A 57,671-nucleotide genomic window follows, 5' to 3' on the forward strand; every position below is an offset into this window, starting at 1 on the left:
GCGGAGATGGGGGCACGCTGCATCGCCTGGGTGGGCTGCAGCTTCACGGTCGCTTTTGGCAGAGGAGCAGTGCCACCACTGACCATCGGACCAGTACCTGAGCCTGGAGGCTTGGGCGCGACAGGCCTCGGAGCTCCAGCGGCCAAGGGAACCGTAGGGGCACCCGATTCGACTCGGGGAGCGGCAGCCGTGGGTGCTCCAGGGGCTTTTGCGAGTGGCCGTGTAGCCGCAGGCAAAGAGGCTGTGGGAACGGGGGGGGCACCCGGCGGACGCGGGGCGACGGGGGGCGCACCCGGCGGGCGGGCTGCTGGGGGTGCCATTGGCGATGGAGCACTGGGAGCTGGTGCCGACACGACTGGAATGGCAGAAGTGGTCTTCTTAGAGGGAGGAGAAAGCGGGGGCGAAGGCAGCTTCACCGGCGAAGTCGCAGATTTCGGCGCAGGGGGAGGCAGAGGAGCCGATGGGAGCTGGATCGGCGCAGTGGAGTTGCGCGGAGCAGAAGGAGACACGGAGGAGGTCGTGGACGAGCTGGGTGTGACTGGAGCCGTCGCTTCGCGAGCCTGCGTCACTCCTGCACCAGGTCGGGCACGTAGCGTGATACGGACGGTTTCCTTTTTAAGCGGCACGGCGGAGGTTTTCGGCGTGGAGGAGGGATTTTCAGAGTCGCTCATGTGTCAGGAGATATAAAATAGGAGGGGAATTGTTCCTTATTAGCGAATATCGGCATCTGCCGTCAATCCCTTTTCCTCTAGGGTTGCAATTATCCGAGACAAAACCATAGAATTGCCCCCTTTCTCCCGATTCGCGAACTGGCCTCGTGGTTATCGGAATTGGGCACTTTTGATCTCCTTCTACATGAAACGCATCCTTGTCACCGGCGGTGCCGGATTCATCGGCTCCCATACCATCGACCGCCTGCTCCAGGGCGGAGCCTACGACGTGACAGCAATCGAGAGCTTCAATGATTACTACAATCCAGCCATCAAAAGAGCAAACATCGAGCCCATCCTCGACCGCATCACCATCGCTGAGGGCGACATAACAGACGGAGCCTTTGTGAGGCAAGTTTTTGAGCATGGGCGCTTCGATGCCGTGATCCATCTAGCCGCCCGCGCAGGCGTACGGCCATCCATCGCCGATCCTGAACTCTACATCGACACGAATATCAAAGGCACCTTTCACCTCCTGGACGCTGCACGCCGCACGGGTGTGCCGCAGTTCATCTTTGCCAGCAGCAGCTCGGTTTACGGCGTGAACAAAAAAGTGCCTTTTTGCGAGAGCGACCCCATTTTGCAGACCATCAGCCCCTATGCGATGACAAAAATGGCTGGCGAGCAAATGTGCTCCAACCATAGCCATCTGCACGGCATGCGCTGTGTATGCTTGCGATTCTTCACCGTCTATGGCCCACGCCAGAGACCAGATCTGGCCATTTCAAAATTCACACGCCTCATTGAAGACGGTCTTCCCATCGACAAGTACGGCGACGGCAACACCATGCGTGACTACACCTACGTGAGCGACATCGTGGACGGCATCATGGGGGCCCTGGAGCATCGCAGTGGTCCGCTTTTCGACATCTATAACCTCGGAGGCTCCCAGACCGTCTCGCTCAATGACTTGATCACCTCTGTGGAATCTGCTGTGGGCAAAAAAGCACTCATCAAGCCCCTTCCTGAGCAACCCGGAGACGTCCCCCTCACCTCTGCCGATGTGAGCAAAGCCACGCGTGATCTAGGCTTTCACCCCAAAACACACATCGACGAAGGCATACCGCAATACGTCGCCTGGTTCCGCGACATGCGGGCTCGCGGATTGGCTGTGAGTTGATTCCAGCGCCCACTAGCACCGCATTGAGCGACGCTCGTTTTCTGAGCCACTAGATCGCCCCATTTCACTCCATAATGGCTGGGCGCAAAGGCTCAAGGGATGCCACTGGTGCGGAGACATGGATTATCACCCCAAACAACACCCTTTCTTGACCTTTGGCCGCAACACGACCTCTTGCCCGCACTTATAAACTGCTGCCGTCCTTCCAAATCTGCCTTTTCACATGCTCATCTCCCTGACCTCCCGCATTCTCCGCACTGTCGATCCGCTCTGCCTGGCGAAGATCGGCTGGAATTTCGGCTTCAAAGGAGCGCGGTCGGTGATGCTGCATAAGCAGCGCATGCGTCAGGGGCAGTTCTTCCCGCCGTTCTTCTACATCTCCATTCTGAACTCCTGCAATCTCCGCTGCCAGGGCTGCTGGGTCGATGTGGATAAACCGCGTGAGTCTCTCAATCTCGATGAGCTCAATAAAATCGTGAACGATGCAAAGCGGCGCGGAAATGCCTTTTTCGGCATCTTGGGGGGAGAGCCCTTCATGCACCCAGAGCTTTTCGATTTCCTGGCCATGCACCCAGACGCTTACTTCCAGGTCTTTTCAAATGGCCAGATGATCACGGAGAAAGCGGCCACGAACATGCGCAAGCTAGGCAACGTCACACCACTGGTCAGCATCGAAGGCACCGAGATCGTTAGCAACGAACGCCGTGGCAATAAAGAAGTGCTCACTCGCACGCTGCGCGGGCTACAAAACTGCCTGGATGCTCGCGTGCTCACAGGTGTGGCCACTAGCCTGTGCAAAACGAACATCGATGACCTACTCACGGAGTCCTGGCTGCACCGCCTCATCGACATGGGGGTGCACTACGCCTGGTATCACACCTATCGCCCCGTCGGGCCAAAGATCAGCGCCGAGCTAGCTCTCACGCCTGCCCAGATCACTCAGGTACGGCGTTTCGTCGTGGAAATGCGGGCAAAGCTGCCCATCGCCATCGTGGATGCCTATTATGACCACCAGGGCCAGGCGCTGTGCCCCATGGCCAATGGCATCAGCCACCACATCAGCCCCACCGGTGCCATCGAGCCATGTCCGATCATCCAATTCGCCAAAGAAAGCGTGCGCACGCAGGATGATCTCTTTGATGTCTTCACGAAAAGCGAGTTCCTCCGAGATTTCCGCAGCATCGCGGCGCAGAATACGCGTGGCTGCATCGTGCTGGAGCGTCCTGATCTGGTCAAAGCCGTGGTCACCAAGCACAGCGCCAAGGACAGCACCATACGCCAGACCGCGATGGCCGAGATCGAGAGCATGACACCCCGCACCAGCCAATGGCGTGAAGGCGAAGAAATTGCCGAAAAGCACTGGATGTATTGGTTGGCCAAAAAGTTCTTCTTCAATGACTTCGGCGTCTATCGCGGCCTAGAAAAGAGCTCCTAGGGGCACTGCGCCTAGTCCACGGCACCTCGACTGGTCAAAAACGAGCCCATCTGCCACCCCAAAGGGCATTTGGCCCGGATTCGCCTTCGTAGTTGAATGTTGAGCGCAGGACACCCAAAGTCAGGTCAAACCCCCACATGCCTGACTCTACCGCACTCCGTGACGCGCTCGCACAGTCGCCGAACAATGTTTCGCTCCTGTTACTACAAGGCCGTGCATGCTTGGAGGAGATGGATCTGGATGAGGCACGGCAGGCCTTCGGCCGTGTCATCGAGCTCGACCCTGATCATGCAGATGCTCACCTGGGCCTAGCACGCGTCGTTTTCATGGAGGGTGATAATTCTGGTGCCGCCGTGCGTGCGGAGCATGTGCTCTTCCTCGATCCGAACCATGCCCCAGCGCATTTGCTCCTCTCCCGTGTCTATTTGAGCGAGGGAGACAAAAAGAAGGCCGTGGAGCATTTTGACCTCGCGGCACAGATCGACGGCAGCATCAGCGATGGCGCTCTAGAGAGCGAGCTGGGCCGCACCGCCCGTGATGCACGCAAAACAGCCGCCGCACCTGCGGTGGAGGCCAGCTCCAGCGAATCCCCTGCCCCCACCGGAGAGGCAGAGGAGTTCATGGAGGACTCGTTTGACGGTGCAGAGCCTGATTGGCGGCCAGAGACATTTTTTGGCCCGGATGATCCGAATCGCAGCACACTGACCTTTGATGATGTCGGTGGCATGGATGAGGTGAAGGAGGAGATCCGGCTGAAGATCACCTATCCGCTGCAATTTCCGGATTTATATAAGGCCTACGGCCGCAAAACTGGGGGCGGCATTCTCATCTATGGCCCACCTGGCTGCGGCAAGACCACGATCCTGCGTGCGGTAGCCGGCGAAGTGGCGTGCAATTACCTCGCGGTCGGTCTGCACGAGATTTTTGACCCCTACTATGGGAACCCAGAGCGGAATCTGCATCAGTTCTTCGAAGCAGCACGGGCGAACTCGCCCTGTGTGATCGTTTTCGATGACCTGGACTCCCTAGCCCAAGATCGCAGACAGGTGCGTGAGAGTCAGATGCGCAGCCTCGTGAATCAGTTCCTGCACGAGATGGACGGAATCCGGGGAGAAAATCAGCGCATCCTCGTCATCGGAGCCACGAACCAGCCATGGGCACTCGATCCGGCCTTTCGTAGGCCAGGGCGCTTCGATCAGGCCATCTTCGTGCCACCGCCGGATGCGCCTGCACGGGCGCAGATCATCGGCCTACTCTCCAAAGACAAACCCATCGCAGAATTCGACGCCACCGAGCTCATCGACGCGACCACGGGCTTCACGGGAGCAGATTTGAAGTGGGTCTTTGATCGAGCCGCAGAACTAGCGCTCTCCTCAGCGATCCACAGTGGACATGCCGTACCGATCACGCCGGAGTTACTCCTGAGTGTAGCCCGCACACACACTCCGACGACGCAGGGCTGGTTTGAGGGAGTGCGCACCCATGCCGAGCAGCAAGCTGCGCCGGATGGTTTTGTGAATGACATGCGCAAAGTCCTCAGCACCACCCCCACGAATACGAAGAAGGAACGCTGAGGGATGGAATTCGCACTTGCCGCCGTGTCACCCGCGTGCGACGGAATGCGCCCCGTAGCAAGCGCCCGTAGTTCAACGGATAGAATGGTGGTCTCCGAAGCCGCATATCCAGGTTCGATTCCTGGCGGGCGCACCAGCCGGAAACATGGCTGAAAGAGCTATTTGTGCCCTCAGGCAGTGATTTATGGCCTTGTGAGGACTGGGCGGCTGTTTATGGGCTGATGCGTGAAAACTTGGATCGTGACTGGGGGTGCCGGAACTGGCAAATCGTCCTTTGTGAAGCTGCTGCGGGAAATCGTGGGGGCTGAGGCCTGCTTTTTTTCCGCCGATGAGGCGGTGAAGGCTCTTTATGAGGAAAAACTGGTCGTAGAGGCCCTGGTGGCAGAATTTGGCCCAGAAGTACTAGAGCGGAATGGGGAAAGGAAGCTGAACCGGAGCTGGCTGCGGGAGCAGGTGCTACCAGTGCCCGCACTGCGAGCGAGGCTGGAGAAAGTGCTGCATCCACGGGTTTTTGAGCGGTTCGAGGAGGCAAGAGTGGCAGCAGCGCCGCAGTCGAAGGTTTTTGTTGCGGAAGTCCCACTACACTATGAGTGTGGTAGCACAGTTTCAGCAGACTTGGTCATCGTGGTGGCTGCCAGCCGGTCGGTACAAGTCAGGCGAATGATGGAAAACAGGGGACTCGATGAACAGACCGTCCAATCGTTCCTGAATGCCCAGTGGTCCATCGCTGCCAAAGCCGAACGCGCGGATATCGTCATCTGGAATGATGGCGGTATGCCAGCGCTGGAGGCCCAGGCGCTGACGCTGGTCAGGAGCCAACTTTGAGCAAACGAATGAACGATACCCCCGCCCCCGTAACCGCTACCGAGGACACGCCGACTGCTGTCGAGACTTCTCCGTCCGCCGCCCTGCTGCCTGACGCTGCGCCAGATGCGTCAACCACCAGCGACGCTGCCTCCGCCCCTGTCGAAGCGGAGGCTCCCGCTACTGCCGAGGAGCCAAAAGCGCCCGAGGGTGCTCTGCCCCCCTTCCCCCAAGAGGTCTCGATCAATGAGCTGCAAGATGCCTCTTTGGCCGAGATTTTGGCCCTGGCTGAAACGGTGGGCTTCAAGCTCAATGTGGCGCGGACAAAGCACCAGCTCATCTATGATCTGTGCTCCTTCATGGCGGAGAACAAGACCCGGCTGAAGGTGCAGGGTGTCCTAGAAATCGGCGCAGAGAATTTCGGCCTCATTCGCTTTCCGAAGTTCAGCTTCGCGCCGCTGCCGGAGGATGTGTTTGTGCCTCTGTTTCTGGTGCGGAAATTCAATCTCCGCGCCAGCCAGCAGATCGCGGGCTTTGCGAAGGCTCCAAAGGATAAGGACAAGTACATCGCCATCGACCGTATCACGGAGGTGGAGGGTGTGCCGATCGACCAATGGGAGGCCCCCACGGATTTTGACAAACTGACGGCGACTTTCCCGAACAAGCGCATCATTTTGGAAATGCCTCGCCCCTGCCCCCCGAGCGTACGCATCCTGGATCTGATAGCTCCGCTGGGCAAAGGCCAGCGCGGCCTACTCTGTGCGCCACCGCGTAGTGGCAAGACGGTGCTGCTCAAAGACATCGCCAAGGCTATCGTGCATAATCACAAGGAGATCGAACTCATCGTGCTGCTGCTCGATGAACGCCCCGAAGAGGTCACCGACTTCGAAGAGACGGTACAGGGCTGTGAGATTTACAGCTCCACCTTTGATGAAAGCCCGAAACGCCACACCCAAGTAGCCGATGTGGTGCGCGAGCGTGCCTGCCGCCTCGTGGAGATGAAAAAAGACGTGGTGATCCTGCTAGACAGCATCACCCGCCTCGCCCGTGGCTACAACATGCTCCAAAGCGGCAAAGGTGCCCTCATGAGCGGTGGTGTGGGCAAGAATGCGCTGCTCAAACCGAAAAAATTCTTCGGCGCTGCCCGCAACGTCGAGGAAGGTGGTAGTCTCACGATCATCGCCACAGCCCTCATCGAGACAGAGAGCCGCATGGATGAGGTCATTTTTGAGGAATTCAAAGGCACGGGCAACATGGAGGCCACGCTGGACCGCGAGATCAGTGAACGCCGTATCTTCCCTGCCCTGCATGTGCTCAAATCCGGCACTCGCCGTGATGACATGCTCTACCACCCAGATGAATTCCGCCGCATCGCTCAAATCCGCAAGCAACTCGCCCAGGTGCCCGCCGTCGAGGCTCTTGAGCTGCTGCTCCGAAATATCAACCGCACCAGCGCCAATGCGGAAATCCTATTAGGCGGCCTCAAGTAATGAATCCAGGCCCAGCCACCGGCGGTCAGCCCGCCACCGATTACGAGTTCATCGACACCCCAGAGCACCTGGAGCGATGGACCACGCAGATGCGAGCCTGGCTGGCTAGTAGCTCTGATAAGCGCTGCTGCCTGGATACTGAGGCAGATAGCCTGCACCACTATCATGAAAAACTTTGCCTCCTGCAGGTGAATTGTGCCGGGCGCTATGCCTTGGTCGATCCGCTGGCGATAGCAGATGTCGGCACCCTGCTCGATCTGCTTGATGAGGGAGAGCTCTGGTTTCACGGAGCTGACTATGATCTCACGCTCCTGCGCCGCACCTATGGCTGGAGTCCACGCATCATCCGTGACACCCAGATCGCCGCACGATTACTCGGTGCACGGCAGTTCGGCCTCGCTGCATTAGTGAAGAACCATTTTGATCTGGAGCTCTGCAAAGCTTCACAAAAAGCCGACTGGAGCCGCCGCCCACTCCCTCCGAACATGCTCAGTTACGCTGTGGACGACGTCCGCTATCTGCTGACGCTCGCGGATATTTTGGTCGCGGGATTGCGCTCCAAGGACAGGGAGGACTGGTTTCACCAAAGCTGCCGCGAGCTACAAGACGACGTAGCCGCACGGGACAATGCCCCGCGTGAAGATCCCTGGCGTGTGAATGGTGGTGGTCGCCTACATCCCAAAGGCCTCGCACTCCTCAAAGGCATGTGGGACTGGCGTGAGGAAATCGCCCGGCAGCGTGATGTCCCGTGCTTTAAAATCATGTCGAACAAGCAAATGGTGGCCTACGCCGAGCAGTTTGAGGCAGGACACACCATCCAGCCGCCCAATGGCTGGCGCCCGCGTTGGAAAAAGGAGCTGATCGACATCGCCATCAGCGTGGAGCAATCCGATCCAGCCGAATGGCCGCAGCGTCCGAAGAAAACCAAGGGCCGCCTCAGTGATGCCCAGCGCGACAGCATCGAAAATCTCTGTCTGGCACGCGACAAAATCGCCGCTGGACTGGACATCGAGTCCTCCCTACTCGGCTCCCGTGCCACGATGGAGGAACTCGTCATCCAATCCGATCCGAAGGCCCATCTCATGCCCTGGCAGCATGAGTTGATGCACGAAGCGCTCGAAAAGGCACTACCAGTGGCCTAAAAGCCATCACCAGAGCGTAAAGCCCACCACGCCAGCGCGGCGGATTTTTCCGCTAAAAAGCATCAAAATAGCGCAAACCCCGAAAATTAGGTTCATCAGCCCCACCCAGATGGGTATGAGGGTCTGGGGGACGATGGGAGCCTTCGGCGCTTGCAGCGTGGGAAAGACGCTCGTCGTAAAATATAGCCCAGTGGCCGTCGCAATGACAAAAAGCAGCGCCAAAACCCACCGGCACCAGTTCATGCTACTCATATAGCCGAGCATGGCCATCACCACGGCCCCATACCAGGCCAAAACACCCCCGAACCAGCCAAAAAGCTCATGAAAAAGCAAGAGAGTGATCACCACGGCACCCGTGATTAGATGAATCAGCATCACCTTTCGCGAAAAAATCACTTCTTCACGGAAGGCGTCGCCTCGGTAACGTTGAACATCCAGCATGTGCGATTATTAAAAATTTGAAAAGGGTGAGTAGTTGATGAGGAAAATACGGGCAGGACAGGCACACCTAGCAACTTTTCTGCCAGACTCCAGGAAAACTCATCAAGGCGTGTCTCATAAAAAGCCCCAACCTACACGACCTAACACAACCAACAAAAAGCCGCCAGGGAGAAGGCTCCCTGGCGGCAGATTTGGATCACGAGTAGCGGATTGAAAAAAAATCAGTCACTCATGGTTTCAGGCCTTAAGCCTGAGCGGGATTAGGGGGTATAGCGGACTTGGTTCTGAGCGCTGTCGAAGGACAGATGGGCAACTGCCTTAGCTTCTTCGCTGTCGTCGATTTCACCGGAGGTGAACATGCGGTCTTTGAAGGCACCATCGATGGGGCTGACGCCAGTTTCAGCGGTGTCGATCAGTCCAGCAGTCGTCCAGCCGGAGGTGCTGACGCCAGCGGAGATAGCGGCGTTAAGCACGGAAGCGACGGTCTGGGCATTGCGCTGAGCGGAGGCGTTACGAGCGGACTCGTTGAGGTTACCGATGTTTGGGATCGCGATGGCGGCGATGATACCGATGATGGCGATGACAACGAGCATTTCCACGAGGGAGAAGCCGGCCTTAAGGGAGGTGAGTTTGACGTTTTTCATAGTGGTTCTGTATTTTATGGTTTTAGTTTGGGCTGTTGGCTCTTCGGGAGGTAGAGCTGCGGAGCAGTTCGTTCTCGAATTATTGTGATTGTAATAGATTTGTGAATTAATGCAATAGAAATTATTACATTTTTAGTTAATTCGCATTAATTATACCTTTTCTCCAGGCATTTACGGACATTGAAGATGTGATAAATTCAATAAAAAGAGCCTCCGAAGATGCCCAAAGGCAGCTCCTTGCTGGTAAAATCCTCATAATGAGTGAGCAGCTACAGTTGTCCTGCGCCACGAGCCCTCACCTGCAAAATGAATGAAATCAGATCGGTTTAGCGAGGCGTTGCTCGTAGCTTTCATTGATGAGGCACAACTCACCAAGGGCCTCCTTGAGCGGATCACGATCTGTGACTGAAAATCCGAGATGGAGATGCCTGCGCCAGCCTTCGGCGTATTGGAAGCGGCCGGAGAGCTTTCCGACGGCCTGAGATGCCTCATCCATGCTGATGAGATAGCTGTCCATGCCTTGGGAAACATCCAGCCAGTGCTTTTGGCTCTCGTGCGCAGCTAGGGAGTGGCGCTTAACCTCATGGACGCTGTGAGTATCGATATAGCTGCCAGCTTGCAGCTTCTGGCGCAGTGGATCACACAGACCATGCGGCATGGCATGATAAACGGTGACATCATGCGTGTAAGCGGGACGCGGTGGATCGGTGACGAAATTCGGTATGCCGTGAGCGAAGGCGGCCGTCACGGCGAGTCGGCATGCAGCCATGTGGTCTTCCATATAATCGGCTGGACCATGGGTGAGGACGATGTCTGCGCGTGCCTCACGCACGACGGCGCTGACTTTGCGCAGTAGCCGGGGATCGTATGTGAGCTCGAGATCGTCACAAATGGGCGGATAAAAGGATGCTCCTAGGATGCGAGCAGCCTCCTGAGCCTCTGCTAGGCGCTTCCGGGCGGTAGTGGGGCCATCCATCTGCACACTGCCACCATTACCGCTGCATAGGTTCATGTAGTGAATGTCCCAGCCACGCTGCTTGAGTAGCAACAGAGTTCCAGCAGCGACGAATTCGATGTCGTCAGGGTGTGCAAAGATGGCTAAGGCGGAGGGCATAGTGAGAGCAAATGGTTACGCTGCGGATGCCCACAGCTTTCCTAGCTTCCTAGCGAGCTGGGCGATGAAACCTCTGAGATGAAAAATATTCCCGCGATCAGGCGAGGCGGCCACAGCACTGCTTGTACTTCTTGCCACTGCCGCAGGGGCAAGGATCATTGCGTCCGATGTTTTGGAATTTCTGCTGCGCAGCGGCTGGCGTGCGTGTGGGGATGATGAGACGCGGGCCTGAGAGGGCTGGATCAGTAGGCTTTTGCTCTTCTTCTTCGTCCTCGTCCTCTGCCGCAGAGCTATCCTGGGAGTGTGAAGCGGCGCTGGATGCCTGCATGGCCATCTGGGCCAAGAAGGCCTCAAAGGCGGCGAGCTGCTGGGTGCTGCGGAAGAGGTTGCCGAGCACTTCGCCATTGATGCTGGTCATGAGGGTGCTGAAGGCACCGAAGGCCTCTTGCTTGAACTCGATGAGCGGATCTTTCTGCCCGTGCGTGCGGAGGCCGACGCCTTCTTTGAGGGCATCCAGCGCATACAGATGCTCCTGCCAGAGGCGGTCGATGGCGTTGAGGAGGATCATTTTTTCGATCTCCTGGAGGGCGGTGGGATTGCCGCCTTGCACCTTCACGTCATAGGCGGCGAGGATGCGGTCGCGGATGAAAAGGACGTTGCCCTCAAAGTCGCGGGTGTCGAAGGCCGCATCATCGGCACGGAGGCCGATGGGGAAGGTCATGTTGATCCAGTTTAGCAGGCCGTCGTAGTCAGGCGTGGCACCTTTTTCCTGCGGGATGTATTCGGCCAAGCGGTCGCGGATGCCTTTTTCGACGGCGTCATTGATCAAAATACGCGTGTCGTTGCTGTTGAGCACGTCATTGCGCCATTCATAGACGACTTCGCGCTGCTGGTTCATGACGTCGTCATATTCGAGGACGCGTTTGCGCCAGACGTAGTTGCGCTGTTCGACGCGTTTTTGGGCGGTTTCGACGCTGCGGTTGAGCCAGGGGTGCTGGAGTTCCTCCCCTTCCTTCATGCCAAAGCGCTCCATCATCTTGGTCATGCGCTCTGCGGCTCCAAAGTTACGCATGAGGTCGTCTTCGAAGGCGAGGAAGAACTTACTCTCACCGGGATCACCCTGGCGGGCACTACGACCGCGGAGCTGGCGGTCCACGCGGCGGCTTTCATGCCTTTCGGTGCCCAAGACGAAGAGTCCACCGAGTTCAGCGACACCTTCGCCGAGTTTGATGTCCGTGCCACGGCCGGCCATGTTGGTGGATATGGTCACGGCACCCTTTAAGCCGGCTCTGGAGACGATTTCGGCCTCCTGGCGGTGGTATTTCGCATTGAGGACATTGTGGACGATTTTTTGCAGTTTGAGCATGCGGCTCAGGGTTTCACTGGCTTCGACGCTGGCGGTGCCGACGAGGATGGGCTGGCCTTTGGCGTGCAGTTGCTTGATGAGCTCGATGACGGCCTGGAACTTCTCGCGGCGTGTTTTGTAAATGCTGTCGTTTTGGTCGAGGCGCTTGATGGGGCGGTTCGTCGGTATGGTGAGCACATCGAGGCCGTAGATGTCATTGAACTCGGCGGCGTCGGTTTCGGCGGTACCAGTCATGCCACCGAGTTTTTGATACAGGCGGAAGTAGTTCTGAATGGTGATGGTGGCGAGCGTCTGCGTCTCGGCATCGATATGGACGCCTTCTTTGGCCTCGACGGCCTGGTGGAGCCCATCGGACCAGCGGCGACCGGCCATTTTGCGGCCTGTCTGCGGATCGACGATCATGACTTTGTTATCCTCGACGACGTACTCGACGTCTTTTTCATAGAGGGTGTAGGCACGCAGGAGCTGGCTGATCTGGTGCATGCGCTGGCCCTGGTGGGAGAGGCGGTCCTGCGTTTCGGTCTTCTTCTGCTGCTTCTGCTCGTCGGTGAGTGAGGCGTCACCGTCGATCTCGCTGAAAATGGTGGCGATGTCTGGCAGGACGAAGGCGTCTGGATCGTCAGGATTGAGGAAGGTGCGGCCCATCTCGCTGAGGTCGGCCTCGTGGCTCTTTTCCTCGATGGAGTAGTACATCTCCTCCTTGAGTTTGAAGTATTCGACCTTCTGCGTGTCCTGATAGAGGGAGAGCTCGGCTTTTTCGATGAGACGGCGCAGCTCGGGGTCCTCTTTGCAGCGGGTGAGGGCACGGTTTTTGGGCTGGCCCAGATGCACCTGGAACATGCGTTTGCCGGCCTCTTCGGGATTGGTGGCGACGAGTTCTTTGGCGTCGGAGATGATTTTATTGCACAGCGTGGTCTGACGGCGCACGAGCTGCTCGACGAGGGGCTTGTAGCGCTCGTAGTGGTGGCTGGTCTCTGAGGCGGCGACGGGGCCGCTGATGATGAGGGGCGTGCGTGCTTCGTCGATGAGGACGCTGTCCACTTCATCTACGATGGCGAAGTAATGGCCGCGCTGGACCTGCTGCTGCTTGCTGGAGGCCATGCCATTGTCACGCAGGTAGTCGAAGCCGAACTCGCTGTTCGTGCCGTAGGTGATGTCGCACTGATATTGCTCTGCGCGGAACTGGCTGGACTGGTCGTTCTGGATGCAGCCGACGGTGAGGCCGAGGAATTTGTACAAATAACCCATCCACTCGCTATCACGGCGGGCGAGGTAGTCATTCACGGTGATGACGTGCACGCCACGGCCGGTAAGAGCATTCAAGAACACCGGCAGAGTGCCGACGAGTGTTTTACCTTCGCCAGTGGCCATTTCGGCGATCATCCCACGATGCAGGGCGATGCCGCCGATGAGCTGGACGTCGAAGTGGACCATGTTCCACTTCAAAGGCATGTCACAGATGACCAGCTCACTGCCGCAGAGCCTGCGGGCGGCGTTTTTCACCACGGCGTAGGCTTCTGGGAGGATGTCGTTGAGCAGTTTGGCCTCGATCTCGGCGAACTGGGGCTGGATTTTGTTCCAAGCGTCGCGAGCACGGTCGATGCGAGCTTTTTTGTCATCGATAGAAGCGGCAGCCCATGAGCTAGGAGCGAGGTAATCGTTTTCGAGAGAGCTGAAGTGCTGCTTCAGCGCTGCAAAGTAAGGAGCGATGGCTTCGAGCGTGGCATTGACCGCATTTTCGTCCGCGATACGCAGGCCGACACCGCCGAGGAAAGGTGGCGTGTGAAAAGCGCGGAACTGCTGCTGCCACTTGGCGACTCGCTCACGCAGTCCTTCTACGGTGCCCTGCTGGAGCTGTTCTTCGATCTTGTTGATCTCGGCGACGACGGGCTGGAGGCGCTTGACGGTGCGCTGGTTTTTGGAGCCGAGGAGTTTTTTGATGAACCAGTTGAACATGAGGGACGTAGTGGGAAAAGGGGCTTGGAAGATGGAGCGGGCAGGCGGAGGCGCAAGGGGGGAGACAGGAAGAGCGGGCGGGGTTACTTCTTGGCGGATTTGAGGAGGCTTTTCGCGTGCTCGCGGGCACTGGCGGCGGAGCCTCCGAGCATGCGGGCGAGTTCTTCAAGCCGTGCATCACCTGTGATCTCGTGGATTTGTGAGCGTGTCTGGCCGCCTTTGATCTCTTTGGTGACGACAAACTGGCTGCCTGCGAGCGATGCGACCTGCGGAAAGTGCGTGATGGCGATGACTTGATGCGTGGCTCCGAGGGCGGACATTTTACGGCCCACGGCTTCGGCGATGTTGCCGCCGACGTTGGCATCGATCTCATCAAAGACGAGGAGCGGCACGGCATCCTGCTTGGCGAGGGCGCTTTTCACGGCGAGGAGGACGCGGGACATTTCACCGCTACTGGCGGTGAGGCGGAGGGGCTTGGAGGGTTCTCCCGGATTGGGCGCAAAGTGGAAATCGACCTCTTCGAGGCCGCTTTTGGCAGGTGTGGGCTGGATAGTGAGCTGCGCGGAGAAAATGCTCTGTTTGAAGCCGAGATCGGTCAGATGTGTGGCGACTTCTTTGGCGAGCTTGGGGGCGGATTCGGCTCGTTTTTTGGAAATTTGGCGTCCGAGCTTCAAAACGTCGTTTTCGCGGTCTTGGACGAGTTTTTGGAGTTTGGCGATTTCCTCACTGCGGTTCTCGATTTTGGCGAGTTTGCGCTCGGTGTCGGTGAGGAAGTCGAGGATCTCGCGGATGCTGCGTCCGTATTTGCGTTTGAGGGTCTGGATGGTGTGGATGCGGCTTTCGATCTGAGCGAGCTCTGCGGCATCTATTTCCAAATCATCGGCGTAGTCTTGGACGCTGCTCTCGAGGTCAGTGAGCTCGATGTGGGCGGATTTGAAGCCCGCAAAGAGCTGCGTGGAGGCGGGGTCGATTTTTTCGAGTTCGTGGATGCTGCGGGCGAGGTCGCGGAGGCCATCCAGAATGCTGCCATCGCCATCACTGAGGCGGGTGGTGATGGCGGCGCAGAGCTCCGCGAGGCGTGCACCATTCGCGGTGATGCGGTGGCGGGCTTCGAGCTCTTCTTCCTCTCCATCTTTGAGCTCTGCGGAGGCGATTTCTTTGGCCTGAAAGCGGAACATGTCGAGCTGCTGGCTGGTGGCTCGCTCGGAGTTCTCCAGCTCATCTAGCTCGGTCACAGCGGCACGCCAGAGTGTCCAGGCGGCCTCATACTTGCCGCGTTGGTCCTCGATGGCGGCGAATTTATCGAGCATGTCGAGCTGGCGGTCGCGGGAGTTGAGCGATTGATGATCGTGGGGGCCGTGGAGATCGACAAGGTGCTCTCCGAGGCTTTTGAGCACCTGGATGGTGACTGGGGAGCAGTTGACGAATTGTTTATTCGCTCCGCTGGCGCTGATGGTGCGCTTGATGAGCAGCTCGCCGTCTTGGCAGGGATCGAGCCCGGCCTCTGCGAGGACGCTGTCGATGGCCTCGGTGTCGCGGAGGTGGAAGCTGGCCTCGACAGTGCAGGCATCCTGCCCGGTGCGGATGAGGGAGCGGTCCGCCCGCTCGCCGAGGAGGAGCTTCAGGGCTCCGACGATGATGGATTTCCCCGCACCCGTCTCGCCAGTGACGCCGACGAGGCCGGCGGCGAGTTCCCATGTCACGTCTTCGACGAGGGCGAGGTTGCGGATTTTGAGGACGGAGAGCATGCGGGGCAATGAATGTGGTGCGCGAAGATGGGGAGCATGCTCGTCATTTCAATGACTGGCACTGATATTACAGAAATGGTGACTACGGCACGATCTGCTGGAGGATTCTATCTCTGTGCCCCCGCCACACTGGGGGCCTGCGGTCCGATCTCATAAAGCATGAGCCCTGGGACGCTATGAATGGGCTGGAGGCGGGCACGGATGCTGGCGGGGAGCGGGTCCTGCCAGGTTTCGACGATGTGACGGATGCCTAGCGCCTGGGCGAAGCGGAAGGACCAGTCCACCTGCGTTTCACCCTCTTTCGGCGGGAGCCAGCGTAGTGGAGTGCGGGAGCTGATGGCGTCGTAGTGGTCGAGCTTTCGCTCATCACGGGGATTGAGCCGCACGCAGCGGGAGTCGAGCACGGCACCGAGTGTGCAAAGCTTCGGAATCCACCAGTCGCGGTCATTTTGAGCGAGGTAGCCCACAGGGCGGCCCTGGAGATGCTGGTGCAGCTCCTGCACGTCCTGCACACTCCAGGTTTCTGCCCCTTGGAGTGCGGCATTGGAGAGCAGCGTATGGATGCCGCAGGCCGCACCGATGATATAAAGGGCGAGGGCGAGCATGCGTAGCCGCCCCTGCGAACGTAGGATCAGCCAAAGCAGGCCACAGGCCCCGATGGGCATGACGAGCACCGAATGTGTCATGATAACGACGTGAAACCGGTCTGCCGAGTGCATGGCCTGGAGAGCGAAGGATGCCCCAACGATGCCACTGAGGCATAGCCAGCCAAGAAGGCGGATGGGTGAGCCTTTCTGGCCTCGGCCGTGGCGGATCAGGAACACGCAGCCCACCACAAAGAAGGCGGTGACGAGGAGGGTGACGACGCTGTCCAGGAGGCCATACCGCAGCGCCTCTAGCAACTGCGCTCCCCCGGTGAGGCTAGCGTGGGCACTTTCCCGCCCTCCATTGAGCCCCGCCTGAAAGATGAAATGCACCGTGGCCCAACCACTCAGCATGACCGAGGTGATGGAGGCACCGACACGGAGCATCGACCGGTCCCTCAGGAGTGCGCCGACACCAGCCAGGGTGCCTCCTGCGGCAGCCATGAAGGCGACCGTGTGCGGAGCCGAGCAGGCGGCCAGATAGAGCATCCCCAGCGCAAAGCGCCCCCTACCGGCCTGCCAGAGCAGTAACGCCGCAAAGAGCACCACAGCCTCATATTTATAGGCAAACATGGTGGCCAGCGGCATGCGCACATGATGAAAGAGGTCATAGGGCAGCCAGTTCCCCATGAAATTAAACACCTCGGGTAGAAGCCGGAGGAAATTCACACTGATGAGGGCGACTCCGGCGGCTAGGAGGCTTTGCCAAGCTGCGAGGCGGCTAAAACTGCGCACAAAGGCAGCCAAAGCGATGAGTAAGATGGCATTGAGAACTGCATTTGTAATGATCAGCAGCGACTGAGCCGCAGGCAGCCCCGTGACGGTGCGAATGGCAGTACCGAGCATCATCGGTCCCCAGTGATACCAAGTGTCCTGGATGCCAGTAGCCGCCGCTGCATGCTCACCGAGGACGATGGACCAGCCATTGGCCGCATGGGACTCTGGCAGGGCCAATACCATCTCGATAAAGAATGCCCAGTCCTTGTTGAATCGCACAATATGGCCATCGCCACCCAAGTAACGCATCGGTAACTGTAACAACGTTAGCAAAATAAGCATTACAATGGAGCTCAGAATGACTTCTCGACTGCTCCAGGGCTCTTCTGCTTCGAAACTCCCCTGAGAGCCATAATCGTTACGTTTATTCCGTATAACCCAGTAAATAAGCCCAAATATCTGGCAAATAGAAAGCCAACTCATGTAATTGAAACGACCAAAACAGAGCCAAGAAGTTACCCCGATGCAAAAAACGAGCCCCGAGCTCAAAATGACCGCAAGTCGAGTCATCCTGGGGCCAGGCAACATTTTTCGCGGCACAAGGAGGTGGCCGATGGTGCAAAAAATGAGCAATGTGAGCAATACCAAGACAGCTTGGATCAAATCGGCAGTAAGCGTGGATGGGGCTAGCAGGTGGGTAAGGCTCATTTCATTATAAATATTATGGTATATTAAATTAAATCAAACTATATCCAACATTACGCGCCACCCACCGAGAGGAAACAAAGCGAAAAACGGCTCCAATTGAGCAAGTTTGGTCTTTCTGAATGGATTCCCCATCAATAAAATAATTATTGTAAATAATAAACCTTAATGGTAAAGGTACCCGAACCATGAGGAGCTCCCGCCATCCTTCATTTTCGATTCAATCTCCCGCAGGTCATTTCGTAACATATTTTGCGTTACTTTTTGCAATCATTCCTTCTGCCAATGCCTATTTGGGCGGGTTCGAGGAGCTGGATGGTTATCGCGTCCCCTCTAATGGTTTGATAACCTCTCTCGACATCGTCGGAGACGCAAAATTCTACCTCAACAACAACTCGGGCTCCGGCTTTACTGGCATCGTGCCTTCCAGTACTTTCCCCAATACCATGGGAGATTCTACCCACGGTTCAGACCTCTCGCGTTACAACGCAGGGCAGTTTGGGACAAATGCAGGCGGGCCAGGCGGTAACGCACTGGACATCGCCGACAACAGTGGACTCTGGCGTGCGGTGGCTGGGGGACGTCCAGGAGGACATCGGAGGCACCGCAGCGAATGGATACCAGTACTACGGAAACACAGGGGGACTGCCCTTTTCTCAAAATAGGGATTACGCCCAGGCTTACCGTTACACCGGTGCCCGCAGTGGATCTCAGGTGCTGAACTTTTTGGCTCAAGACGTGGATATGCGTTACGATTATAGCCTGGACAGTCGCGACTTCGGTGGAGTGAACCCACTTTCGACAACTGCCAGCCTCGTCACGATGGCCTTCTGGATATGCCCCGCAGACACCGATGATACCGACCCCGATAATGTAATGGGATTATCGTTACGCGATGCCATCGGGCAGACTGTATTTGAGGTGGGATATACGGGTGAAAACATCCTCCAATACCGACTGGCGGGCAGTAGCAACTGGGTCTCCACCGGCACCACCACTGGGGCTACAGGCTGGTCGGAGATTGCACTGGTTCTCAATACTGCCGCGAACACCATCAGCCTATCCGCCCGTGGCTATGATGATCTTAATGCCGTGCTAGGTGGGATGGACACTATCCTGAGCGACCAGGCCCTGGGCCTGGATGCTGATGCACTGACAGAACTACGCTGGGATCTGCAAGGTGGTGCCCTCAACAATGATGGGCTGAGTTACAAAAACTATTTTGATGACTTCAGCATCACTGCCGCCCCCGTACCAGAGCCATCCCCTGCCCTAGCAACGGTGCTAGGCATGGCCTTGATGCTTCGCCGCAAGCGCTAGCCCGGGATTTTTCGCAGCCTTCCCCTTGAAAATGAGCAACTAAGTTTATTTCGTTAAGGGCACCTCTGGAAACCTCCTTTCCCCAGGCAATTTATTGATCGAGAGCAAACATAGGCCATAAAAGGGGCCATGAAGCGCTACCGCAAGACAGAACGAGGCGGCGGACTGTTCTCCGACATTGAGCACGAGCAGGCTGTTGCCGCCAAAACCCTCGGCATCCTCAAGCTGCGCGACGTTATCTCTTGGGAAAGTTTCCGCCCGCTGCTCGAAGATCTCACTGGCTACGCCACCCGCGACTGGACCAAGGGCGGCAAGCCCCCGTTCGACCCCGTGCTGATGTTCAAAGTCCTTGTGCTACAGAAGTTCCACGGCCTCAGCGACGACGACACCGAGGAGCAATTCTTTGACCGCACCAGTTTTAAAGCCTTCCTCGGTCTGCGCATCGGCGACGACATCCCCGACGCCAAAACACTCTGGGACTTCAAGCAACGCATCGAAGAGGACGGTCGCGAAGGCGGTCGCAAACTCTTCGACACCTTCGGCCAGATGCTCGAAAGCAAAGGCATCGTCGCGCGAGAAGGCAGCATCGTGGACGCCAGCTTCACGGAAGCCCCACGCCAGCGCAACAGCCGCGAGGCGAACCAGCGCATCAAGCAGGGCGAACGCCCTGAAGAGTTCGACGAGAACCCCGCCGTGGGCCGCCAGAAAGACAGCGAAGCACGCTGGACGAAGAAGAACAACGAGTCGCACTACGGCTGGAAGAACCATGTGAAGGCCGACTTGAAAACCAAGATCATCCTGAACTCCACACCACGACCGCCAGCGTGCACGAGAGCCAGGTGTTTAAAGGACTGCTTGATGACAAAGATCAGGCCATGCTCGCCGACTCGGCCTATCACAGCGAGGAGCACGAGGCGTATCTCATCAAGCTCAACGCGCAGGAGTTCCTGATGCGCAAAGCCACACGGGGCCATCCGTTGAGCGAAGCTGAAATGCAGACCAATCACACGATCAGCCGGATGCGTGTGAGGGTAGAGCACATCTTCGCGCGAATGGCGCAGATGGGAGCCGATCTATGTCGGAGCATTGGATTGAAACGAGCCACACAGCACAACCACCTCAGCAATCTGGTCTACAACATGGACCGCTATGCCTGTTTGGTTCGCTAAAGCACCCGTAAAGGATGATCAAAGCCAGAAAAGGTACCTGCACAGCCTCCAAACAGCCGAATCCTAGCGCCTCAAAGCGAAACAAGCCCTCTGCAAAGCAAGACAGGAAGGTCGAACAATCGTTTTTTTCGCTCCCAGAAACGGACTTCAAAAAACACCCCCTATCCAGAGGTGCCCTTAAAAATAAGCAAGCATGAGATACTTGGCCGTGTATTGAAATTTAACGAAGTAAAGTTAGTTACAGGCCTGCAACACTTCTGCCACCAAAGGATCACCTGGCTCCACTTCGTTTGCTCGGGTGAGGTAGATCTTTGCCTGTGACAATTCCTTTTGTGCATGATGGACAATTCCAAGCAGCTTGAGGGCTTTAAAATGCTTGGGGTTATAGTGCAGGATGCGGTGCAGCCACCCCGTCCCTTCCTCTGTTTTACCAGTACAAACCAGGGCAAATCCCAGATGAGCATATACAATCAGATCGTTTTCAATTCGCGGCAGATCCACCTTGATCTTCATGCACTCATCCACGCAGTCTTGCCAACGTCCCAATTGCGCAAACATCTGAGCTCGATTGTATCTGGGCAAAAATATATCCGGGGCGCAATCTACGGCATGATTGTAGCTTTCCAGAGCATTCTCCATCATCCCCGCTCGCGCTTGCACTGTCCCAAGATTCATCCAAGCCACGAATTTTCCAGAGCTTTGAACAGTAGCATCTGACCAAAGACTTATCTCATCGGACCACACCCTATTTCTCAGACATGTCGCTATTGTCAGCGATGCAGCGGCAACACTTATTATGCCGCACTTCATTGTTCCCAGAACAAACGGAGCTACCTGTAACTTCCCCACCAGCCAATCCACCAAGGCGCAGGCAAAAATGAAGAATCCCACGGATGGCAGATAGGTCCGGTGCTCGGCCATCATGTCGGGCAGCGGCACCAGACTGGAACTGACCGCAATGGTCCCAAAAAACCACACAACGCTCACCAGCATCAGTCGCCCATGCCCTGCCCCGCTCTGGGATCGACGCACCAGCCAGGCTATCCCTGGCAAGCATGCCAACGCTGCCGCACAGCCGAGCACGCTCGCATTCCAAAGCGTGTCGTACACAGGAGGGTCTGGCAGCACATTCTGTCCGCTAGGCCATAGCAGCAGACGCACATACTCCGCCACCACGGTGATCTGCGTGATGAAGTAGGTCGCCACAGACCAGGGCACGTTCTTGAAGTTGACGATATTCTGCGCGGTGGAGAGGCTCCAGTCTCCATCATTGACCACGGCGGAGGTCAGCCACACGAGACCTGGCACCAGTGGCAGGCAAAGCAGCAGCGGAAGCCCGCTCCAGAGTGCTTTCCGAAAGCCAGCCCCCATCACGAGCCAATGCAGCATCACTGCCAGTAATGGGGCCGTCACTGCATCCTCCTTTGTCTGCATGCCCAATAGAGCACACAGCACGGCGGCGGCACGCCACCATGACCGCCTACTCCCGCGCTCGGCATCCAGGGAGCGCAGATGCAGGACGACACATGCCAACACAAAAAATGTGCCCATCGAGGTGAAGCGCTGAATGACATACGTCACGGACTCCGTCGCCAATGGGTGCACCATGAAAAGCAATGCGGCTCCGACTGCGATAAACCGTGCTGAATGAGCCCGCAGCAGGCCTTTTTCCACCAGACTACGACCAGCTAACATCACCAACATGTAGAGCAGCCATCCATTGGCTGCATGGAGTGCCATATTGCCCACTCGGAACCACCGCGGCTGAAATCCATCCAGCATGTGATTGAGGTGCAGGGATAGATAGGCCACGGGCCGCATGATGATGTTCAGTGCCAGGTCGGGATCTTCCCAGTTCTTGCCTGGCCAGGTGGCAAAGGCCGTAAAGTCCGTCAAATACGGTAGCGATCGTGCCTGCATGAAGAGTTTATTCTCTGTCATGTAAATGACATCATCAAAGACCAGTGGAAAATCCGCCGTCCAGCTATACAGGCCTGCGCAGATCACGATCATCACTGTCGCGATGAGTAAATGCATGCGCCGTGACGTGCGCAAAACCTGAGCTGGTTCCTCACTCTTGCTAGCGACCACTGCTGATGGTGCTGAGTGTGATAAGGCCGCTTTCTTTGTGTGTTTGCGCTTTGCCATGAGGTGCCCAGAGTGCCAGAGCGGGTCGTCATTCTGCAAAACACATGTCTAGTGGCCCACAGGACCACGCTTGTCCCTGAGAGGAAGGCCACACTCGGTCGCCCAAACCTGCACCATGGGATCAGGATGGACGCCACACAGAGGTCAGGCGTGTTTTTGCGCCAAAACCATCAAGGAGGAACCAAAAGGCACCTGGAGCATACGACAGAGCGAGGCATCCGCATGTCCGCCTATCGTGAGCAGTGCATTGAGCCATCGCGGTGGCATGCGTAGGTCGCTCTGCTCTGCTTCCTGGAAGCATCGCCTCCTCAGCAGGAGTGGAAGAAAGAGCCATGCATTCCAATAATGCGCATGGAGGACTTTGAAACCCGCCTCCTCCAGCACGCGGCACAGATCAGCCGCGCGATACCTCGAGCACCATGCACGGCCTCATCATGTGCCCCGTAGAGACACTGAAAGGCCGCCGTATTGACCACCAGGAGGCCGCTACGACGTAGCACCCGTCTTAGCTCTGCCAGTGCACGGCTCACTACGACCTCACGATGATAAAGCACATCGAGCAGCAGCGCGGCATCGAATTCCGCCTCTGGGAAGGGTAAATCACACACATCCGCCTGGATGACGAGCTGATCTAGTCCTCGATCATGGCAATGCCGCACGGCAAGCGAGGAGCGATCACAGCCACGCACTCGATACGTGCCTTGCACGCGTGCAAGCAGCCCACCCGTGCCGCATCCTGCGTCCAGCAGCTCGGCACCTCGCCGCAGATTCGTCTCTAAAATGCGCATCACTTGGCCATGCAGCACGCGATACCACCAGTGCCTATCCTCCATTGCACGGAGCACGCCATATTGCTGTGCTTTCATGAGGGAAAGGACTCCACGGCCCCGCACACCGCGTCCACCGCCTGATCGTTCATGTATGGGTGCAGCGGCAAAGACAGCACTTGGCGCACCGCATGCTCTGCCACAGGAAAACTGCCCTCAGAATCGCTGAAGGCGGGCTGCTGGTGCAGCGCCGCAGGATAATGCACCGCCACAGGCACACCATGATGCCGCAGATGACGCCCCAGCTCATCACGCCGCTCTGAGCGCACGACGAACTGGTGAAACGCATGACTACAGCCCTGGCGAACCCCCAGTGGCTGCACTCCGCGTAATTTCTGTGCATACCGCTGCGCCAGCTCACGCCTCCGCTCCACCTGTGCAGTGAGCACAGGGAGTTTTGCACGCAGAATCGCTGCCTGCATCTCATCCAGCCGCGTATTGATACCTGGCAGCTCACTCACATGCCGCTGCTGCCAGCCATATTGCCGCATCTGTCTGATGCGTCCGGCCAATGCCGCATCCGCCACACTCACAGCGCCCGCATCCCCCAGCGCCCCCAGGCTCTTTGTCGGGTAAAAGCTCCACGCACAGGCCTGCCCCAGCGTCCCCACGGGACGACCATGATACAACGCCCCGTGTGCCTGCGCGGCATCCTCTAAAAGCAGGGCACCATGAGCAGCACACACGGCAGATAGAGCATCCCACTCCACCGGGTGCCCATAGAGATGCACGGCCAGCACCGCGCTCACCTTTTGGTGTTTCATGACTTCCTTCAGCGCAGTCGGACAAAGGGTGAGCGTCTCCGCCTCCACATCGACCAGCACGATGTGTGCCCCGGAACGCAAAACAGCGGCGGCCACGGCAGAGGGGGCCATCGTAGGCACCGCCACCGCATGTCCTGCACCGATGCCCATGGCTCGCAGGATCAGCTCGATAGCATCCGTCCCACTGCCCGTGCCGATGACATGGTCAGCACCGCAAAAAGCCGCAAACTCCGACTCAAAAGCCTCCGTCTCTGCATCCAAGATAAAACGCCCGCTCTCCAGCACACGTCGCAGGGCCAGCTCGATCCCGGCGTGGTGAAACTGCTGGTCAGCAAGTGGGTATTCCGGGAACAAATGCGAAGGCGGAGGCAGTAGCATAGTCCCACTGTTCTAGCGGTTTCCTACCCGCCCCCGCAACTAACGTCCCTTGTAGCGCCTACCTCGACCCCAGGCACTCCTTGCCTTTCGTTTACGGCTTCGGCCACGCTGGATATGGCTTTGATTGCCCCGGCTTGAGACCACCGACATGCTGGATCGTTTCGTCGTAGTCCTTGTGGTCAGTGTTCATGAAGAAGGCAGCATCCCCAGCCATTCCATGACCGTCTTCCGCACGAAGCATCACTGTTATCATCCGATCTGCATCCATACTGGCGCTGCCGATGACTTCAGAAGCTTCGCTTTCAGGTCGGGTATCAGTGCTTACGCATGCTGACAGCCAAATGACCGATGCGAGAATGAAGAAGAACCGTGATTGATTCATGCACACGAATCTACAGCCCTACGGTGGCGAAAGTCAAAGCAACCACACTCCGAGCCAAATTAGGCCCACGCAGACCAGAATACCTGTGCAAATGCACACGCCTTCTTCGTGATCGTGGACGCGGTGCCCCAGCGAGAGGGCATAGAGTGTCCATTTACCGATGTAGCCGAGAAACCACTCGCCACACCACTCCAGGACAAACTCCGCTGCAAAGGCAAAAAAGCGTAAAAGACCAACTAGGCAGCCTGCTGCGGCTTCTTCAGGCATGTGCGGTTCCTTTCATGAGATTCGGGATCATGAGTGCTAAGTCTGGCCTGTCTAAAAGGCATAAGCAGGTGGAAGTTCAGGGTGGTTTTGCACCCGGAAACTTGGGCGTTTTGGGTGCTTAAGGTCCTCACGTTCGGGTAGCTACGCACTGGTGGTCGCCTGGGCACATGACGCCCCCCGCCTTGACACAGCGGCTATCCTCATGCCCTAATCCCGCCCCTCCGTCCCGCCTCACTCTCTATAAGTACGACAGTTCTCATGCCCAAAGCCCTCATTATTGCCGAGAAGCCCAGCGTCGCAGCCGATCTCGCCCGTGCCCTGGCGAAAGCCCCCGGCATGACCTCCTTCTCCAAGGAAAAGGACTGGTATGAAAACGAAACGCACGTCATCTCCTCCGCCGTGGGCCACCTGCTGGAGCTGGGCATGCCCATGGTGAATGGCAAAAAAGTCGGTTGGGGCTTCACCAGCCTGCCGATCATCCCAGAGGTCTTTGAACTCAATCCCATCGAACAAAGCGAAGACCGCTACAAGGTGCTCGCCCGCCTGCTGAAGCGCAAAGACGTGGATGCCGTCATCAATGCTTGCGATGCTGGCCGCGAAGGTGAGCTGATCTTCCGCTATATCATGGACGCCACCGGCTGCAAAAAGCCCGTGAAGCGCCTCTGGATGCAATCCATGACCCAGGGAGCCATCCTGGATGCATACAAAAAACTGCGTAGCGACGGAGAAATGCAGCCCCTCGCTGACGCGGCCAAATGCCGCAGTGAGAGTGACTGGCTCATCGGCATCAACAGCACCCGCGCCCTCACTGCGCTCAATTCACGCCACGGCGGCTTCCGCCTCACTCCCGTTGGCCGTGTGCAGACTCCCACGCTGTCCATTTTGGCCAAAAGGGAGCGGGAAATCGCCGCTTTCGTCCCCCGCACCTACTGGGAAGCCATTGCGTATTTTGAGGTGCCCGCCGGACAATACCTGGGCCGCTGGATCGACGAATCCTTCAAAAAAGACGAAAACGACGAGCACAAGAAGCAGGAGCGCCTGTGGGACGAAAAAACCGCCCAGGCCATCGCTGATCGCTGCATCGGCAAACCGGGCAAAATCGAGCAAACGACCAAACCAGCCCGTCAGGCCGCCCCGCTGCTCTACGACCTCACCAGCCTGCAACGCGAGGCCAGCAACCGCTTCGGCTTCTCTGCCCGCCGCACGCTACAAATCGCCCAGGCACTGTATGAGAAGTTCAAGGTGCTCACCTACCCTCGTACCGATTCCCGCCACCTGCCGGAAGATTATATCGGCACTGTCATCGACACGATGAAGACCTTTGCCAGTCACGACGGCGGTAAGCAAGACGCACTGCCGCATGAACTGGGCAACCACGCTGCCACTGTAATCGAATACCAATGGGTGCGGCCGAACAAGCGCATCTTCGACAACAGCAAAGTCAGTGACCACTTTGCCATCATCCCCACCGGCCTCATCCCGCCGAAGGAGCTGCCAGAAGCCGAGCAAAAGCTCTTCGACATGGTCTCGCGCCGCTTCGTGGCCGTGTTCTTCCCCGCCGCCGAGTTTGAAGTGACCACCCGCATCACACGCGTCGGCAATGATGCCTTCAAAAGTGACGGCAAAGTGCTCCGCTCCCCTGGCTGGCTCGCCGTCTATGGCAAAAAAGCCGCCGAAGAGGCCGCCGAAGAAGGCGAAAACTCCGCCAAGCTGCTCGTCGCTGCCAATGATGGCGACAAAGCCGACACACTCGATGTCGAGGTGAAGGAATCCCAGACCAAGCCGCCGCCCCGCTTCACAGAAGCCACATTACTAGGCACCATGGAAACGGCTGGCAAGCTCGTCGATGACGAAGAACTCGCCGAAGCCATGAGCGATCGCGGTCTGGGCACTCCAGCCACCCGCGCCGCCATCATCGAAGGCCTGATCATGGACCGCTACATCGAGCGTGTGCAGCGTGACATGCACGTCACGCAAAAGGGCCTCGCTTTGACCGAACAGATCGGTGAAATCGGCCTCGACGTGCTCAGCAGCCCCGAACTCACCGGCCAGTGGGAGTATAAACTCCGCCAAATGGAGCACCGCGACCTCGACCGCGGCACCTTCATGAAGGAAATCCGCCTTTTGACGAATCAAATCGTCGAAAAGACCAAAGCCGCCTCCAAAGCCGCCAAGGACAAGGTTTTCCCCGACTTCCCACCTGTCACCTGCGGCGTCTGCGGCAGCACCGAAGGCTACAAGCAAACGGAAGAGTTCTACGGCTGCAAAAACCCCAAATGCAAAGTCCGCGTCTATAAAGCCGTGGCCTCACGCCAGCTCAGTGATGAGGAAATCCGCACGCTGATCGAAAAACGCTTCGTCGGGCCGCTGGAAGGCTTCCGCAGCAAAAAGGGCAAGGAATTCAACGCCGCGCTCTCCATCAAAGACGACATGAAAGTCGCCTTCGTCTTCGAAGGCAATGATCCTGATGCCTTCAACTGGGACGAGTGCCCCATCATCACCAAATGCCCTATCTGCGCCCTCAAAAAACGCGACAGCAACATCCACGACACGCCTGATGGCTACCTATGTAAATACGGCGCACTAGAGGCCGGCAAGTGCAATGGTCGCCTGCCGAAGAAGCTCTGCCAAAAGGACATCACGCCTGAAAACGCCCGTGAGTTCTTCGAGAACGGCAAGACCTCGCTCATCGTCAATATGATCAGCAAGCGCAACCGGCCCTTCAGCGCCTTCCTGGTCTGCTCTCCCGGTGAAAAGCGACTCATGAGCTGGGAATTCCCGCCCCGCGAGCCGAAGCCCAAAGCCGCGAAGAAACCTACCGCAGCCGCCTTCAAAAAGCGCAACCTCGCGGAAACAGTCGAAGCAGAGTAGCACGTCACCACGGGTCCACATAGCTGTGGATGCGCCATTCTCGCGTCGATGACTCCCGCCATCCACATCTACAACAATCAAAACCAGCACTCCGTGCCATTGAAGTGGCTGCGGGGAATTGCCGCCAAGGCCGTGCCGCTCTGCCTTGCGGCAAAGAAGGCAGCTCCAGACTGTGTTTTGCCCGATTTGGCAGAAGTGGAGGTCAGCTACATCACCGATGAAGACATCACTCGTGTCCACGCCGAGTTCCTCGATGATGCGACTCCGACAGACGTCATCACCTTTCACCATGGCGAGATACTCATCAGTGCTGATACCGCCGTGAGGCAGGCGGCGGAACATGGCACCACCCCAGAGCATGAAATGGCGCTCTACCTAGTGCATGGCCTGCTGCATCTGGCAGGCTGGCATGATCTGGATGACGCAGAGGCTGCGGACATGGCCACCACGCAGGAGCGCATCCTCGCAGCGTGTGAACAGCCGTGATCAGTCGATGTAGAGCAGCGCATTCGAGCTCGCGAGTGCGTGGCAAAAGGCCGTCAGGCCCAGCAGCTCAGGCGTAGCAGGTGTCTTTGATGGAGCACCCAGGACGACATCCAGCGGGCTGGGATGCGCCTTGTAATACGTGGTCTGTGCCTGGATGAATTCCACACTCTGCATCACATCGCTTTCACTGGCCGGACGGCTGTGAACGAGCTGCCAGGCCAGACGGACCTGCGCAGCGAGGTCACCACCCGCTTCCTTCTGCACACGCTGGGCGAAATCCTGCGCATGCACACGGACGGTGGCACTATTCATGAGCAGCAGGCTCTGCGGACTCACGGTGGTGACATTGCGCACATCACAGCAGGGCTCCATCACAGGTGCATCAAAGGTGGCAAACATCTCCAGCTGCCGAGAGCGGCGAGCCTGCACATAGATGCTACGCCGATGCTCCTCTCCATTCAGTGAAATGACTTTGCCACTGGGCCTGCCCGCTGTGTCGGTGGTGTCGATACCGATGACCACCTGCCCTTCCTCATTGAACATCACCGGCACGGGAGCCCCACCGAGGCGCGGATTGAGCTGGCCGCTGATGGCTAGGAGCGTATCACGCAGCGTCTCGGCCTCCAGCCGGCGGACATTCATGCGGCTGAGGAAAAGATTATCTGGATCGATCCGGTCACGCTCGCCATCCCGCTGCGAGCTCTGCCGCCAGGTGCGACTGGTCATGATGAGCCGGTGGAGCTTCTTCAGACTCCAGCCTGTGCGCATAAACTCATCCGCCAACCAGTCGAGTAGCTCTGGATGCGTAGGAGCCGTGCCCAGCTTGCCTAAATCACCCGCCGTAGCCACCAGTCCACGGCCAAAGTGGTGCATCCACACTCGATTGACCATCACACGGGCCAGCAGCGGGTGCCGGCCATCCGTCAATGCCTGCGCAAAGGCCAGCCTGCGGCCTGTGGTGGGCAGTTTGGGGTCTTTTTCCGGCAGCTCGATCTTCCGGTGAGCTGCGAGCACGGTGAGATCACCAGGGCTCACTTTGGCCTTCGGCTGATCATGCATGCCACGGTGGAAAATGTAAGTCGCGGGCACCAGTTCCGGCTTTTTCGGCAATTCGGTAAAGGCATGCACGAATTCCTCCAGGGGCTTGGTCGCACGGACGGCGGTGGCCTCTGCGGTCATCTTTTTGAGCGTATCGGCATGCTTGGTTTTGTAGGTGGTGTCGTAGAGGTAGAGTGAACCCGCGCTGAGCTGATTGATGCGGGGCCAGGCTTTCAGTAGAGAGGCCTGGGCAGGGCTGCGCTTTTTCACCTCGGCCCGGTAAGCGCTGCGCAGTGCGGCGCGGTCTTTCTCGGGCGCTTTGAGCAGCTCTTTCTCCAGTACCTCGGTGATGAATTCCTCCTGCTTGATGAGGCGAGCTGCGTCGATTTTTTTGGCCTCGGCCTCGATGCGTGCAGCCTGTGCTGCCTGGCTATCGGTGAGCAGTGAGACGAGCCGCCCCGGTGTCGTGCGCCACGCCTTGGTATCGAATCCAGGCTCAAAGACAGCTCGCAGGCGGTAGTAATCTGCATGCGTCACTGGATCGTAGCGATGATCATGACACTGCGCACAGCCGATGGTCATGCCGTAGAGTGAAGAGCCCACCATCTTGATCGTATCGGCGATGTTGGCATTCTGCGTCTCTGCATCATTTTTCTCACCAGTGCCATTCGGAGCCATGCGGAGAAAACCGGTGGCGGTGAGCTTGTCGATCGCGTCTGGCGAGAGGTTTTTGTATGGCTGTGGCACCATTTCATCCCCTGCGGCTGCTCACGCACGAATTGATCAAACGGCTTGTCCGCATTGAGCGAGCGGATGACGTAGTCGCGGTATTTCCAGGCCCATTTGCGCTCCAGGTCCTTTTCACCGTAGCCTTCGCTATCGGAGTAGCCCGCTGCATCCAGCCAGTGGCGGCCCCAGCGCTCTCCATAGTGCGGAGATGAGAGCAGCTTATGCACATAAAGTGTGAGGTCAGCAGATGCATCACCTAACTCTGGCGGCAGCCCGCAGAGATCAAAGCTGGCTCGTCGAATGAGTGTGAGCGGATCTGCCTCACGGCTAAAGCTGAGTCCCTTTTCCGCATGCTTCGCGGAGATGAAGGCATCGATCGGATGCGGCTCCGCATTTTGCGGCACTTTCGGCCGCTGGATAGGCTGCAGCGACCACCAGGCACGCTCTTCATCGGTAAAGGTGTACTCGGGCCCCAGCGTCTCCGGCTCTGGACGGGCGGTTTTCGCCCCCTGCGTGATCCAGGCCTCCAGGACGGCGATTTGAGTGTCTTTGAGCTTGGATTTGCCTTTGGGCATCTCACCGGATTTGACCAGCTCGATCAGGTGACTGGCCTCCGCGCGGCCAGGGACGATCACGGGGCCGTTTTTGCCACCTTTGAGCAAAAAACGCGTCAATCGCACATCCAGCCCGCCCTTGGTCTCGCCGTCCTCGCCATGGCAGTGAAAGCAGTGCTCCTTCAGCACGGGCCTCACGTCTTTTTCAAACGTCAGATCCGCCGCTGACAATGAAGCAGCGGTGAGGGCGAGCACGGAAAGCGGGCGAAGCATGGCAAGGACTCCATACGGCTGCTATCCAGCCTGTTTTACCGGCTTTCAGCTCCGCCAGGCCCGCCAACATGTGACAAAGCCGCGTGCAAAGTCCTGCGGGCGAGCAGCCACCCATGCGTCGATGTCCTCGGGCGTGAACCATTCCCCCGTGGCAATCTCCTCCGGCAGACAGCGGATGGCGCCATCATGATGCGCCAGACGGAGCTGCACGAATTCATTGTCCGTGCCAGCGCTGGCTGGGATCTCAGCCGCCAGCTCCGTGGACTCCACTCGAATACCGATCTCCTCCTCCAGCTCACGCACAGCGGCGCTTTCATAGCCCTCACCCGCATCGAGATGGCCAGCGGCACTGCTGTCCCACTTCAGCGGAGAGACGTCTTTGAGGTGTGAGCGGAGCTGGAGATACACTCTGCCACGTGGATTGATGACAAAGATGTGTACCGCACGGTGGAGCAGGCGCTGCGCATGCACTTCACTACGCGTCATCTGGCGGATGACCTCGTTACGCTCATTGACGACATCGAAGACCTCACTGGCCTTTTGCCCAGCATCAGCGCTGAGGCGATTTTCATACCAGCGGGTGATCTGCACCCACTTTTCCAGCGACAGCTCCTCCGCACGGACGGTGGGGCTCACACCGAGATGCTCGACGAATGCCGCCCAGCCCTGCGGTGGCTCGGTGAGCAGGTTTTTGAGTTGTTTCCGTCGCTGGGAGAATCCCATGCGCACCAGTCGATCAAATAAGCTGTGATCAAACACCGGCAGCGTCGAAGGATGGCGCGGTGTGAGGCGGATGATGGCCGAGTCCACCTTCGGACGCGGATTAAAGACCTCTGGCGGCACGATCCGCAGCAGCTCGACCTGCCAGTCCTTTTGCACCAGCAGCGACAGTGCGCCGAAGCTATCATCTCCACACTGCGCAGCGATGCGCTGGCAGACCTCCTTTTGCAGCATGAAGACCCCCATGCTCACAGGCGTGGGCGGTGTGAGCCAATGCCGCAAAATTTCACCACCGACGCTGTAAGGCAGATTCCCGATCAAACGCACAGGCCCGAGCCGAAACCACGGCCGCAGGTCGATGCGGGTAGCGTCCTGAGCGATGACCTCCGTGTCACTGCGGTCGGCGAAACGGGCCTGGAGCTCAGGAGCGAGCTGGTAGTCCTTTTCGATGAGAATGAGCTTTTTCGGCCTGCCGATGAGGTGCTCCGTGAGTGCCCCCATCCCTGGCCCCACCTCCACGACGAGATCCGCCGCATCAGGCTCGATCTGATCCGCGATCCAGCGTGAGAGATTTGGGTCGATGAGGAAATTCTGCCCCATGCTCTTGCGCGGCGTGATCTCTGTGCCGGAATGACTGCGGAGGGAGCGGCGATGGGAGGGTGGTCGCATGATGGAGTAGAAAAAGGAGAATCGAAAACCTGTCTGCGCCCCAGTCCCCATCTGACCGCAGGTTTCAAGCGATGGAATGCACGCCCGTCGATCTCAGTCATGAGCTGCCAGAGCCCAAAAAAAACGCCAGCCATGCTTTCGCGGGGCTGGCGTTTGATTTTTAGGCGGGATGACTCCCGACTGAGAGTGGCGGATTACTCGACCACTTTCACGCTTTTGATCGTGATGGGCTCCGTCGGCACATCGCCATGCGGACCTGCACGGCCAGTGGGCACCGCAGCGATCGCGTCCACAACTTCGATGCCCTTGGTCACCTTGCCAAACACCGCGTAGCCCCAGCCATCGAAGCTCGGGTAATCCAGATTGCTGTTGTCCTTATGATTGATGAAGAACTGGCTGGAAGCGCTGTGTGGATCATTGGTGCGAGCCATGGCGATGGTCCCACGGGCGTTTTTGAGGCCGTTTTTGGCTTCATTTTCGACACGATCAGGAGCGGGCTTCTGATTCATATCGGCGGTGAAACCACCACCCTGAATCATGAAATTCGGGATCACGCGATGGAAGATGGTGCCATCGTAATGGCCCTTCTTCACATAGCTGACGAAGTTAGCGACAGTTTTCGGTGCTTTGGCGGCATCGAGTTCGAGTTCGATGGAGCCTTTGCTGGTCTCCATCACGATTTTCACGGGTTTGGCATCACTCACGGGCTGGTTCTCCTGGGCTTGGGTTGGACCGGCAAGACCGGCAAAGAGGAATGCGATGGCGGCGAGCGTCGGTGCGGTGGTTTTCATTTGGGGTGGGATTATCCGGGTTGAAGGCGCGGAATAGGGCGCGGCAGTGTTTTTTTGCAACGAGCAATTCAGAGCCGCCTCTCTTCGATGACCGGCTCTGTCTGCTCGCGCAACAAACGGACGAGCTCAGGGTCCATGTATTCAAAATCGTCGGGGATACCCAATACCACGATCTCGCGCTCCTGGAGCCATTCCCCTCGTTATTCCCTCTGCCGCCCACCTCCGTGAGGGCAGCCAGTGGAAAACCTTCATACTGACCGCCGACAAAGCCCATTGCCCGCCTCCGTCAAAGACGGCAGTGCCGTCGTCCCGGCGTGAAGCACCGGCCCCCTGCGTGGCCCCATCGCCACCAGCACCGCCAATACCTCAGCAAAATGACACCGTCCGCGTATTCATCGACGACGCCCTGCCCGGCTTCCGAGAACTCACCGCCACCGACATCGCACCAGTCAACAGCGCCGCCGACACCTGGAGCTGGCAAGACGGCACCCTCCACTGCACCGGCATGCTCGGCCTGCCCCAGGGCATCGAGGTCCAGGTCCTCGACTACGGCTAAACTGATAAAGTCAAAACCGCTGGCGGCAAAACCGACTGGTTCGGCACCAAAGGAGACCTCTTCCCAGTCGACGTAAAGCTCACTCTCTGTCTCCTCCGACTCGTTCTCGATCCTTCCGCGTTCTTTTCACCAAAGAGGGCCAGTTGAACTCAGAGCTTCCTCTTCTTGCTCTCGCTCTTCATCTACAGTCTCTCTGCCCCCCTATCCAGAGATGCCCTTGAGAATGAGTGATCAGCCGTTCGCTTTTTCGAGTCATTTCCCATTCCCGAATGCTGCTGGAAGAAAAGTGTCCAAAAACACCGGTCTCCAAACCTTCCCACTACATGCCCACCACCCCTAACTCTGAACGCATCCAGCGTGCCCTCGACGGTTTGCTCTCGCCGGAGGAGATGCGGGTGTTTCAGGTCGATGTGACAAAGGATGCCGTGCTGAGGGAGGCATACGTCGAGCAGCTTTGGCTCCATGCGCAGCTCAAGGCCAAAAGAGACGACTTGAAGGCCCTTTTGGAGGAAAAAATCATCTCGCAGGTCCAGGTGCCGCGTTGGCGCTTTTTGGCTCCTGCGCTCGCGGCGGCGGCTTGTGTTGTTTTGGGCCTCGGAGCGTGGTTTGGGCTGCAAAAGGGGAATAACGTCGCGGTGATCGCCCAGGCGGAAAATTGCAAATGGGCCGGTTCGGAGCTGCCCACGGTCGAAAATGCTCCACTCGGCGCAGGACGGCTCTCGCTCGTCGAAGGCATCGCCACGCTGCGCTTTCGCAGTGGTGCCAGCGTCACCATGGAGGCACCGACGACGCTGGAAATCCTCGACGCCATGCACTGCCGCCTCATCGAGGGCACCGTGACCGCAGACGTGCCTGTGCCTGCACACGGCTTCACCATTGACACGCCGGACATCCAGGTCGTCGATCTGGGCACGAAGTTCGGCGTCACCGCTGCATCCACCGGCAACTCCCAGGTCCGTGTCTTTGAAGGCGAGGTCAAAATCGGCGGCCTCGAAGACCTCGACCGTGGTGAATTCAAGCACCTCACCACCGGCAAAGGCCTCAACGTCGGTGGCAACCTCCCGCAGCCCGGCCAGGAAACGGCGCGGGACATGCTGACTCGTGAAGACGGTGGCTGGACCGCCATCACGACGCAGTTTGGTCGTGGCAAAGACGCCTACGTCCGCCGCATGGACGACAAACTCACGCACGGCAGCGATCCCCTGCTCATCGTGAAGCACACCGACCTCGAACTCGGCCGCAAAAACGAGCGCCGTGCGATTTTGACCTTCGACCTCTCCCAAATCGACCTCGCCAACGTCAAAGAAGCCCAGCTCATGCTCGACCCCGAGCCCAGCGGCTTCGGCTTCTCCTCATTGGTGCCCGACTCACGCTTCGCCGTGCTCGGCCTACACGAAGGCGATACCGATGCGTGGAGCGAGGCCGACCTCCTCTGGCAAAACCTCCCCGGCACCGACGACGCAGGTCCCCTGCCCCAGCGCACACGCCGCCTCGCCGAGTTTTGGCTGCCTCGCGGCGGCTCCGGCGACGTGATCACCATCCGAGCCGACGCCCTCGCTGAATTTATCCGCAGTGCCCGCGACGGCCTCATCACCCTGCTCCTCCTCCGCGAAACCGGCGAGTCCGACACCAGCGGCCTCGCCCACGGCTTCGCCGCCAAAGAACACCCCACTGCGCGGGCACCGACATTGAGGCTGAGGATGCGTTGAGGCAACTTACAGGCAAAACACTTCATCATGGCAAGACTAAAGACGAATCATCAAGCCTGCCGTCATTGATGGCACTGAGTAATCCCTCGAAATCAAGAGGCCCATGACCTGACGCATGCCAAAGGATTGGGGAGTTCGGATCAAGGCGTGAAGCAAGCACGACATGGTAGCTGTGAGTGTAGCCACCTCGTTCGTAATGAAAGAGAACGTGTTGTTCATCCTGCCGTGCCCATATCAGCCGCGACATGGGTTTCGGTGGATTATCAATACAGCAGCCAACCTGCCAGTTTTGCCCAGGCGCCGCGAGCTTACCCTTCCAGTCCGAACACAGCCGAAGCACATGTGGAGGCAGTGCCTCCACCTTACGGACCAAAGGAAAGTTCTGCGAACGTTTGATGATGTTCCGACTCTCTTCAGTCAGGTGGCGGACGCCTGTTATCGAAATGGAGTTATCGGAGCTTCCGCCTGGGTATGCGCATCCCAAAGCGCTAAATATGAGAGCAAAGGAAGTCGAACGGAAGACAAAAACAAATTTCATAACTTCTGTGCGCCGAGCTTCAATATGGAAAGTATGCCCGCTATTTCAGCGAGGCCTTCGGCTACCTGCTTTTCCGCAGGAGTCAGTTTTCTTTTACGACTTTGTTCATCCAGCAGGAATTGAAGCCTGTTATCCAGCGCCTTGGGGAATCGCAGTTTCGCCATGTTGGCAGGCATCGGTACTGTCAGGTTCACTTTGGCACTCATCTGGGGCGCAAGAGTAGCCAATGGACCACTCACCGTCAATAACGCGAAAAACCCTGTCCAAAAAGCCCGCAGAACAAACCTACCTTTCACGCACGTTATTCCCTGACCGACCATGCTCCGCCAAACTGCTCTTTTTCTCCTGCTCGCCTCCGCTTTGAATGCGGCGGACGACGCTAGCCGCGCTGCGATGACCTTTTTGAAAACGAGGTGCGTCCACTGCTGGTGAAAAGTTGCTACGAGTGCCACAGCGACAAAAAACAAAAGGGCGACCTGCGAGTGGATCACATCAGCCACCTCAAAAAAGGCGGCACCACAGGCCCGGCGGTGATCGCGGGGAATTTGAGCAAGTCCTTGCTCATCGAAGCCGTGCGTTATCAGAATGAAGACATTGCTATGCCGCCGAAAAAGCAGCTCTCGGCCAAGGAGATCACGGTGCTAGAGGATTGGGTGAAAATGGGTGCGCCGTGGCCTGCGGGCGAAGGCCAGCGCGATTCCACGGACGAGTTCGGCTTCACCGAAAAAGATCGTAAGTTCTGGAGCTTTCAGCCACTGACGAATCCCAAGCCGCCTCAGGTGAACTCCAAATGGGTGCGCGGCGACATCGACCGATTTGTGGCTAAAAAACACGCCGAACTCGGTCTCACGCCCGCGCCCGAGGCAGATCGGCGTGAGTTGATCCGCCGTGTGTATTTCACTCTGCATGGCCTGCCGCCTACGAAGGAGCAGATCGACGCCTTTGTGCAAAGCAAGGACCCGCAGGCCTATGAAAAGCTCATCGACGAGCTGCTCGCCTCACCGCGCTACGGCGAGCGCTGGGCGCAACACTGGCTGGACCTCACCCGCTGGGCGGAGAGTGATGGCTACAATCAGGATGCTCTGCGTCCCGCAGCCTGGCCCTACCGCGACTACGTCATCAAGAGCTTCAACACCGACAAGCCCTACGACCAGTTCGTGAGTGAGCAGCTCGCGGGCGACGAGATCGCTCCGGAGAACCCTGACGTGCTTGTCGCAGCCTCCTACCTGCGCAATCCGATTTACGAATACAATCAGCGTGATGCACGCGGCCAATACGAAGTCATTCTCACCGACATGACCGACAACGCTGGCGAAGTCTTCATGGGACTGAGCATGGGCTGCGCCAAGTGCCACGATCACAAATTCGACCCTATCTTGCAAAAGGACTACTACCGACTCCGCGCCTTCTTCACACCGGTACGCTGGCAGGAGGGGAAGAAGCTCGCCACCGCTGCCGAAAAGGCCGCTTGGGCTGCCCAAAATGCAAAATGGGAGGATGCGACGAAGGACATCCGCGCTCAAATCGATGCCATCATCGAGCCACGCATCCAGGGCGCGATCAAAAATGCCTATACCAGATTTCAGGCCGACATCCGCGCCATGGTCGATAAAAAACCGGAGGAACGCACGCCGGAGGACTGGCAAGCGAGCTACTTCTGCGAACGACAGATGGCCTTTGAGCGTGAGCGCTTCGACGCCGCCAAAACACTCGCCAAAAAGCCGGAAGAAAAAGCCCGCTACGACGCCCTCCTCGTCGAACTCGCCAAATTCGACGCCTTGAAGCCCAAACCGCTACTGGATGCCTTCATCGCCACCGACGCCACCAACAAAGGCCCGCGCAACACCATCAAAACCCGCAGCGGAGAGAGCGAGGACATCCCGCCAGGCTTCCTCACGCTGCTGGAGCCCACGCCACCCAAGATCGCGCCGCGTGAAAAGACCACCGGTCGCCGCAGCGCCCTCGCTGAATGGCTCACACGGCCCACGAACCAACTCAGCACCCGCGTCATCACCAACCGCGCTTGGCATTACCTCTTTGGCAAAGGCATCGTCGAAACACCAAACGACTTCGGTGAACTCGGTGAAGACCCATCGCACCCCGAATTGCTCGATTACCTCACGCAACGCTTCCTCGCTGGTGGTTGGAAACTGAAGTCCCTGCAACGAGACATCCTCCTCTCCGCCACCTTTCGCCAAACCGCGCTGCGTGAGCCGACCACTGCACTCAAGAAGGCCGACCCCGCCAACAAATACCTCTGGCGTTACTCCCCGCGCCGTCTGGAGGCCGAACAGGCCCGCGACGCCATGCTCGTCGCCAGCGCCGAGCTGAACCTCAAAGAAGGCGGCCCCAGCGAAGACGGCAACGGTACCCGCCGCAGCATTTTCACGACGAAAAAGCGCAACAGCCAAAACGAGATGCTGCGCAGCCTGGATGCGCCTGCGGGCTTTTCCAGCACTAGCGAGCGTCAGAGCACCACCACGGCCACTCAGGCCCTTTTGCTGCTGAACGGCGACTGGACACTCGCCCGCGCCCGCAAACTCGCTGAGCGAGTTTATTCGCCCGAAGAGGCCTGGTTGGCCGTTTTGGGCCGTGCGCCGTCGAAACAGGAAATCAGCCGCGCGGAGGCTTTCATCGCCAAACGCATCGCGGACAAAGAAACACCTGTCAAAGCCGCTGCGGCGACCGATTTGGCCACCGCCGCCCAGTTCAAAGAAAACACCGCCCAGGAGCGCCTCATCGCACCGCTGGCGGACAAAACCGGGGACGAATTCACCGTCGAGGCTGTGGTGAAGCTCAATAGCATCGATGCAGGGGCCGCCGTGCGCACCATCGCGTCGCATTGGACCAATGGGAAAGACAACGTCGAAGGCTTTGGCTGGAGCGTCGGCGTCACGGGCGAAAAATCCCGCTTCAAACCGCGCAACCTCATCATCCAACTCGTCGGTGAAGATGAAAATGCCAACATCGCCTACGAACCCATCGCCAGCGATCTGCGCATGGAGCTGGGAGTCACCTACCACCTCGCGGTGCGTGTCTCATGCGCAAAAAAGCAGATCGAGTTCCGCCTGCGCCAGATCGACAAACCAAACGCACCCGTTTTGGCCTCTACCGTGCCCCACCGCATCGTCAGCGGCCTAGATCGCGGCGCAGCGGATCTCGTCATCGGCGGTGTGAACAAGCGCACAGTCGTCCATCAATGGGATGGCACGATCGAGTCAGCCCGCATCGTCAAAGGATTGCTACCAGATGCCTCTTTGACCGAAAACAGCACAAAATGGCAATCTCCAGCCATCGTGAGCTGGATCGCCAAGAACGGCCACGGAGCATCCTTGCAGCCACTCGGCCTCGAAGGCCCAGCGGAGGCCATTGATCCGAAAAAGCTGGCCCTCGCCGATCTGTGTCATGTGCTGCTGAACTCGAACGAGTTCTTCTACCTGCATTGAGCTGGCTCTTTTGATGCGCCATCATGGGCACGGATGAATAACCATATTTTTCCAATTCCCATTTTGCTAGGTCTCCTCCATTCTGGAGCTGTTCCCGCTGATTTTTTAAACCAACTGCCCCCACCATGCCCATTACGCCTGACCAATACGAAAAGCTCGGTTCTTTTTACCTCGGCCGAGAATACGACCTCGAAGCCAAAGCGATCAAAGATGACCTCGTCCTTTATGATTCAAAGGATCTCGTCACGCATGGTGTGGTGCTGGGCATGACAGGAAGTGGCAAGACGGGGCTCTGCCTCGCTTTGCTCGAAGAAGCCGCGATCGATGGTGTGCCGCTCATCGCGATCGACCCGAAGGGTGATCTCGGCAATGCGCTACTTACTTTTCCCAATCTCGATGCGAAGGAGTTCCGCCCCTGGATCAATGAGGACGAAGCACGTCGTAAGTGGCAGTCGCCAGATGAGTTCGCGGCATCTCAGGCTGCGACATGGCAGAAAGGCCTGGGTGAGTGGGGACAAAGCGCGGATCGCATCAAAAAACTGCGCGAGACGGTGGATATGGCCATCTACACGCCTGGGAGCAATGCGGGGCTGCCGGTTTCGATCCTCAGCTCGCTGAATTGCCCGCCGGTGGAGGTCATGGATGATGCGGAGGCGCTGGCAGATCGTATCGAGAGCACGGTTTCATCCATGCTCGGCCTGATGGACATCGAAGCGGACCCGGTGCAGTCGCCAGAGCACATTCTCCTGAGCAATATCGTCGCGCATTGCTGGAAGAAGGGACAAAACCTCTCCCTGGAAAATCTGGTGCGCCACATCCAGCAGCCACCGATCCGTAAAGTCGGCGTGGTGGATCTCGATAGCTTCATGCCAGAGGCTAAGCGCACGCCGCTGGCGATGAAGCTCAATAATCTGCTCGCAAGCCCAGGCTTTAGCACTTGGTTGGAGGGTGAGCCGCTGGACATCCAGCGCATGTATTACACGAAGGAGGGCAAGCCCCGCGTGACCATCTTTTGCATCGCTCACCTCAGCGATACAGAGCGCATGTTCTTTGTCTCGCTGCTGCTGAATCAGCTCCTCGGCTGGATGCGCACGCAGCAGGGCACCACCTCGCTCCGCGCCATTTTCTACATGGATGAGATCTATGGCTACCTGCCGCCCACGGCCATGCCGCCATCGAAAAAGCCGATGATGATCCTGCTCAAGCAGGCCCGTGCTTTCGGTCTCGGTATCTTGTTAGCGACGCAAAACCCCGCTGACCTCGATTACAAGGCGCTGGCCAATATCGGCACTTGGTGGCTCGGTCGCCTCCAGACGGAGCGTGATAAGATGCGTGTGCTCGATGGTCTGGAAGGTGCCGCGAACACCGCTGGAGGCAAATTTGACCGCCAGCTCATGGAGCGGACACTCGCCGGTCTGGGCAATCGTGTCTTCCTGATGAACAATGTGCATGAGGATCATCCGGTGGTCTTCAATGTGCGCTGGATTCTCAGCTACCTCGGTGGCCCGCTCTCCCGTGGGCAGATCAAGGCGCTGATGGACCCGATCCGCCCCGCTAAGGAAGAAAAAGCCGCTGCGGAGGACGACGGATTTGCCCCACCTGGAGCAAGTAGCTCGGGTGCAGATCGCAACACCACACGTCCGAAGCTACCGGAGGACACTACGGAGCTTTTCCAGCCCAGCGATGAAGATGGCGAGCGCATCACCTACGTGCCCTGCATGGTGCGCAGCGCGACGATCCTGTTTGACGACGCAAAACGCAAAATCAGCGGCAAGAGCATCGTCACACTGGTGAACCAAATCGATGTCGAGAAGCAAAAAGTGCTGTGGGACAAGTTCGTGGACATCCCCAAGGATGATGACCTTTCCAAATACGACTCTGAGCCCAAGGAAAATGCCGCCTATGCCGATCTGCCAGGTCCGGCGATGAAATCCAGCACCTACACGAGCATCAAAAAGGATTTCACGGACTGGGTCTATACCAATCACTCGCTGGAGGTTTATTACAGCCCACTTCTGGAAGCCTACTCAAACCCCGGCGAGAAACAGGACGAGTTCAAAGCCCGCGTGACGCAAACAGCCCGTGAGCAACGTGATGCCGCCATCGAGGAACTGCGGACCAAAACTGCCAAGACCACCAAATCACTCGAAGACAAGGCCATCAAAGTGAATGCGAAAGTGGAAGAGCAAAAGGCCCAGGCCAGTAGCGCGACGATGAGCACGATGGTGAGCGTGGGCGGCAGCATCCTGGGGGCACTCTTTGGGCGTAAAAGCGGCCTCGGAGCGGCCGCGAGCCTCATCAAAGGCACGACAGTGAGCAGCGCTGGCCGCGTGATGAAGGAGCGCCGCGAAGCCGCCGCCGCCGAAAGCGAGCTTGAGGCCCTCCAGGCCGAATTAGCCGAATTGGAGAAGCAACTGGCCGACGAAACACAAAAAATCCGCGATAAGTATGATCCCGCCACTTTGGCCCTCGAAACGACCAAACTCACTCCGGTGAAGAAAAACATCCAAGTGACAGCGACTGGGATATTATGGCAGGCGAAGGCGTAAAAAGTGTTGCGCCCATTTTTCCAGTCCCCATAATTTTCCTCAGCCATGCCTGTTCCAACCAAAGCTTCAAAAACGACCGCAAAGCCTAGCGTGCGTCTTTTGAAGCCCAAGCCCTCTCGCGTGCGCTCATGGCAGTGGCCTCTTTTGCTTGAGATTGATCGTGGTTTTTCAGCCATGTGGTGGAAGAACTACCGCTCACTCGTTGCCAAAAGAGAAGCCGAAACGATCGCGCCAGATGAGCTGCGAGAGCTCACCGCATTAACGGATACGCTAGAGGAGATGAATACCCGACGCGTGGCCTGCTTTGCCAGTGCAAGTCGTAGCTTGGGCATTTCGCTGGACGAACTGATGACAGGGATGCGCCTGAACCCTAAACCTGTCTGACCGTGCCGTCGGTAAGAATGCTGCGAGAGCAAGTTCTGGAGCTTGCGGGCGGAGTTTGTGAGTACTGTCGCTCGCCGGAGTGCTATTCGGCGACTCAGTTTTCCATCGAGCATATTCTACCGCTGTCTCGTGGCGGTGTGACCGAACTCGGCAATTTGGCTTTTGCCTGCCAAGGATGCAACAATCACAAATACACGGCTGTGAGGGCAATAGACGCGGTTACAGGGACTGAGGTTGATTTGTATCATCCGCGCCAACAGGCATGGCAGGATCATTTTGCATGGTCGTCGGATCGAACTGAGATCAAAGGCACTTCCGCGGCGGGTAGAGCGACTGTAGCGAAGTTGAAGTTAAATAGGCCCAATCTAGTTCGACTGAGAAAACTGCTACTTCGAGCAAAACTCTTCCCGAATTGATTATTCACCCATGAAAAGCCTTCCCATCGAGCTCCTGGTCTTGTCATCGTTGCTGATTGCTGCTTGCGACCAATCGGGTAAATCCTCCGGCAGTGGGGAGAATGTCCCTCTTCCTCCCGGAGGACTCGCGGAGGCATCTCGCTGTGGTGACCCGCATCGGATTTTGATCTCCAGTGCTCGGAAGCTGCCTCCGCCGCCGCTGCGCGATGGGATCGGCTCTTCGAGCCTGAAGATCACGACAAAGAGCGGTGAGGCCCAGGCGTATTTTGATAATGGGCTGAATCTGCTGCACGCGTTTTGGGAGTTTGAGGCGTATCGCTCTTTTTTGAGGGCGACGCAGCTCGATCCAGATTGTGCTATGGCTTACTGGGGCATCGTGATGTGCATGCCGGGCTCGAATCCTGAATTCCTCATCGAGCGCACGCATGCGCTGGAGCGTGCGGTAGCACTGAAGCCAGGCCTTTCTGCGAAGGAGCAGGCTTACATCGCTGCGCTGCAAGTGCTCGTCTCTGACGGAACGCAGGTTTTTGCGCGGAGGATGGAGGCCATCTGGAAATCTGATCCGACTGATGCAGATGCAGGAGGTATGGCGGCGTATCATCTCAAGGATGGCTACTCGATGGATGGAAAGCGTGGCAGTGGGCAAGAGGAAGCGGTGCGTCTGATCGAAGAGGTGCTGGAAAAGCACCCGAATCACGCTGGGGCACTGCATTATGGCATCCATGTCTATGAGCTAGGGCCGGAGGTGGAGCGTGCGCTGCCGCTGTGCGAGCGTCTTCTGCGGGTAGCACCACGGGCGGCACACCTGGTCCACATGCCGGGGCATATTTATTTTTACACCGGGGAGTATGAGCGTGCGATCCAGCAGTTCCGCGCGGCGGATGCGGTGGATCGAGCGTACTTGGAGAAGGAAGGCATCGAGGCAGCGGAGAATGAAAACTTCACGCATAACATGCACTACCTCGCGCTGGCTTATGCGGAGGCTGGGAGACTGCGTGAGGCTCTGCTGCATGCAGAAGAGCTCAAGCGGGTGAAAATCGCCTCTGCACGCCTACGCTCGGAGTCGAGCAGCGTGGTGGCATATGAGGGGCGCTCCATCGCGGGGCGGCTGCTCATCCGTGCGGGGCAGTATTCGCGTGCGGCAGAGGTGCTGTCCCGTGAGGCCCTGGATCTGGCTCCGTCACCAGTGAGGTATTTCATCGATGGACTGACGAGCGTGGCGCGGGGGATGGATGCAGCGGCGCAGCAGAAGCGTGATGAGGTAACTATCGCGCTGGGAGAGCTGGCACGCTTCACCAGCCTCCTCAATGATAGCGCGTCACGCATCACCGCGAGCGAGGAGCAGCTCTACGCGATGCGTGCCACGCGGATGCTAGACCTCTTTGCCCGTGTGCTGCGAGCCCACGCGGCATCGAGCACGGCTACTGGGCGCATTTTCATCCAGGGTGTGCCAGAGGCGGAGTCAGGTGGCGCACGCATGGACCCGCCTCTACTGCCTCTTTCCTCGTATGAGTTGGTCGGTGATTATTTTTTGACGCGTGGCGATGCGGCAGCGGCAAAGGAGGCCTTTCAAAAAGCACTCAAGGAGCGACCGCGCAGTGGCTACGTGCTGCTGGGGCTGGCCCGGGCGGAGAAACTGGCAGGAAATCTCGATGCAACTGCGGCTGCCTACCGCGAGGTGATGAAAGCATGGCCGCAGGGCGACTCCAATCTCCCAGGTATGAGCGAGGCACAGCAAAACGCGGCACCTTGAGGCCGATGATTCGTGCTTGGGCATTCGGAAATCTTGCTGCATCATCCTGATCATGCTGACGGCGGCCCTCATTCTATGCCTTTTGCTTTCCTTCGTGCTTTCGGGCTCGGAGAGCGCGGTGCTGGCCGTCAGTCGCGTGCGTGTGCGGCATGCGGCGGAAAAGGGCGATCCCAGAGCCCAGAAACTGCTGCCACTGCTGGATGACCGTGACTCACTGCTGGGCTGCATCACCGTGGCGAATCATCTGGCGAATCTGGGGGCCTTTCTGCTGGTGGCGCTGCCGCTGATCCGGCATGCGAGCTTTGTGAAGGCGGCTCTGATCTTTCTCATCGCGCTGCCGTTTTTCCTCCTGCTGCTGGAGCTGATGCCGAAGAAGCTCTTTCGCCGCTACCCCTTCCGCTCGCTGCGGGCTGTGGCCACGCTGTTGCAGGCAGTGGGCCTAGCGAGACCACTTTTCCGCATGTTTGCCACCACGAACCGGATCACCCAAACGGATGACGGTGCTGGCAGTCGCAGACGAGAGGATTTGAAGACACTCTCCGAGTCACTCGCCGCGGATAATCAGCTCTCTAGCTCTGCCACTCGCCTAATCGGCAGTGTGATGGACTTTCACCGCCGTAGCACAGGTGATCTGATGCTGCCGCTGGACCGTAGTGCGGCACTCAGGGCTGATCAGCCGCTGCACGCTGCGCTGCAAATAGCACGCTCACAAAAATCCGCACTCCTACCAGTGCTCGATGAGCATGGCCACTTCATCGGAGTGCTAGATACAGCGACACTGCCGTCCTCACTGCCGGCAGATCGCCTCGTGCGGCAGCACATGCGCACACTCATCAGTGTGCCTGCTCGCTCCCCTGCCCTTCACACGCTGCAGCGCCTGCGCAAGCAGGGCCGCCGCCTCGCACTCGTCACGGGCGAGGATGAGCTGCCCGTGGGCCTCATCACAGATGATCGCCTGCTGGCTCCACTGATGCAGTAAGCAGTTATTTACGCCGTCAGCGCAGCCACAGCGGCATCGAGCGTAGCGGCGTCTTTGATGCTGATGACTTGGGCGGATTTGTCGATTTTACCCAGGAGTCCGGCCAGTGTCGCATCGGGGCCGCATTCGATGAAACGTGTGTGACCTGCGGCAATGAGGCTCTGCATGCACTCCACCCAGCGGACACTGCCCGTGACTTGGCGAGTGAGCGTCTCGCGGATGTCCTCGGCAGAGCTGACGGCGCGGGCGGCGAAATTACTCACCACGGTGCAGCGTGGCGTTTGCAGTGCCGTAGCGGCCAAAACTGCTGCCAGTTGATCCTGCGCAGTCTGCATGAGGCGGCTGTGATAAGCACCTGCGACGGGCAGCGGGATGGCACGCTTGATGCCTTTATCCTTCGCTTTGGCAGCGGCGGACTCGATGCCAGCGACGCTGCCACTGAGCACGATCTGGCCTGGGGCATTTAGATTGGCCACATCGACATCACATTCTGCGGCCAGCTCACGGATCGCGGCCTCCTCACCACCGATCATGGCCACCATCGCGCCCTGAGTGGCGGCGCAGGCCTGCTCCATGAAGCTACCACGCTGAAAAACCAGCTTCAGCCCCGTGGCGAAGTCAAAGGTGCCTGCTGCTGCATGCGCGGTGAATTCCCCGAGCGAAAGCCCTGCCGTAGCGCTGATCTCGAGCTGGGGCAGCTTCGATTTCAGCACCTCCAAGATAGCGAGTCCATGCGCATAGAGGGCAGGTTGGCAGCGGCTAGTCTTCGTGAGCTCCTCCATCGGCCCCTCGAACATCACATTCGTCAGGGAAAAGCCCAATGCGGCGTCCACCTGCTCCAGCAGGCTACGGGCGGCGGGGTGTGCCTCAGCGAGATCTTTGCCCATGCCGACTTTTTGAGCGCCTTGGCCGGAGAAGAGGAGAACAGCTTTCATGAAAGGAGTGTGGGATGAATTTGGAGCGGGAAAAAAGGAGAGATAGTGACGCAGGAAATGCGCATTCCTGAGGTGGCGAGAGAATGCTAGCGGGCAAGGAGCAATCCACCGCAGCACCACGAGTGCGGTGCTGATTTGGAGCTTCCGGCGTTGCACGGAGCGCGAGGCGGGTCGAAAGGCGGCGCGGCGCATGCGCTTTCTAAACCCGAGCTTCCTCCACCTTGCCTGGCTGGCGATCATTCCGCTGGCGCTGTGGCTTTTCCGGCGGGCGGCACGGCGGCTACCCGTGTCCACGCTGCTGTTTTTCAAATCATTGGCCCGTGAGCACCAGGAGTCCGCATGGCTGCGCCAGATCAAAAAATGGCTCTCGCTCGCTCTCACCCTTTTGGCACTGATTTTGGCCGTACTGGCCCTCGCTCGGCCCTCCGGTGATCTAGCGGCTGGGAGCACGCAGGCCGTCGTTTTGGTCGCAGACCGCTCTGCGTCCATGTCCGCACGAGATGCAGCCGCGGTGAGCCGTATGGAGGCTGCAAAGACCGCACTGCGCTCCGTCGTGCGCTCCTTGCCAGATCAGGCGGTGCTCACACTCATCGCCTACGATGCGCGGCCAGAGGTACTGCTCTCCCGCAGTCGGAATCGGCGTGAGTGCCTGCGCCTCATCGACACACTGGATGCTGTGCCGATCGAAGGAGATGCCGCCGCTGCGCTGGAGGCGGCTCATCGGCTCGCCGAGCTCGATGCAGGTGCAAAAATCTGGCTCGCGAGTGATGCGCTGCCGGCAGATGGCAGCAAGGTGTCGTTCCTCGATTGCGCCTTGCCAGAGGTGCTCAATGCAGGCCTCACCGGCTTTCAAATCCGGCCTGGCCCACTCAGTGGCGGTCAGCTTGAGCTCTTTGCCAGCATCAGCGCCTCCGCTGCGAATCGCGCCACCGTGACCAGCACGCTCGAGATGACACTGGCTGGCCGACTGGCCCAGTTGCGCGAGGTGGAGCTAGCCCCTGGAGCCTCCATTTCGCTCATTTTGCCGCTGGAGGCCATGCGTGGCCAGCAGGTGGAGCTACGACTGCGCACTCCAGGTGACTGCATGAGCTGGGATGATGCCGCAGCAGCCCCATTGCCGCGTCCGCATGCGATTCAGGCCGCGTGGTTCGCACAGGATGCAGATCCATTTACAGAACTGGCCCTCGCATCGCTGGTGGAGTCACGCCGGGTCGAGATGACTCGCTACGAGCCCGCAGCCTGGCCCCCGAAGGAAAAGCCTGATGTGTATATCTTTGAGCACTGGCTACCGGGCAAAGACTGGCCCACGGACCGGCCCGTCATCGTGCTCGATCCTCGTCAAAGCAGTGGCCCGCTCACGGTGCGGCAGCTTCCAGGCAATGGCGTGCCGCATGATGGTGTGCGAGCCGTGCAGGCGGAGCATCCTGTGCTCTACCGGGTGGCGAGTGGTCGTGTGGCGGTGACTCGGTCCGTCGAGCTCACGCTCCCATCCTCACTTGAGACGCTGTGGATGGCGGGGAATGATCCCGTACTAGCTGCCGGTGAGCATGCGGGGCAGCGCCTCGTCGTTACCGGATTCTCCCCTGCGCGGTCAGAGCAGCTCGCGCTGCTGCCAGCGCTGCCACTGGTGCTGGGAAATGCCCTTTTCTGGTGTGCAGAGCCCTCCACCGCCATGCAGGAGCTACGCCCACGCCACACGGGGGAGCTCATCGCTGCGGATGGACTGGTGAGCTGGCAAGCCTGGGATGGCAGCACCTTCATCCGCACCAGTGAGCAGAGTAGCGGCAGCCTGCTACCACTGCGCCGGATAGGCGTGTGGGAGAGCTCCGATGGCCGCAGTGGGGCCAGCATCCTCGCCAGCGCTGCGGAGACAAATTTACGCGCCGCCGCATCCTCGCCAACCAGCTCACCGGCACTATCACGCTCGCTGCTATCCACGAATGCCTTTGGCACCTGGTCGCGGCGTTTGATCTGGATGTTACTGGCGCTCCTGTTGCTAGAGAGCTTCCTCTTTCACCGCAAAGCCGTGTATTGAGCCACTAGCCTGCATTTCTCACATTCTGGGTAAAAACCACCTCAGTCTGTATTCGTGTCCGCTTCGTCGGAGTGCTCAGTGCTTAGTGGTCAGTTAATTTCCTCCTGGTGATTACCACTGAGCACTTCGTTTCTGAAATTGTGTGAGAAATCCAGACTAGGTAGCACGCGGGCATGAAAAAAGCCTCCGTCCGCGTGGGAGGAGGCTTCATTCAAAAACGAACGACAGATCGAATTAAGCGCCGACGGCTTCGATGGCGGGAGCAGCCTCTTCGGCAGACTTCGGCATCGTGAAGCGGAAACGGATCTTGCCACGCTTGGCGGTAGCACGGGCCTTACGGCGGTAACGCTCTTTGGGGGTCTCGTGAGCACGCAGGCGGCGCACTTCCTCGAGGACGCCTTCCATCTCGAGTTTCGTCTTGAGACGTTTGAGGGCGCGGTCAACAGGTTCGCCTTTGCGGATTTGGACTTCAGTCATGGTATCAGGTTGTTGGGGAGGGGGGAAAGGGGCGCGGAGAATAGGGGCATGTCGCCGGGCGTCAAGCCGTCATTTGGCTGTCTCCGGTTGAGCTTCGTGCAGAGTGGTTGCCTTACTAGGATTCGAACCTAGAATAACAGATTCAGAATCTGCTGTGTTACCATTACACCATAAGGCAGTCGGGGGAACGAAGGGGCGCGAGTCTATCGTCTCCTGCCGGTCTTTCAAGTGATGTGAAGGACTTTTTCACATCTCCATGCTTTTTTCAGGGCGGAAGCCCGCTTGACGCCTGTGGCGGTTGCGGGCCTCTTGGAGGCCACATGCGCCTGTTTTGCCTCTTTTTTGCCCAACTTGCCGTTTTTGCCCCGGCGGCCACTTTTGACCTCTTGATCGAAAATGCCCGCATCGCAGACGGCACTGGCGCTGCGCTCCAAACGGGCTCCATCGCCATCAAAGACGGAAAAATCGCCGCCATCGGAAAGCTGGACGGCGCGGAGGCGGCTCAAAAAATCGACGCAGGTGGTCTCGTCGCCGCACCGGGCTTCATCGACGTGCATACGCACTCCGAGGACATCTGCGAAAACCCTGTGGCAGAGAATTTCCTGCGCATGGGCGTCACCACCATCATCACCGGGAATTGTGGCTCCTCCCGCACGGATGTGGGCCGCTTTTTCACGGAGATCGAGGCCGCACGGCCCGCGCTGAATGTCGCCACACTCATCGGTCATGGCAGCGTGCGCCGCGATGGGATGGGCGGCAGCTTCATCCGCGCCCCAGACGCCGCCCAGCTCGCCGCGATGGAAAAAAACGTCGATCAGGCCATGCAGGAGGGGGCCTTGGGCCTGAGCACCGGCCTCATCTACGTGCCGGGCTCCTTTGCCAAGACGGAGGAGATCACCGCTCTGGCCAAAATCGTCGCACGCTATGACGGCATCTACGTCAGCCACATGCGCTATGAGACGGTGAAGATCTTTGAGGCCGTGGAGGAGCTGCTGCGCATCGCCCGCGACTCTGGCTGCCGTGCGGAGCTTTCACACATCAAACTAGCGGGCCCCAGCGCCTGGGGAAAGGCGCAGGAGGTGCTCCGCGTGCTGGATCAAGCCCGTGCGGTGGGGCTCAAGATCACGCACGATCAATACGCCTACACCGCCAGCAGCACCAGCCTGCGCCAGACCATCCCAGATGCCGCCCTGGAGGGCACGCGGGAGGATTTCCTCAAGCGCCTAGCTGATCCAGCTGAAAAGGCCAAAATCCTCAGTGGCATGGCCGAGATGCGGCAGCGTCAGGGCCGCCAAGACTATGCTTATGCCGTGATCGCCCGATTCGCCGCAGATGCATCGCTGAACGGCAAAAACATCCCTCAAGCCGCCAAGCTCCTACGCGGTGCAGACACGCTCGATGACCAGATCGAGACCATCCTCGACCTGGAGGCCCGTGGAGGAGCCAGCGCCATCTTTCATGGCATGAATGAGGACGATTTGCGCACCTTCATGCGCCATCCACTGACCATGACAGCCAGTGATGGTGGACCACGCCGCCTGGGCGAAGACATGCCGCACCCACGTAGCTACGGGAACAATGCTCGCGTGCTGGCCCGCTACGTGCGTGAGGAAAAACTGCTCACACTGGAGGATGCCGTGCGCCGCATGACCAGCCTGCCCGCAGAGACCTTTCACCTCACAGGGCGTGGCATTTTACGGCCAGGAGCAGCGGCGGATGTGGTCATCTTTGACCCCGCTGGTGTGAATGATCCCTCCACCTTCGCTGATCCGCATCACTACGCAGAGGGCTTCACCCATGTCCTCGTGAATGGTGTGCCTGTGATCGAGAAAAACCGCCTCACCACCGCTCGCCCAGGCCAGATCGTGCGTAGGCAGGGCCACAAGTGATCAGCTCACACGGCCACACACCGCGCAGTCGGGCCGCCGTGGCAGCTTCACGCGGCGGAACTGCATCGTGGCGAGATCCATGGAGAGCATTTCACCCGCCAGTAGGCTGCCGATGCCCGTGATCCGCTTGATCACCTCCATTGCGCCGATGCAGGCCGCTGTGCCAGACACTGCGCCGAAGACGGGGAACTGCCGCTTCCATGTGGGAGGCACCTCTGGGACATAGCAGGCGAGGCAGCCCGTCTCTTCAGGAATAAAAGTGGTCACGCTGGCCTGCATCGTGTGCATGGCGCATTCCACCAGCGGCTTCCCAGCACGAAAAGCCGCTGCATTGAGTGCTAGTCGCTCCTGAAACAGCGGTGCGGCATCGACGACGATGTCGGCCTGCGCCACGAGGCCGTCTGCATTGCTTTCATGGACGTTTTCTTCGATGCCGATGATCTCACAGCGTGGATTCAGCTCACGCAGCCGCCGGGTGATGGACTCCATGCGTGGTTGGCCGATGTGATCATGCGTTTGCAGCAGTTGGCGGTTCAGATCGGATGCCTTGAGCTTTCCACCATGCGCTAGGATGAGTCGGCCCACGCCAGCGGCGGCCAGCTCCAGCGCCACTAGCCCGCCTAGACCACCCACACGCGAGATGAGCACACTGGCAGACTTCAGCTTTGACTGACCGGCCTCGCCCACACCAGGCACCCACATCTGCCATTCGTAGATGGCACGTTCCTCAGCGGTCAGTTCGGCATTCATGATGAAAAAGAGGCCATTTTCAGCCGCCAGCGGTGATTTGCACCACTTCGATCACATCCCCTTCATTCACGATCGCGGTCTCTAGCTCGCGAGGAAGCAGTGCGGCGTGATTTTGCTCCACTACGACGGGTTTGCCGCCGAGCCCGAGGGACTCCAACAGGCCGCGCAGAGGCTGCGGGCCATCGAGAACGCGATTTTCGCCATTGAGGGTGATTTTCATGCGGGTGGTCGATTTTGGCCCGCCACTGACCGAGTGCAACCATTCCCTCCACTGGCCCAAAAAGCAGCGGGAACGTCCCGAAGGACGTTCCCGCTGAAAAAGGTGCTCAAATGTGGAGATTACTTGCCGCTGGAGCCTGCGCCAGGGCCGCCACTCGCCATGCTGTAACTATCGGACATGGGGGAGGAGGGAGGATTCGCACCCTTCCAGCCGGCACCGGGCAGATTGTATTTGGAGGGATACTGCTCATTCACGCTGCCGACCATCCAGGGCTTCGTTTCAGCGAAGAAGTAGCTACCGAAGCGGGACTCCTTACGCTTGCGACGGATTTCATTGATGTCGCCGTTTTCTTCATAGGCACCGCCGTTGGAACCGTAGAGTCCACTGCCATCATCCGCAGCGCCGCCATAGGGAGCGAAAGAATCGGCTCCTGTGACGGAACGTCCGCTGGAGGTGGTATTCGGAGAAAGTTGTGAGCAGGAGCTAAGAATGGCCGCGAGGGCGATCGAAAGGATCAATTTCATAGGAGGCTGCGATTCTGGCGGGAAGTGAGCCCTTTTGTCAAAGTTATTTTCCCTCATTTCGTCATCCATCTGCCTACTCAGGCATGAAAGATGCCCAGAATCACCTCGTTTCCGCACGCCAGCTTCCCCAAAGCCTGAATCTGCACATGAAAAGTCCCCTCTTCGGTCTCCTCGCCACGCTCCTCACTTCCAGCCTCTGCCTCGCCGCACCTGATCTCGCCGCCACAGCCGCGAAGATCGACGAACTCGTCAATGCAAAGCTCGCCAAGGAAAAAATCACGGCCAACAAGCCCGCCAGCGATGAGGTCTTTGTCCGCCGTGTCTATCTGGACATCGCAGGCCGCATCCCCAGCCTGGCAGAAACCACGACTTTCCTGAAAAGCACGGATCAAGACAAGCGCTCAAAGCTCATCGACGAGCTCCTCGCTGATGACGGCTATGTGCAGAATTTCACCAACTACTGGGCCGACATCCTGCGCATGAAGTCCAATATGATCGGCGGTGGCCAGAGCCTCCCCGCCTTTTACTCCTACTCACGCTGGCTGAAGGACAGCCTCCGAGAAAACAAGCCTTACGACCAAATGGTCCGCGAGCTCGTCGCTGCCGATGGCAAGACCTACGAGAACGGCGCAGTCGGCTTCTACATCCGCGACTACAACATGCCGCTCGATAACATGGCTGTCACCACGCAGATCTTCCTCGGCACCAGCATGGTCTGCGCCCAGTGTCATAATCATCCCTTCGATAAATGGACCCAGATGGACTACTACCAGATGGCAGCCCACACCTACGGCATGAGCGGCACCAACGGGCTCACCAATCCCCTGCTCATCCAGGCCATGTATGGCACGGGCATCGCCAAAAACGCCAAAGCGAAGAAAGCCAAAGGCTACGGCTCCCCGCTTGCCAAATTTGACCTCCCCGAAGGCGTCGAGCGCAAAGACATCGGCCGTGCCATGAGCGAAATCCTACGCCCTCTGCGCTACAACACCGTCCTCGACGACTCGCACCGCAAAGCGCTGCGCCTCCCCCACGATTATCAATACCCTGACGCCAAGCCCAAGTCCCAGATCGCCCCCGTCATCCCTGCAGCATTCTCCAAAGACGGCAACATCGTCAAAGACGGCAAAAAACCTGTCGAAGCCTACGTCGGCTGGATGACCAGCAAAGAAAACCCACGCTTCACCACCGTCATCGCCAACCGCCTTTGGAAAAAACTCATGGGCCAGGGCATCATCGAACCCGTGGACGAGATCACCGACAGCACCGTCCCCAGCAACCCACAGCTCATGACCTTCCTCGAAGAGACGATGAAGGCCTCCAACTACGACATGAAGGCCTTTCTCCGCGCCATCCTGAACTCCCAGGCCTATCAGCGTGAGGCCTACTCCAAAGATGTGGAGCTCGGTGAGGTCTATCACTTCCCCGGTCCCCTGCTCCGCCGCATGAGTGCCGAGCAGATCTGGGACAGCATGGTCACGCTCTACAAGCCGAACGCCGACCAGCCCAGCATCGAAAACAAAGTCGAGGCCGAAATCACCCTTCGCCGCGTCGAGTGGCTCGACCGCGCTCTCAATTCCCTCAGCCCCGAGCAGCTCCGCGCATGCAGCGTGAAAGTCGCTCTCAAACAAAAAGACCTCGCCGCTGAAGTCCGCGCTGCCCAGGAGTCCCTCGATGCAGCCTCCAAATCCAAAGACGAAGACGCCATCCGTGAAGCCCGCGCCAGCATCAAAGGCCAGCGCAAGCGCCTCGATGACGCCGTGGACGCCATCGTCTATGACGCCGGCTTCAAGCGCTTCGCCGAGCTGGCCAAAGAAGGCAAACTCGACGAGTTCACCCGCGACGAAGACTTCGCCAAAGAAGTCGCCACCGCCATCAAGGCCAAAAAAGACGGCGAAGAACTCAGCCTGGAAGAAGCCCTCAGCATCCTCGCCCGCCAGCGCCGCGCCAAGCTCACCGAACTCGCCAAATCGCGCCTCAAAGCAGACGCCGAGCGCTTTGAGGTCCGCGATGAAAAAGACCGCGCCAGCCTCCGCGCCTGGGAAACCTTCCGCGATTCCTACATGGTCCGCGCCTGCGACATGCGCAGCCCCGCCCCCAATGGCCACTTCCTCCGCGAATTCGGCCAGAGCGACCGCGAACTCGTCGAAAACTCCAACGACGAAGCCAGCGTCGGCCAAGCACTCATGCTCCTCAACGGCAAGACCTTCTCCAACCTCATGAACCGCTACACCGTCATCTCCCGCGCCCTTGACCGTGCAAAGAAAGAAGGCGGAGAAGCCGTCATCGACACCGTCTATCTCAGCCTCCTCAGCCGCCGCGCCACCGCCGAAGAAAAAGCTCTCCTCAAGCCCATCGCTGACAACGCAGACGCTACTGACCGCGGCGATGTCCTCTGGACCGTGCTGAACACCCGCCAGTTCTTCTTCATTCAATAACAGCCCTTCCGAAAGGAGAGCCGCAGCATCGGAAAAACCCGATTTTTGCGCTCCTCCCCTGTGAGGCGGCGAAACTCGGCACGTTCCTTCCGCATGACGATCCGTATCCTAGCCGTCGCCGCACTGCTCACCACCAGTGCCCATGCTGCCGCGATCCGTGCATCGAATGATCCCGTCAAAGACGAGCGCCCCATCACCGCAGCAGATCGGGACCATTGGGCTTGGAAAAAGCTGGCCGCATCCGACAAGCCGCACAGGCTCGATGCCTTGACCCATCCAGGAGCCCCCGTACGTGATGAAGCCCTCATCCGGCGCATCACCTTTGACCTCATCGGCCTACCACCGACTCCAGAGGAAATCAGCACCTTCAAAGCAGAGCGCACACGCGAACCAGAGGCTGCCATACACGGGCTCATTCAGCGCCTGCTCTCCAGCCCACGTTACGGCGAGCACTGGGCGCAGTGGTGGCTGGACCTCGCTCGTTATGCAGAGACAGATGGCTTCGAGCACGACAAAGACCGCCCCCATGCCTGGAAATACCGCGACTGGGTGATCGCTGCTCTGAACCGCGACATGCCGCTGGATGAATTCGTGCGCATGCAGATCGCAGGCGATTTACTCGGTGATGAAACCGCCACCGGATTCCTGTTTGCCGGGCCAGACATGCCAGACATCAATAATCAAGACCTGCGCCGTCACACCGTGCTCAATGACATCACCGCCACCGTCGGCACCGTCTGCCTAGGCCTGACCATCGGCTGTGCACAGTGTCATGATCATCCATACGATCCACTCAGTCAGGCCGACTTTTACCGACTGCGGGCCTTCTTTGACGACACCGTGCTCACCCAGCGTGACAAGCAGCTCGGCCCTAGCGTGCGCCCCTTTGCCAAAGGAGTGCCCGCCAGTGTCGTCTTCGTGCGTGGAGACCACACACGGCCAGGTCCACGCATCCAGCCCGGTCTGCCACGCCTCATGAATGGTGCCGCGCAGGACCGCGCAGCCCTAGCTCAAGCCCTTACCAGCTCAGAAAATGCACTTTTCCTGCGGACGATGGCCAATCGCCTCTGGCAGCAGCATTTCGGCACCCCGCTGTCCGCCAATCCGGGCGATCTCGGCCACCAAGGCACCGCGCCGGAGAATCCGGCCCTGCTCGACTGGCTCGCCGCAGAGATTCCGCGTCAAAACTGGAGCCTCAAAAAGCTGCACACGCTCATCCTACTTTCACGCACCTATCAGCAGGCCTCCTTGCCACCACGCCGCCTCACAGGTGAGATGCTGCGAGATACACTCCTGAGCATCAGCGGTGATTTGAATCTGCATACCGGCGGCGAAAGCGTGCATCTGCCGCTCCCCGCAGCAATCAGCTCCACCCTGCTAAAAAAACACGCCGAAAAGCCCTCGGAGCCCGCACAGCTCAACCGCCGCAGCATCTACACCTTTGCCCGGCGCAATGCCCGGCACCCGGTCCTAGATCTCTTTGATCGCCCAGATGCACTGGCCCCTTGCAGCCGCCGAAACGAGTCCACCACCGCTCCGCAGGCCCTTTTGATGCTCAATTCCGACCTCAGCGTGCAAACCGCGCAAAAACTCGCCGCAGGTCTCAAAGCCGATTTCGGCTCCGAAATGCCCCAAATCGTCCACGCAGCCATTTTGCGCTGCTTTGGCCGCGAGCCACGCAAAGCCGACTTCGACGCCGCGACAGGCTTTTTCGCCAAACAGGCCGATTTCAGCCTCGCGTTAGAAGATTACTGCCTCGCCCTACTCAACGCGAATGAGTTCATCTTTGTGGACTGAGCGGGACAGACCTCAGCCTGCCTTAAAAGCAGCGTTGTACTCCGCTTCCAGCTTCTGAAAGCGACTTTGAAGCTCCTCCATACTCAATCCATCCAGCTCTTCATCCAGACTCACAGGGCGCTTCATCAACTGCTCCAGCATTTGGATACGCCCCGCCCACTTCCCCTCCTGACGGCCTTCCACACGGCCTTCTTGACGACCTTCCTGGCGACCTTCTTGACGGAGACGGGTGGCGATGGACATGATGTTTTCTTGGAGGTTAGGGTTCGAGTCGAGTGTATGGGCGATACTTTCGAGGTCAAGGCTGCTGTCGATGTGCAGTGCATAGAGATAGCAGAGCAAAACCAACGGCACTGGGAAGTCCCAGCCCAGTCGTGCCAGCTCTTGCGGTGCCCAGTGGAGAAACTCCAACAGCTTCTTCTCCCGAGCCAGCTTCATGAGTTGCAAAACCATCCGCAGCCGGGGTTCTGGCTCCTCAGTGGCTGGTGAAAAGCGGGTCAGGTCGAGCAGAGCATGGCGAAAATCTGGTAGGAACGGACGCATGATCTCGGCCAACTCTGGCGGCATACGAAACAAGTCGCTAAACTGCGTGGAGACGGTCCACGTGTCCGGCCCCTGATGAAGCACAAAGGGGAGCACAAGTGGCAATGGCAACCCGTGCTGCTCTTCGTGCCGAACCAGAATTTCCGTCATGCTCACCAGAACTCGCAACGGCATAATCTGATCCACCGATGTCTGGTGCTCAAATAGCAGATAGAGCAACAGGCTGCTCCCATTGATATGAGTGGAAAAGAGCAGGTCAGAATGTGTCTGCCGAAGGCTTTTTCGGACAAAGGAGCCCGGCTCCAGTCGCAGTGTGCTCCAGTCCACTTGGGCGACCAACGCGGCTGGCAAATGCGCCTGAAAAAAAGCCGCAGCCAGTCCTGGCTCAGAGAAGGCTTTCTTGAAATAGCCGTCATGCGGCTGCGCTGTGAGGTCGAGGTCGTTCATGATAAAACCCTATGATCTTCCCAGAAACCCAAGTTCCACTCCGAACTAGACCGCGAGCGTCTTGTAAAGAGCGGCGGTTTTCCGGGCGATGGATTTCCAACTGAAGTGATCAATGGCACGCTGGCGGCCTGCGAGGGCCATGGCGCGGCGTTTGGGCTCGTCACGCATGAGTGTATTGATGCCGGCGGCGAGGTCTTGGGCGTACTTCTCAGGATGCAGCGCTTCAAAGGGGCTCTCGGTTTGTTGTTCGAGCGGGATGAGGAGGCCCGTTTCGCCGTGGACGACGACTT

At 58.5% G+C, this 57,671-nt stretch carries 45 protein-coding genes, 2 tRNA genes and 2 pseudogenes (2 of these 49 running past the window's edge); 25 read left to right on the plus strand and 24 right to left on the minus strand.

All coding sequences use genetic code 11. From position 1 onward, the window contains the following. Positions 1-47, minus strand: the start of a protein-coding gene (locus IPK32_01880; protein ID MBK8090767.1) for a hypothetical protein. Its footprint begins 289 nt before the window's first position; only the first 47 of its 336 coding nucleotides appear in the window; its start codon is at positions 45-47; the stop codon falls past the left edge of the window. A 64-nt stretch (positions 48-111) separates the two neighbouring features. On the opposite strand from IPK32_01880, the gene IPK32_01885 reads away from it, so the two are divergent. The 8 genes from IPK32_01885 to IPK32_01920 all read left to right on the plus strand — a co-directional run bounded on the left by IPK32_01885 (position 112) and on the right by IPK32_01920 (position 8,275). Continuing rightward, on the plus strand, positions 112-687 hold the full coding sequence (locus IPK32_01885) for a hypothetical protein (GenBank protein ID MBK8090768.1): 576 nt from the start codon (positions 112-114) through the stop codon (positions 685-687). 168 nt (positions 688-855) lie between these two features. Then, a complete protein-coding gene (locus IPK32_01890; protein ID MBK8090769.1) occupies positions 856-1,830 on the plus strand; it encodes a GDP-mannose 4,6-dehydratase in 975 nt (324 codons plus the stop codon). A gap of 223 nt (positions 1,831-2,053) precedes the next feature. Further along, complete coding sequence (locus tag IPK32_01895; protein MBK8090770.1) at positions 2,054-3,265, plus strand: radical SAM protein; 1,212 nt, start codon at positions 2,054-2,056, stop codon at positions 3,263-3,265. Positions 3,266-3,402: 137 nt separating this feature from the next. Then, complete coding sequence (locus tag IPK32_01900) at positions 3,403-4,839, plus strand: AAA family ATPase (protein ID MBK8090771.1); 1,437 nt, start codon at positions 3,403-3,405, stop codon at positions 4,837-4,839. Between the two features lie 61 nt (positions 4,840-4,900). Next, positions 4,901-4,975 (plus strand) — tRNA-Arg (locus IPK32_01905). A gap of 140 nt (positions 4,976-5,115) precedes the next feature. Further along, on the plus strand, positions 5,116-5,664 hold the full coding sequence (gene coaE / locus IPK32_01910) for a dephospho-CoA kinase (GenBank protein MBK8090772.1): 549 nt from the start codon (positions 5,116-5,118) through the stop codon (positions 5,662-5,664). 8 nt (positions 5,665-5,672) lie between these two features. Next, on the plus strand, positions 5,673-7,133 hold the full coding sequence (rho, locus tag IPK32_01915) for a transcription termination factor Rho (protein MBK8090773.1): 1,461 nt from the start codon (positions 5,673-5,675) through the stop codon (positions 7,131-7,133). Then, a complete protein-coding gene (locus tag IPK32_01920; protein ID MBK8090774.1) occupies positions 7,133-8,275 on the plus strand; it encodes an HRDC domain-containing protein in 1,143 nt (380 codons plus the stop codon). The genes rho and IPK32_01920 overlap by 1 nt, the downstream gene beginning before the upstream one ends. Before the next feature lie 6 nt (positions 8,276-8,281). Here IPK32_01920 and IPK32_01925 read toward each other — a convergent pair whose 3' ends face one another. From IPK32_01925 to IPK32_01950, 6 genes are all read right to left on the minus strand, one after another. After that, on the minus strand, positions 8,282-8,650 hold the full coding sequence (locus IPK32_01925; protein ID MBK8090775.1) for a hypothetical protein: 369 nt from the start codon (positions 8,648-8,650) through the stop codon (positions 8,282-8,284). Positions 8,651-8,976: 326 nt separating this feature from the next. Beyond that, positions 8,977-9,360, minus strand: a complete 384-nt coding sequence (locus tag IPK32_01930; GenBank protein MBK8090776.1) for a prepilin-type N-terminal cleavage/methylation domain-containing protein — start codon at positions 9,358-9,360, stop codon at positions 8,977-8,979. Between the two features lie 316 nt (positions 9,361-9,676). After that, entirely contained in the window at positions 9,677-10,474 is a 798-nt protein-coding gene (locus tag IPK32_01935; protein MBK8090777.1) for a PIG-L family deacetylase, read from the minus strand. 97 nt (positions 10,475-10,571) lie between these two features. Further along, positions 10,572-13,796 carry a preprotein translocase subunit SecA gene (secA, locus tag IPK32_01940; protein MBK8090778.1) on the minus strand — a complete coding sequence of 1,075 codons (3,225 nt, stop codon included), beginning with the start codon at positions 13,794-13,796 and terminating at the stop codon, positions 10,572-10,574. Between the two features lie 83 nt (positions 13,797-13,879). Further along, entirely contained in the window at positions 13,880-15,544 is a 1,665-nt protein-coding gene (recN, locus tag IPK32_01945; protein ID MBK8090779.1) for a DNA repair protein RecN, read from the minus strand. 107 nt (positions 15,545-15,651) lie between these two features. Continuing rightward, positions 15,652-17,214, minus strand: coding sequence for a hypothetical protein (locus IPK32_01950; protein MBK8090780.1), 1,563 nt, complete (start codon positions 17,212-17,214; stop codon positions 15,652-15,654). A gap of 903 nt (positions 17,215-18,117) precedes the next feature. Here IPK32_01950 and IPK32_01955 point away from each other — a divergent pair. The 3 genes from IPK32_01955 to IPK32_01965 all read left to right on the plus strand — a co-directional run bounded on the left by IPK32_01955 (position 18,118) and on the right by IPK32_01965 (position 20,099). Next, the gene (locus tag IPK32_01955) at positions 18,118-18,930 is read left to right on the plus strand and encodes a hypothetical protein (protein ID MBK8090781.1); all 813 of its coding nucleotides are present in this window, start codon (positions 18,118-18,120) and stop codon (positions 18,928-18,930) included. A 129-nt stretch (positions 18,931-19,059) separates the two neighbouring features. Beyond that, complete coding sequence (locus IPK32_01960; protein MBK8090782.1) at positions 19,060-19,881, plus strand: IS5 family transposase; 822 nt, start codon at positions 19,060-19,062, stop codon at positions 19,879-19,881. After that, positions 19,806-20,099, plus strand: coding sequence for a transposase (locus IPK32_01965; GenBank protein MBK8090783.1), 294 nt, complete (start codon positions 19,806-19,808; stop codon positions 20,097-20,099). The genes IPK32_01960 and IPK32_01965 overlap by 76 nt, the downstream gene beginning before the upstream one ends. Before the next feature lie 234 nt (positions 20,100-20,333). Here IPK32_01965 and IPK32_01970 read toward each other — a convergent pair whose 3' ends face one another. The 5 genes from IPK32_01970 to IPK32_01990 form a co-directional block, all read right to left on the minus strand. Further along, entirely contained in the window at positions 20,334-22,136 is a 1,803-nt protein-coding gene (locus tag IPK32_01970; protein ID MBK8090784.1) for a hypothetical protein, read from the minus strand. A gap of 419 nt (positions 22,137-22,555) precedes the next feature. Continuing rightward, the gene (locus IPK32_01975) at positions 22,556-23,113 is read right to left on the minus strand and encodes a class I SAM-dependent methyltransferase (protein MBK8090785.1); all 558 of its coding nucleotides are present in this window, start codon (positions 23,111-23,113) and stop codon (positions 22,556-22,558) included. Continuing rightward, the gene (locus IPK32_01980; GenBank protein MBK8090786.1) at positions 23,110-24,216 is read right to left on the minus strand and encodes a DegT/DnrJ/EryC1/StrS family aminotransferase; all 1,107 of its coding nucleotides are present in this window, start codon (positions 24,214-24,216) and stop codon (positions 23,110-23,112) included. Before IPK32_01980 ends, IPK32_01975 begins: the two co-directional genes overlap by 4 nt. A 91-nt stretch (positions 24,217-24,307) precedes the next feature. Beyond that, a complete protein-coding gene (locus IPK32_01985) occupies positions 24,308-24,598 on the minus strand; it encodes a hypothetical protein (GenBank protein ID MBK8090787.1) in 291 nt (96 codons plus the stop codon). Positions 24,599-24,631: 33 nt separating this feature from the next. Beyond that, positions 24,632-24,865, minus strand: a complete 234-nt coding sequence (locus tag IPK32_01990; protein MBK8090788.1) for a hypothetical protein — start codon at positions 24,863-24,865, stop codon at positions 24,632-24,634. Positions 24,866-25,123: 258 nt separating this feature from the next. Here IPK32_01990 and IPK32_01995 point away from each other — a divergent pair, with 258 nt between their 5' ends. Continuing rightward, positions 25,124-27,736, plus strand: a complete 2,613-nt coding sequence (locus tag IPK32_01995) for a DNA topoisomerase III (protein MBK8090789.1) — start codon at positions 25,124-25,126, stop codon at positions 27,734-27,736. A 48-nt stretch (positions 27,737-27,784) separates the two neighbouring features. Beyond that, positions 27,785-28,222 (plus strand): rRNA maturation RNase YbeY, encoded by a 438-nt coding sequence (ybeY, locus tag IPK32_02000; protein ID MBK8090790.1) that lies wholly within the window; start codon positions 27,785-27,787, stop codon positions 28,220-28,222. Here ybeY and IPK32_02005 read toward each other — a convergent pair. The 3 genes and pseudogenes from IPK32_02005 to IPK32_02015 all read right to left on the minus strand — a co-directional run bounded on the left by IPK32_02005 (position 28,223) and on the right by IPK32_02015 (position 32,996). Further along, positions 28,223-30,816 (minus strand): annotated as a pseudogene (locus tag IPK32_02005) (PSD1 domain-containing protein). A 45-nt stretch (positions 30,817-30,861) separates the two neighbouring features. Then, positions 30,862-32,205 carry a ribosomal RNA small subunit methyltransferase A gene (gene rsmA / locus IPK32_02010; protein ID MBK8090791.1) on the minus strand — a complete coding sequence of 448 codons (1,344 nt, stop codon included), beginning with the start codon at positions 32,203-32,205 and terminating at the stop codon, positions 30,862-30,864. 194 nt (positions 32,206-32,399) lie between these two features. Further along, positions 32,400-32,996 (minus strand): peptidyl-prolyl cis-trans isomerase, encoded by a 597-nt coding sequence (locus tag IPK32_02015; GenBank protein MBK8090792.1) that lies wholly within the window; start codon positions 32,994-32,996, stop codon positions 32,400-32,402. Positions 32,997-33,330: 334 nt separating this feature from the next. Here IPK32_02015 and IPK32_02020 point away from each other — a divergent pair, with 334 nt between their 5' ends. Beyond that, positions 33,331-33,552: a hypothetical protein gene (locus IPK32_02020; protein ID MBK8090793.1), complete on the plus strand. Its 222-nt coding sequence runs from the start codon at positions 33,331-33,333 to the stop codon at positions 33,550-33,552. 323 nt (positions 33,553-33,875) lie between these two features. Beyond that, complete coding sequence (locus IPK32_02025; GenBank protein MBK8090794.1) at positions 33,876-35,261, plus strand: FecR domain-containing protein; 1,386 nt, start codon at positions 33,876-33,878, stop codon at positions 35,259-35,261. A 534-nt stretch (positions 35,262-35,795) separates the two neighbouring features. Here IPK32_02025 and IPK32_02030 read toward each other — a convergent pair. Beyond that, positions 35,796-35,975 carry a hypothetical protein gene (locus IPK32_02030; protein MBK8090795.1) on the minus strand — a complete coding sequence of 60 codons (180 nt, stop codon included), beginning with the start codon at positions 35,973-35,975 and terminating at the stop codon, positions 35,796-35,798. Between the two features lie 142 nt (positions 35,976-36,117). Here IPK32_02030 and IPK32_02035 point away from each other — a divergent pair. The 6 genes and pseudogenes from IPK32_02035 (at position 36,118) to IPK32_02060 (ending at position 45,326) form a co-directional block, all read left to right on the plus strand. Continuing rightward, positions 36,118-39,245, plus strand: a pseudogene (locus tag IPK32_02035) (PSD1 domain-containing protein). 125 nt (positions 39,246-39,370) lie between these two features. After that, positions 39,371-41,794 carry an ATP-binding protein gene (locus IPK32_02040; GenBank protein ID MBK8090796.1) on the plus strand — a complete coding sequence of 808 codons (2,424 nt, stop codon included), beginning with the start codon at positions 39,371-39,373 and terminating at the stop codon, positions 41,792-41,794. Positions 41,795-41,839: 45 nt separating this feature from the next. Continuing rightward, complete coding sequence (locus IPK32_02045; GenBank protein ID MBK8090797.1) at positions 41,840-42,178, plus strand: hypothetical protein; 339 nt, start codon at positions 41,840-41,842, stop codon at positions 42,176-42,178. A 17-nt stretch (positions 42,179-42,195) separates the two neighbouring features. Next, positions 42,196-42,594 (plus strand): HNH endonuclease, encoded by a 399-nt coding sequence (locus IPK32_02050; GenBank protein MBK8090798.1) that lies wholly within the window; start codon positions 42,196-42,198, stop codon positions 42,592-42,594. A 10-nt stretch (positions 42,595-42,604) separates the two neighbouring features. After that, positions 42,605-44,347 carry a tetratricopeptide repeat protein gene (locus IPK32_02055; GenBank protein ID MBK8090799.1) on the plus strand — a complete coding sequence of 581 codons (1,743 nt, stop codon included), beginning with the start codon at positions 42,605-42,607 and terminating at the stop codon, positions 44,345-44,347. 52 nt (positions 44,348-44,399) lie between these two features. Next, entirely contained in the window at positions 44,400-45,326 is a 927-nt protein-coding gene (locus IPK32_02060; GenBank protein MBK8090800.1) for a DUF21 domain-containing protein, read from the plus strand. Between the two features lie 8 nt (positions 45,327-45,334). Here IPK32_02060 and fabD read toward each other — a convergent pair whose 3' ends face one another. Then, positions 45,335-46,261 (minus strand): ACP S-malonyltransferase, encoded by a 927-nt coding sequence (gene fabD / locus IPK32_02065; GenBank protein MBK8090801.1) that lies wholly within the window; start codon positions 46,259-46,261, stop codon positions 45,335-45,337. A gap of 190 nt (positions 46,262-46,451) precedes the next feature. Here fabD and IPK32_02070 point away from each other — a divergent pair, with 190 nt between their 5' ends. Continuing rightward, a complete protein-coding gene (locus tag IPK32_02070) occupies positions 46,452-48,296 on the plus strand; it encodes a VWA domain-containing protein (protein ID MBK8090802.1) in 1,845 nt (614 codons plus the stop codon). Positions 48,297-48,530: 234 nt separating this feature from the next. Here IPK32_02070 and rpsU read toward each other — a convergent pair whose 3' ends face one another. Both rpsU and IPK32_02080 read right to left on the minus strand, forming a co-directional pair. After that, positions 48,531-48,773, minus strand: a complete 243-nt coding sequence (rpsU, locus tag IPK32_02075) for a 30S ribosomal protein S21 (protein ID MBK8090803.1) — start codon at positions 48,771-48,773, stop codon at positions 48,531-48,533. 104 nt (positions 48,774-48,877) lie between these two features. Then, a tRNA-Gln gene (locus IPK32_02080) sits at positions 48,878-48,951 on the minus strand. A 142-nt stretch (positions 48,952-49,093) separates the two neighbouring features. Between IPK32_02080 and IPK32_02085 the strand changes: the two genes are divergently transcribed. Then, the gene (locus tag IPK32_02085) at positions 49,094-50,662 is read left to right on the plus strand and encodes a D-aminoacylase (GenBank protein ID MBK8090804.1); all 1,569 of its coding nucleotides are present in this window, start codon (positions 49,094-49,096) and stop codon (positions 50,660-50,662) included. Here IPK32_02085 and IPK32_02090 read toward each other — a convergent pair whose 3' ends face one another. The 3 genes from IPK32_02090 to IPK32_02100 form a co-directional block, all read right to left on the minus strand. Next, positions 50,663-51,412, minus strand: coding sequence for a HesA/MoeB/ThiF family protein (locus IPK32_02090; GenBank protein ID MBK8090805.1), 750 nt, complete (start codon positions 51,410-51,412; stop codon positions 50,663-50,665). It abuts the gene before it with no gap. Between the two features lie 19 nt (positions 51,413-51,431). Next, positions 51,432-51,632: a sulfur carrier protein ThiS gene (gene thiS / locus IPK32_02095; protein ID MBK8090806.1), complete on the minus strand. Its 201-nt coding sequence runs from the start codon at positions 51,630-51,632 to the stop codon at positions 51,432-51,434. Between the two features lie 119 nt (positions 51,633-51,751). After that, complete coding sequence (locus IPK32_02100; GenBank protein ID MBK8090807.1) at positions 51,752-52,156, minus strand: hypothetical protein; 405 nt, start codon at positions 52,154-52,156, stop codon at positions 51,752-51,754. 146 nt (positions 52,157-52,302) lie between these two features. On the opposite strand from IPK32_02100, the gene IPK32_02105 reads away from it, so the two are divergent. Together IPK32_02105 and IPK32_02110 are read left to right on the plus strand one after the other, a co-directional pair. Beyond that, positions 52,303-54,594: a DUF1549 domain-containing protein gene (locus IPK32_02105; GenBank protein MBK8090808.1), complete on the plus strand. Its 2,292-nt coding sequence runs from the start codon at positions 52,303-52,305 to the stop codon at positions 54,592-54,594. Positions 54,595-54,687: 93 nt separating this feature from the next. After that, a complete protein-coding gene (locus IPK32_02110) occupies positions 54,688-56,391 on the plus strand; it encodes a DUF1549 domain-containing protein (protein ID MBK8090809.1) in 1,704 nt (567 codons plus the stop codon). A 12-nt stretch (positions 56,392-56,403) separates the two neighbouring features. Here the strand turns inward: IPK32_02110 and IPK32_02115 are convergent, their stop codons facing one another. Together IPK32_02115 and glgA are read right to left on the minus strand one after the other, a co-directional pair. Further along, positions 56,404-57,381 (minus strand): Rpn family recombination-promoting nuclease/putative transposase, encoded by a 978-nt coding sequence (locus tag IPK32_02115; GenBank protein MBK8090810.1) that lies wholly within the window; start codon positions 57,379-57,381, stop codon positions 56,404-56,406. Between the two features lie 45 nt (positions 57,382-57,426). After that, a protein-coding gene (gene glgA, locus IPK32_02120; protein MBK8090811.1) for a glycogen synthase crosses the window boundary here: on the minus strand, positions 57,427-57,671 show its end. It continues 958 nt past the right edge of the window; only the last 245 of its 1,203 coding nucleotides appear in the window; its start codon lies off the right edge, out of view; its stop codon occupies positions 57,427-57,429.

It is taken from the genome of Verrucomicrobiaceae bacterium (assembly GCA_016713035.1).
Classification (GTDB): domain Bacteria; phylum Verrucomicrobiota; class Verrucomicrobiia; order Verrucomicrobiales; family Verrucomicrobiaceae; genus Prosthecobacter.

Bases quoted from the DNA above. Each gene is read 5' to 3' on its own strand.
- IPK32_01890 (MBK8090769.1), top strand. From the start codon at position 856: ATGAAACGCATCCTTGTCACCGGCGGTGCCGGATTCATCGGCTCCCAT.
- IPK32_01895 (MBK8090770.1), top strand. From the start codon at position 2,054: ATGCTCATCTCCCTGACCTCCCGCATTCTCCGCACTGTCGATCCGCTC.
- IPK32_01900 (MBK8090771.1), top strand. From the start codon at position 3,403: ATGCCTGACTCTACCGCACTCCGTGACGCGCTCGCACAGTCGCCGAAC.
- rho (MBK8090773.1), top strand. From the start codon at position 5,673: ATGAACGATACCCCCGCCCCCGTAACCGCTACCGAGGACACGCCGACT.
- IPK32_01920 (MBK8090774.1), top strand. From the start codon at position 7,133: ATGAATCCAGGCCCAGCCACCGGCGGTCAGCCCGCCACCGATTACGAG.
- IPK32_01925 (MBK8090775.1), bottom strand. From the start codon at position 8,650: ATGCTGATTCATCTAATCACGGGTGCCGTGGTGATCACTCTCTTGCTT.
- IPK32_01930 (MBK8090776.1), bottom strand. From the start codon at position 9,360: ATGAAAAACGTCAAACTCACCTCCCTTAAGGCCGGCTTCTCCCTCGTG.
- IPK32_01935 (MBK8090777.1), bottom strand. From the start codon at position 10,474: ATGCCCTCCGCCTTAGCCATCTTTGCACACCCTGACGACATCGAATTC.
- secA (MBK8090778.1), bottom strand. From the start codon at position 13,796: ATGTTCAACTGGTTCATCAAAAAACTCCTCGGCTCCAAAAACCAGCGC.
- recN (MBK8090779.1), bottom strand. From the start codon at position 15,544: ATGCTCTCCGTCCTCAAAATCCGCAACCTCGCCCTCGTCGAAGACGTG.
- IPK32_01950 (MBK8090780.1), bottom strand. From the start codon at position 17,214: ATGCGTTACTTGGGTGGCGATGGCCATATTGTGCGATTCAACAAGGAC.
- IPK32_01955 (MBK8090781.1), top strand. From the start codon at position 18,118: ATGCAGGCGGGCCAGGCGGTAACGCACTGGACATCGCCGACAACAGTG.
- IPK32_01960 (MBK8090782.1), top strand. From the start codon at position 19,060: ATGAAGCGCTACCGCAAGACAGAACGAGGCGGCGGACTGTTCTCCGAC.
- IPK32_01965 (MBK8090783.1), top strand. From the start codon at position 19,806: ATGCTCGCCGACTCGGCCTATCACAGCGAGGAGCACGAGGCGTATCTC.
- IPK32_01970 (MBK8090784.1), bottom strand. From the start codon at position 22,136: ATGCATTTACTCATCGCGACAGTGATGATCGTGATCTGCGCAGGCCTG.
- IPK32_01975 (MBK8090785.1), bottom strand. From the start codon at position 23,113: ATGAAAGCACAGCAATATGGCGTGCTCCGTGCAATGGAGGATAGGCAC.
- IPK32_01980 (MBK8090786.1), bottom strand. From the start codon at position 24,216: ATGCTACTGCCTCCGCCTTCGCATTTGTTCCCGGAATACCCACTTGCT.
- IPK32_01985 (MBK8090787.1), bottom strand. From the start codon at position 24,598: ATGAATCAATCACGGTTCTTCTTCATTCTCGCATCGGTCATTTGGCTG.
- IPK32_01990 (MBK8090788.1), bottom strand. From the start codon at position 24,865: ATGCCTGAAGAAGCCGCAGCAGGCTGCCTAGTTGGTCTTTTACGCTTT.
- IPK32_01995 (MBK8090789.1), top strand. From the start codon at position 25,124: ATGCCCAAAGCCCTCATTATTGCCGAGAAGCCCAGCGTCGCAGCCGAT.
- ybeY (MBK8090790.1), top strand. From the start codon at position 27,785: ATGACTCCCGCCATCCACATCTACAACAATCAAAACCAGCACTCCGTG.
- rsmA (MBK8090791.1), bottom strand. From the start codon at position 32,205: ATGCGACCACCCTCCCATCGCCGCTCCCTCCGCAGTCATTCCGGCACA.
- IPK32_02015 (MBK8090792.1), bottom strand. From the start codon at position 32,996: ATGAAAACCACCGCACCGACGCTCGCCGCCATCGCATTCCTCTTTGCC.
- IPK32_02025 (MBK8090794.1), top strand. From the start codon at position 33,876: ATGCCCACCACCCCTAACTCTGAACGCATCCAGCGTGCCCTCGACGGT.
- IPK32_02030 (MBK8090795.1), bottom strand. From the start codon at position 35,975: ATGCCTGCCAACATGGCGAAACTGCGATTCCCCAAGGCGCTGGATAAC.
- IPK32_02040 (MBK8090796.1), top strand. From the start codon at position 39,371: ATGCCCATTACGCCTGACCAATACGAAAAGCTCGGTTCTTTTTACCTC.
- IPK32_02045 (MBK8090797.1), top strand. From the start codon at position 41,840: ATGCCTGTTCCAACCAAAGCTTCAAAAACGACCGCAAAGCCTAGCGTG.
- IPK32_02050 (MBK8090798.1), top strand. From the start codon at position 42,196: ATGCTGCGAGAGCAAGTTCTGGAGCTTGCGGGCGGAGTTTGTGAGTAC.
- IPK32_02055 (MBK8090799.1), top strand. From the start codon at position 42,605: ATGAAAAGCCTTCCCATCGAGCTCCTGGTCTTGTCATCGTTGCTGATT.
- IPK32_02060 (MBK8090800.1), top strand. From the start codon at position 44,400: ATGCTGACGGCGGCCCTCATTCTATGCCTTTTGCTTTCCTTCGTGCTT.
- fabD (MBK8090801.1), bottom strand. From the start codon at position 46,261: ATGAAAGCTGTTCTCCTCTTCTCCGGCCAAGGCGCTCAAAAAGTCGGC.
- IPK32_02070 (MBK8090802.1), top strand. From the start codon at position 46,452: ATGCGCTTTCTAAACCCGAGCTTCCTCCACCTTGCCTGGCTGGCGATC.
- rpsU (MBK8090803.1), bottom strand. From the start codon at position 48,773: ATGACTGAAGTCCAAATCCGCAAAGGCGAACCTGTTGACCGCGCCCTC.
- IPK32_02085 (MBK8090804.1), top strand. From the start codon at position 49,094: ATGCGCCTGTTTTGCCTCTTTTTTGCCCAACTTGCCGTTTTTGCCCCG.
- IPK32_02090 (MBK8090805.1), bottom strand. From the start codon at position 51,412: ATGAATGCCGAACTGACCGCTGAGGAACGTGCCATCTACGAATGGCAG.
- thiS (MBK8090806.1), bottom strand. From the start codon at position 51,632: ATGAAAATCACCCTCAATGGCGAAAATCGCGTTCTCGATGGCCCGCAG.
- IPK32_02100 (MBK8090807.1), bottom strand. From the start codon at position 52,156: ATGAAATTGATCCTTTCGATCGCCCTCGCGGCCATTCTTAGCTCCTGC.
- IPK32_02105 (MBK8090808.1), top strand. From the start codon at position 52,303: ATGAAAAGTCCCCTCTTCGGTCTCCTCGCCACGCTCCTCACTTCCAGC.
- IPK32_02110 (MBK8090809.1), top strand. From the start codon at position 54,688: ATGACGATCCGTATCCTAGCCGTCGCCGCACTGCTCACCACCAGTGCC.
- IPK32_02115 (MBK8090810.1), bottom strand. From the start codon at position 57,381: ATGAACGACCTCGACCTCACAGCGCAGCCGCATGACGGCTATTTCAAG.